Origin of the sequence: Mycobacterium zoologicum (assembly GCF_020181635.2) — a bacterium.
Lineage (GTDB): Bacteria > Actinomycetota > Actinomycetes > Mycobacteriales > Mycobacteriaceae > Mycobacterium > Mycobacterium zoologicum.
Genome location: NZ_JAYJJS010000032.1, coordinates 1 through 53,999, shown reverse-complemented (window position 1 = coordinate 53,999; position 53,999 = coordinate 1). Strand labels below are relative to the sequence as shown.

54 protein-coding genes are annotated in these 53,999 nt (G+C 64.4%); 32 read left to right on the top strand and 22 right to left on the bottom strand.

The genetic code is table 11. The features are described 5' to 3' along the window. Positions 1–41: 41 nt before the first annotated feature. Positions 42–626, top strand: a complete 585-nt coding sequence (locus tag K6T84_RS20435) for a CAP domain-containing protein (RefSeq protein ID WP_329786815.1) — start codon at positions 42–44, stop codon at positions 624–626. A 337-nt stretch (positions 627–963) separates the two neighbouring features. Here K6T84_RS20435 and K6T84_RS20430 read toward each other — a convergent pair whose 3' ends face one another. Next, positions 964–2,205 (bottom strand): amidohydrolase family protein, encoded by a 1,242-nt coding sequence (locus tag K6T84_RS20430; protein ID WP_408066154.1) that lies wholly within the window; start codon positions 2,203–2,205, stop codon positions 964–966. Positions 2,206–2,348: 143 nt separating this feature from the next. Between K6T84_RS20430 and K6T84_RS20425 the strand changes: the two genes are divergently transcribed. Further along, a complete protein-coding gene (locus K6T84_RS20425) occupies positions 2,349–2,960 on the top strand; it encodes a TetR/AcrR family transcriptional regulator (protein ID WP_329786806.1) in 612 nt (203 codons plus the stop codon). Here the strand turns inward: K6T84_RS20425 and K6T84_RS20420 are convergent. Further along, positions 2,957–3,391, bottom strand: a complete 435-nt coding sequence (locus K6T84_RS20420; RefSeq protein ID WP_329786805.1) for a Zn-ribbon domain-containing OB-fold protein — start codon at positions 3,389–3,391, stop codon at positions 2,957–2,959. The genes K6T84_RS20425 and K6T84_RS20420 overlap by 4 nt on opposite strands. A gap of 1 nt (position 3,392) precedes the next feature. Continuing rightward, positions 3,393–4,583 (bottom strand): thiolase family protein, encoded by a 1,191-nt coding sequence (locus K6T84_RS20415; protein WP_329786804.1) that lies wholly within the window; start codon positions 4,581–4,583, stop codon positions 3,393–3,395. A gap of 111 nt (positions 4,584–4,694) precedes the next feature. On the opposite strand from K6T84_RS20415, the gene K6T84_RS20410 reads away from it, so the two are divergent. From K6T84_RS20410 to K6T84_RS20400, 3 genes are all read left to right on the top strand, one after another. Further along, positions 4,695–5,153 carry a MaoC family dehydratase gene (locus K6T84_RS20410; RefSeq protein WP_329786803.1) on the top strand — a complete coding sequence of 153 codons (459 nt, stop codon included), beginning with the start codon at positions 4,695–4,697 and terminating at the stop codon, positions 5,151–5,153. 149 nt (positions 5,154–5,302) lie between these two features. Further along, positions 5,303–6,496 carry a thiolase family protein gene (locus K6T84_RS20405; RefSeq protein ID WP_329786802.1) on the top strand — a complete coding sequence of 398 codons (1,194 nt, stop codon included), beginning with the start codon at positions 5,303–5,305 and terminating at the stop codon, positions 6,494–6,496. 319 nt (positions 6,497–6,815) lie between these two features. Next, the gene (locus tag K6T84_RS20400; RefSeq protein WP_329786813.1) at positions 6,816–7,112 is read left to right on the top strand and encodes a DUF732 domain-containing protein; all 297 of its coding nucleotides are present in this window, start codon (positions 6,816–6,818) and stop codon (positions 7,110–7,112) included. A 68-nt stretch (positions 7,113–7,180) separates the two neighbouring features. On the opposite strand, the gene K6T84_RS20395 is transcribed toward K6T84_RS20400, so the two are convergent. Together K6T84_RS20395 and K6T84_RS20390 are read right to left on the bottom strand one after the other, a co-directional pair. After that, on the bottom strand, positions 7,181–7,483 hold the full coding sequence (locus K6T84_RS20395) for a hypothetical protein (protein WP_329786801.1): 303 nt from the start codon (positions 7,481–7,483) through the stop codon (positions 7,181–7,183). 32 nt (positions 7,484–7,515) lie between these two features. Further along, positions 7,516–9,012, bottom strand: coding sequence for a class I adenylate-forming enzyme family protein (locus K6T84_RS20390; RefSeq protein WP_329786800.1), 1,497 nt, complete (start codon positions 9,010–9,012; stop codon positions 7,516–7,518). 170 nt (positions 9,013–9,182) lie between these two features. Here K6T84_RS20390 and K6T84_RS20385 point away from each other — a divergent pair, with 170 nt between their 5' ends. The 11 genes from K6T84_RS20385 (at position 9,183) to K6T84_RS20335 (ending at position 19,928) form a co-directional block, all read left to right on the top strand. Then, positions 9,183–10,337 carry a thiolase family protein gene (locus K6T84_RS20385; protein WP_329786799.1) on the top strand — a complete coding sequence of 385 codons (1,155 nt, stop codon included), beginning with the start codon at positions 9,183–9,185 and terminating at the stop codon, positions 10,335–10,337. Between the two features lie 20 nt (positions 10,338–10,357). Beyond that, positions 10,358–11,587 (top strand): cytochrome P450, encoded by a 1,230-nt coding sequence (locus tag K6T84_RS20380; protein WP_329786798.1) that lies wholly within the window; start codon positions 10,358–10,360, stop codon positions 11,585–11,587. Positions 11,588–11,714: 127 nt separating this feature from the next. Continuing rightward, positions 11,715–13,205 (top strand): class I adenylate-forming enzyme family protein, encoded by a 1,491-nt coding sequence (locus tag K6T84_RS20375; protein ID WP_329786797.1) that lies wholly within the window; start codon positions 11,715–11,717, stop codon positions 13,203–13,205. Then, complete coding sequence (locus K6T84_RS20370; RefSeq protein ID WP_329786796.1) at positions 13,202–14,341, top strand: acyl-CoA dehydrogenase family protein; 1,140 nt, start codon at positions 13,202–13,204, stop codon at positions 14,339–14,341. The genes K6T84_RS20375 and K6T84_RS20370 overlap by 4 nt, the downstream gene beginning before the upstream one ends. 120 nt (positions 14,342–14,461) lie before the next feature. Further along, a complete protein-coding gene (locus tag K6T84_RS20365) occupies positions 14,462–15,613 on the top strand; it encodes an amidohydrolase family protein (protein ID WP_329786795.1) in 1,152 nt (383 codons plus the stop codon). A 17-nt stretch (positions 15,614–15,630) separates the two neighbouring features. Beyond that, the gene (locus K6T84_RS20360) at positions 15,631–15,858 is read left to right on the top strand and encodes a hypothetical protein (RefSeq protein WP_329786794.1); all 228 of its coding nucleotides are present in this window, start codon (positions 15,631–15,633) and stop codon (positions 15,856–15,858) included. Between the two features lie 30 nt (positions 15,859–15,888). After that, positions 15,889–17,028: an acyl-CoA dehydrogenase family protein gene (locus K6T84_RS20355; RefSeq protein ID WP_408066153.1), complete on the top strand. Its 1,140-nt coding sequence runs from the start codon at positions 15,889–15,891 to the stop codon at positions 17,026–17,028. Between the two features lie 26 nt (positions 17,029–17,054). Then, the gene (locus tag K6T84_RS20350) at positions 17,055–18,182 is read left to right on the top strand and encodes an acetyl-CoA hydrolase/transferase C-terminal domain-containing protein (protein ID WP_329786811.1); all 1,128 of its coding nucleotides are present in this window, start codon (positions 17,055–17,057) and stop codon (positions 18,180–18,182) included. 9 nt (positions 18,183–18,191) lie between these two features. Continuing rightward, the gene (locus K6T84_RS20345) at positions 18,192–19,097 is read left to right on the top strand and encodes an SDR family NAD(P)-dependent oxidoreductase (protein ID WP_329786793.1); all 906 of its coding nucleotides are present in this window, start codon (positions 18,192–18,194) and stop codon (positions 19,095–19,097) included. Between the two features lie 28 nt (positions 19,098–19,125). Then, positions 19,126–19,434, top strand: a complete 309-nt coding sequence (locus tag K6T84_RS20340) for an enoyl-CoA hydratase/isomerase family protein (RefSeq protein ID WP_329786792.1) — start codon at positions 19,126–19,128, stop codon at positions 19,432–19,434. After that, positions 19,431–19,928 carry an enoyl-CoA hydratase-related protein gene (locus K6T84_RS20335; protein ID WP_329786791.1) on the top strand — a complete coding sequence of 166 codons (498 nt, stop codon included), beginning with the start codon at positions 19,431–19,433 and terminating at the stop codon, positions 19,926–19,928. The genes K6T84_RS20340 and K6T84_RS20335 overlap by 4 nt, the downstream gene beginning before the upstream one ends. A gap of 5 nt (positions 19,929–19,933) precedes the next feature. Here the strand turns inward: K6T84_RS20335 and K6T84_RS20330 are convergent, their stop codons facing one another. The 4 genes from K6T84_RS20330 to K6T84_RS20315 all read right to left on the bottom strand — a co-directional run bounded on the left by K6T84_RS20330 (position 19,934) and on the right by K6T84_RS20315 (position 24,320). After that, positions 19,934–20,557, bottom strand: a complete 624-nt coding sequence (locus tag K6T84_RS20330; RefSeq protein ID WP_329786790.1) for a cysteine hydrolase family protein — start codon at positions 20,555–20,557, stop codon at positions 19,934–19,936. Between the two features lie 99 nt (positions 20,558–20,656). Next, on the bottom strand, positions 20,657–21,610 hold the full coding sequence (locus tag K6T84_RS20325; RefSeq protein ID WP_329786789.1) for a VOC family protein: 954 nt from the start codon (positions 21,608–21,610) through the stop codon (positions 20,657–20,659). Then, complete coding sequence (locus K6T84_RS20320; RefSeq protein WP_329786788.1) at positions 21,610–22,821, bottom strand: CaiB/BaiF CoA transferase family protein; 1,212 nt, start codon at positions 22,819–22,821, stop codon at positions 21,610–21,612. Before K6T84_RS20320 ends, K6T84_RS20325 begins: the two co-directional genes overlap by 1 nt. Before the next feature lie 8 nt (positions 22,822–22,829). Continuing rightward, positions 22,830–24,320, bottom strand: a complete 1,491-nt coding sequence (locus K6T84_RS20315) for an aldehyde dehydrogenase family protein (protein ID WP_329786787.1) — start codon at positions 24,318–24,320, stop codon at positions 22,830–22,832. A gap of 114 nt (positions 24,321–24,434) precedes the next feature. On the opposite strand from K6T84_RS20315, the gene K6T84_RS20310 reads away from it, so the two are divergent. The 6 genes from K6T84_RS20310 to K6T84_RS20285 all read left to right on the top strand — a co-directional run bounded on the left by K6T84_RS20310 (position 24,435) and on the right by K6T84_RS20285 (position 30,300). Further along, the gene (locus K6T84_RS20310; RefSeq protein ID WP_329786786.1) at positions 24,435–25,640 is read left to right on the top strand and encodes an acyl-CoA dehydrogenase family protein; all 1,206 of its coding nucleotides are present in this window, start codon (positions 24,435–24,437) and stop codon (positions 25,638–25,640) included. A gap of 17 nt (positions 25,641–25,657) precedes the next feature. After that, entirely contained in the window at positions 25,658–26,620 is a 963-nt protein-coding gene (locus tag K6T84_RS20305) for an acyl-CoA dehydrogenase family protein (RefSeq protein WP_329786810.1), read from the top strand. Positions 26,621–26,633: 13 nt separating this feature from the next. After that, positions 26,634–27,776 carry an acyl-CoA dehydrogenase family protein gene (locus tag K6T84_RS20300; protein ID WP_329786785.1) on the top strand — a complete coding sequence of 381 codons (1,143 nt, stop codon included), beginning with the start codon at positions 26,634–26,636 and terminating at the stop codon, positions 27,774–27,776. A gap of 108 nt (positions 27,777–27,884) precedes the next feature. Continuing rightward, a complete protein-coding gene (locus K6T84_RS20295) occupies positions 27,885–28,625 on the top strand; it encodes a FadR/GntR family transcriptional regulator (RefSeq protein WP_329786784.1) in 741 nt (246 codons plus the stop codon). Next, on the top strand, positions 28,622–29,452 hold the full coding sequence (locus K6T84_RS20290; RefSeq protein WP_329786783.1) for a PaaI family thioesterase: 831 nt from the start codon (positions 28,622–28,624) through the stop codon (positions 29,450–29,452). Before K6T84_RS20295 ends, K6T84_RS20290 begins: the two co-directional genes overlap by 4 nt. Before the next feature lie 14 nt (positions 29,453–29,466). Further along, positions 29,467–30,300 carry a thioesterase family protein gene (locus K6T84_RS20285; protein WP_329786782.1) on the top strand — a complete coding sequence of 278 codons (834 nt, stop codon included), beginning with the start codon at positions 29,467–29,469 and terminating at the stop codon, positions 30,298–30,300. Between the two features lie 26 nt (positions 30,301–30,326). Here K6T84_RS20285 and K6T84_RS20280 read toward each other — a convergent pair whose 3' ends face one another. Genes K6T84_RS20280 through K6T84_RS20270 form a run of 3 tightly spaced genes read right to left on the bottom strand, consistent with a single transcriptional unit; the run spans position 30,327 to position 33,524 of the window. Then, positions 30,327–31,136, bottom strand: coding sequence for an enoyl-CoA hydratase/isomerase family protein (locus tag K6T84_RS20280; RefSeq protein ID WP_329786781.1), 810 nt, complete (start codon positions 31,134–31,136; stop codon positions 30,327–30,329). A gap of 10 nt (positions 31,137–31,146) precedes the next feature. After that, positions 31,147–32,307 (bottom strand): thiolase C-terminal domain-containing protein, encoded by a 1,161-nt coding sequence (locus tag K6T84_RS20275; RefSeq protein ID WP_329786780.1) that lies wholly within the window; start codon positions 32,305–32,307, stop codon positions 31,147–31,149. After that, the gene (locus K6T84_RS20270) at positions 32,304–33,524 is read right to left on the bottom strand and encodes a Zn-ribbon domain-containing OB-fold protein (protein ID WP_329786779.1); all 1,221 of its coding nucleotides are present in this window, start codon (positions 33,522–33,524) and stop codon (positions 32,304–32,306) included. The genes K6T84_RS20275 and K6T84_RS20270 overlap by 4 nt, the downstream gene beginning before the upstream one ends. A 117-nt stretch (positions 33,525–33,641) precedes the next feature. On the opposite strand from K6T84_RS20270, the gene K6T84_RS20265 reads away from it, so the two are divergent. Genes K6T84_RS20265 through K6T84_RS20250 form a run of 4 tightly spaced genes read left to right on the top strand, consistent with a single transcriptional unit; the run spans position 33,642 to position 37,550 of the window. Beyond that, entirely contained in the window at positions 33,642–34,499 is an 858-nt protein-coding gene (locus tag K6T84_RS20265) for an SDR family oxidoreductase (protein ID WP_329786778.1), read from the top strand. 13 nt (positions 34,500–34,512) lie between these two features. Then, the gene (locus tag K6T84_RS20260; protein ID WP_329786777.1) at positions 34,513–35,661 is read left to right on the top strand and encodes an acyl-CoA dehydrogenase family protein; all 1,149 of its coding nucleotides are present in this window, start codon (positions 34,513–34,515) and stop codon (positions 35,659–35,661) included. After that, a complete protein-coding gene (locus K6T84_RS20255; RefSeq protein WP_329786776.1) occupies positions 35,658–36,740 on the top strand; it encodes an acyl-CoA dehydrogenase family protein in 1,083 nt (360 codons plus the stop codon). Before K6T84_RS20260 ends, K6T84_RS20255 begins: the two co-directional genes overlap by 4 nt. A gap of 30 nt (positions 36,741–36,770) precedes the next feature. Beyond that, entirely contained in the window at positions 36,771–37,550 is a 780-nt protein-coding gene (locus tag K6T84_RS20250) for an SDR family oxidoreductase (protein ID WP_329786775.1), read from the top strand. A 51-nt stretch (positions 37,551–37,601) separates the two neighbouring features. Here K6T84_RS20250 and K6T84_RS20245 read toward each other — a convergent pair whose 3' ends face one another. Continuing rightward, a complete protein-coding gene (locus tag K6T84_RS20245; RefSeq protein ID WP_329786774.1) occupies positions 37,602–38,429 on the bottom strand; it encodes an enoyl-CoA hydratase/isomerase family protein in 828 nt (275 codons plus the stop codon). Positions 38,430–38,611: 182 nt separating this feature from the next. Between K6T84_RS20245 and K6T84_RS20240 the strand changes: the two genes are divergently transcribed. Continuing rightward, positions 38,612–39,439 (top strand): mycofactocin-coupled SDR family oxidoreductase, encoded by an 828-nt coding sequence (locus K6T84_RS20240; RefSeq protein ID WP_329786773.1) that lies wholly within the window; start codon positions 38,612–38,614, stop codon positions 39,437–39,439. A gap of 15 nt (positions 39,440–39,454) precedes the next feature. After that, positions 39,455–40,252 (top strand): SDR family oxidoreductase, encoded by a 798-nt coding sequence (locus tag K6T84_RS20235; RefSeq protein ID WP_329786772.1) that lies wholly within the window; start codon positions 39,455–39,457, stop codon positions 40,250–40,252. 21 nt (positions 40,253–40,273) lie between these two features. Here the strand turns inward: K6T84_RS20235 and K6T84_RS20230 are convergent, their stop codons facing one another. Further along, entirely contained in the window at positions 40,274–40,858 is a 585-nt protein-coding gene (locus K6T84_RS20230; protein WP_408066152.1) for a TetR/AcrR family transcriptional regulator, read from the bottom strand. A gap of 88 nt (positions 40,859–40,946) precedes the next feature. Here K6T84_RS20230 and K6T84_RS20225 point away from each other — a divergent pair, with 88 nt between their 5' ends. The 4 genes from K6T84_RS20225 (at position 40,947) to K6T84_RS20210 (ending at position 44,705) form a co-directional block, all read left to right on the top strand. Beyond that, positions 40,947–42,086 carry an acyl-CoA dehydrogenase family protein gene (locus K6T84_RS20225; protein ID WP_329786771.1) on the top strand — a complete coding sequence of 380 codons (1,140 nt, stop codon included), beginning with the start codon at positions 40,947–40,949 and terminating at the stop codon, positions 42,084–42,086. A gap of 48 nt (positions 42,087–42,134) precedes the next feature. Beyond that, on the top strand, positions 42,135–43,130 hold the full coding sequence (locus K6T84_RS20220) for an NAD(P)H-dependent flavin oxidoreductase (protein ID WP_329786770.1): 996 nt from the start codon (positions 42,135–42,137) through the stop codon (positions 43,128–43,130). 364 nt (positions 43,131–43,494) lie between these two features. Further along, complete coding sequence (locus K6T84_RS20215; protein WP_329786769.1) at positions 43,495–44,130, top strand: cysteine hydrolase family protein; 636 nt, start codon at positions 43,495–43,497, stop codon at positions 44,128–44,130. A 50-nt stretch (positions 44,131–44,180) separates the two neighbouring features. Next, entirely contained in the window at positions 44,181–44,705 is a 525-nt protein-coding gene (locus K6T84_RS20210; protein ID WP_329786768.1) for a lipoprotein LpqH, read from the top strand. Positions 44,706–44,792: 87 nt separating this feature from the next. Here the strand turns inward: K6T84_RS20210 and K6T84_RS20205 are convergent, their stop codons facing one another. From K6T84_RS20205 to K6T84_RS20170, 8 genes are read right to left on the bottom strand one after another with little or no spacing between them, the layout of a single operon-like run. After that, positions 44,793–45,386, bottom strand: a complete 594-nt coding sequence (locus K6T84_RS20205; RefSeq protein WP_329786767.1) for an Rv1363c family protein — start codon at positions 45,384–45,386, stop codon at positions 44,793–44,795. Then, positions 45,383–46,096, bottom strand: coding sequence for an Rv1363c family protein (locus K6T84_RS20200; RefSeq protein WP_329786766.1), 714 nt, complete (start codon positions 46,094–46,096; stop codon positions 45,383–45,385). Before K6T84_RS20200 ends, K6T84_RS20205 begins: the two co-directional genes overlap by 4 nt. Then, positions 46,060–47,529 carry an MCE family protein gene (locus tag K6T84_RS20195; protein ID WP_329786765.1) on the bottom strand — a complete coding sequence of 490 codons (1,470 nt, stop codon included), beginning with the start codon at positions 47,527–47,529 and terminating at the stop codon, positions 46,060–46,062. The genes K6T84_RS20200 and K6T84_RS20195 overlap by 37 nt, the downstream gene beginning before the upstream one ends. Positions 47,530–47,533: 4 nt before the next feature. Continuing rightward, entirely contained in the window at positions 47,534–48,694 is a 1,161-nt protein-coding gene (locus K6T84_RS20190; protein WP_408066151.1) for a virulence factor Mce family protein, read from the bottom strand. Then, positions 48,691–50,007: an MCE family protein gene (locus K6T84_RS20185; protein ID WP_329786764.1), complete on the bottom strand. Its 1,317-nt coding sequence runs from the start codon at positions 50,005–50,007 to the stop codon at positions 48,691–48,693. The genes K6T84_RS20190 and K6T84_RS20185 overlap by 4 nt, the downstream gene beginning before the upstream one ends. Continuing rightward, entirely contained in the window at positions 50,004–51,332 is a 1,329-nt protein-coding gene (locus tag K6T84_RS20180) for an MCE family protein (protein ID WP_329786763.1), read from the bottom strand. Before K6T84_RS20180 ends, K6T84_RS20185 begins: the two co-directional genes overlap by 4 nt. Continuing rightward, a complete protein-coding gene (locus K6T84_RS20175) occupies positions 51,329–52,357 on the bottom strand; it encodes an MCE family protein (RefSeq protein ID WP_329786762.1) in 1,029 nt (342 codons plus the stop codon). Before K6T84_RS20175 ends, K6T84_RS20180 begins: the two co-directional genes overlap by 4 nt. Positions 52,358–52,394: 37 nt before the next feature. Then, positions 52,395–53,855 (bottom strand): MCE family protein, encoded by a 1,461-nt coding sequence (locus tag K6T84_RS20170; protein ID WP_329786807.1) that lies wholly within the window; start codon positions 53,853–53,855, stop codon positions 52,395–52,397. Positions 53,856–53,999: the final 144 nt, after the last annotated feature.

Here is a 53,999-nt window from a genome sequence, read left to right as displayed (position 1 = left end):
GCCCACTTTCATGCCGCCCCACCGAGGGTCATCCACAGGTTCTGATCATTGCTCGACTCAACGAGAGCGTCGTCGCCAACGTGTACACGATGCAGCATCACGCCGGCTGCACCAACGACGTCACGATCAACCCGCAGCTACAACTCGCCGCACAGCGGCACACCCTCGATGTTTTGAACAATCGCAACCTCGACGGGGACATCGGTTCAGACGGGTCCACCCCCCAGGACCGCGCGAACGCGGCCGGCTACCAGGGGCAGGCGGCCGAAACAGTGGCGATCAATCAGTCCATCGCAATCAGTGGCAACGACCTGCTCAACCGCTGGTACTACGACCCCGCCTATAACGCCATAATGTCCAACTGCGCCAATAGCCAAATGGGTGTGTGGTCAGAGAACAGTCCAGACCGCACTGTCGTGGTGGCCGTCTACGGACAACCCCAACAACCAACTGGCACCAGCCCAAGTGCGGACGGAACGTCGCCGCCCGCCGCCCAAAAGCAGCGGAATATTCCGCTCGATCCCGCCCCTGACTATGACATGAGCGACGAGGTTGAGTTTGGTGTCAACTGGTGGGCCTGGATCCTGCGGGGTGTCTACCCGCCGCCCGCCTATCCGCCGCGATAGCTAAGCAAGCCTGGCTCTTTCACGTCGTTCGAGGTGTGCGGGCGCCGTTGCTGACACACGCGCACTGCCAGGGGCGCCATGATCGATCGGCATGGGGCCGCAACCCGTTCGATAGAACCATGCCGAGCCGGGACGATGACAGCATCACCGCGCACACTAACCGCCGACGGTGATGGGAGGCTCACCAACAGGGCCGACATGCGTCTGCACGCTGGTGATGCCGACGTCCACCCTTTCACGTGGGCGTCCGTCGGCATCACCAGCGACGGTCAATCACCTCTGTGGTCGCCATCCGAAGATACGGCCACCAAGCGAATGCGCCGGTCCCTCCGGCGGGTCAGGCGTTTGCCAGCTCCGGCGGTTTGACGGCGTCGGGGTCAGGATTGGCGATTGGCAGGCCCATGAAGCGCCGCGCGTTGTCACCCATGAAGTCGTAGGTACGCCGAACGTCCATGCCCTCGGCGTACTTCCAATATCCCTTCGGCTCTGCCAGGCCCTCGGGGTGCGGCCAATCGGAACCGAACAACACCTTGTCCCACCCAACGGTCTCGACGACATCGGCGACCGAGCCCTCCCAGAACGGACTGACCCAAATGTTGCGGCGGAACACGTCATGCGGCTGTTCAGGGAAGTTCTGTGGCATCTTGCTGTAGGTCAACGCCAGATCATCGAAGAGCGGTTTGATCCACGAACTGCCGTTCTCCACGCTGGCGATACGCAGCTTCGGGAACCGGCTGAGCGTGCCGTGGCAGATCAGACTGGTCAGCATGTCGGCAATCTCGCGGTGGCCCAGCGCAGTCCACTTGAACGCTGACATCTCGAATGCATTGCTGGTATCCGCCGGCTCCCACTTCTCTATGTATTCCTGCAGTGGTGGCTGGCTCGCGTGCAGGACGATGGGTAGACCGGCGTCCTCGACATCGTGCCAGAACGGATCGAATTCGGGCAGCGCCGGCGAACGCCAGCCTTTGTAGCCGTAGACCGGGGCTGGCTTGATCAGGGCGACCTTGGCGCCGTTGTCCAAGATGTACTCCAGCTCTCGACGTGCCTCGTCGACGAGCCCCAGGGTGAGCACCGGCGTCGAGTAGATCCGGTTGGCGTGGCTGTAGCCCCAGTGCTCGAGCATCCACTGATTGAGCGCGTGAATGATCGCCGCGGTCAGCTCGGGATCCTCAGCGGCGGAATGCTCGACCAGATTGGCCAGCGTCGGGTAATTCAAGCACGCGTCGACGCCCTGGCGGTCGAGCTCGGCGATCCGGTCTTCGGGATTGCGCGACGCAGCGGGCGCATCGATGCCCCGCCCGGACATTTCCCGCATCGTCAGGCCCTCAGGGTTCTGGCCGGAGTAGAACTTCTCGTGCGCGCCTGGGGCGGCAACCCGTTCGAACGTCGGGTTCGGCATGTAATCGGTGATCCTGTTCAGGATCGCGATCCGCGTGTGCCTGCCCATCTGGACGAACTGCACTTTCGACTTGTAGCGGTCGGGGAGGTGTCGGGTCAGCGCATCGGGATTCTCATACATGTGCTGGTCGGCATCGAAGATCGGTGCATCAGTGAACTGGCTGGCGGACTGCATCATCGGCTTCTCCCTTACTTCAACGTGGGTTGACTAGAGCTTCGCCCAACTTGACGATTGTGTCAAGTCGCGGCTCTGAAATACGTTACCAATAGCCTTGAAGTGCTTGGATTGAACTTGACCATACCGTCATATACATTCGTCACATGACGGTTACCACCCGCGTTCCCGCAGAATCGCAGCCGGACGTCAGCCGTGGCGAGCGGACTCGGTCGGCGATCCTGGACGCCAGCCGCCGACTGTTCCTGGAACGCGGCTACTCCGGCACCCCGATCAACGCGATCACCGAGGAGTGCGGCATTTCGCGGGCCGGCTTTTACACCTACTTCAAGGACAAGCGGGAGATCTTCAACGTCCTCGGTAACACGGCGTATCAAGAAGTCCTCGCGGTCATCGCCGAGTGGGCCGATGCCGAGGAACCCTTCGGGCCAGCGGAGATTCAGTCTTGGGTCGGTCACTACTTCGACTACATGGATCACCACGGCGCGTTCGTGCTGGCCTCGGCGCACTCCGCCCCCGACGACGACGCATTCCACAACTCCCGTAATCGCATGGTGACCAGAGCCTCGTGGAAGTTGGGACAGGCCATCGCCGGCGATGGTCTGCACTCGCCGGATGTCATCGGTGTCGCGGCGATGGGCTTGTTGGACCGAGCATGGCACACGGTTCACCGACAGACCGTCGCTGTCGAACGCGACGAGATGATCTCGGTGGTCACCGAAATGATCGCCCCGATGGCGGCCCGTTCCGGAGCCTAGCCCGCCCCGGCTGGCCGGAACGCGAAGGTCAGCAACGATTCGCCGTCGGCGGTCTGAAGCGTCGTGGTGGTCGATATCAACGGCTGCCCGATGTGCAGGTCGGCCGGGTCCACATCCACGATCAGCGTCTCCACCAGCACGCCCTCGGCCAACTCGACGAAACCCACCACATACGGTTGGAACACCCCGGGCGACCGATCGCCCTTGTACGGCAGCGGCGGGGCGAACTCCTGCGTGGTGTAGGTGTAAAGCGTTCCCTCGGTGGACAACTCGATGGGCTCGATGTCCGCTTGGATATCTGGCGCACCATCGAAAAGCTCGGGCCGCTCTGCCGGGAACTTCACCACGCCAGTCGCACGTCGGCGGGAGCCGAACAGCACTGCACGGTCGCCGTCGACCCGGAACAACCCCTCTGTGATCAATGCGCTCATCTCAAACCACCTCGATAACCATCGCAGCGCCCATGCCACCGCCGGCGCACATGGACAGGACGCCAATACCGCCGCCGCGGCGCCGCAGTTCGTAGATGGCCGACGTCACCATGCGCGCGCCGGTGGCGGCAATCGGATGGCCGAGACTGATTCCCGACCCGTAGACGTTGACAATCTCCTCGTCGAGGCCGAGTTCGGCCGCGCAGGCGACCGCCTGGGCGGCGAACGCCTCGTTGATCTCGAACAGCGCCACATCCTCGAGTTTGCGCCCGGCCAACTCTAGCGCCTTCGGAATTGCCGAAATAGGTCCACTACCCGTGCGATTCGGCGGAACACCGACCGAACTCCAGGACAGCACATGCGCCAATACGTCGCTGCGGCTATCCGGTCTCGCCAGTGCCACCACCGCGGCGGCATCGTTGATGCCCGAGGAGTTGCCGGCCGTCACGGTGAACCCGTCGATTTCGGGGTGCAAGACCCTCAGTGCGGCGAGCGTGTCCGCGGTGGTGTCGCGGCGCGGATGCTCGTCCTGGGTGAACGTCTTGAAGCTGCCGTCGGGCTGGGGCACCTCGATCGGCACGATCTCGTCAACGAAGGATCCGGCGTCGATCGCTTTTACCGCGCGCTGGTGGCTGCGTAACGCCCATTCGTCCTGCGCCTGACGCGAGATGCCGTACTGAACGGCACAGTTGTGGGCCACCGTGATCGACATGTCCAGTGCGGGAGCGTCGTCGGTGGGCGGATGCGAGAACGGGTACCACGGATCCTGGTAGTCCTCCGGCGCCTTACCGCTGGTGAACGGTTTGCGTTTACGCAGCAGTGGTGCGGTCGAGCAGGATTCCATGCCACCGGCCAAGACCGCTCGGCTCATGCCCGCCGCGATCTGTCCGGCGCCGACGGCGATCGCCGAGAGACTGGAGGCGCACTGTCGGTTGACCGCCATGCCCGGGATTTCAACAAGGCCCAGATCCACCGCGATGTAACGAGCGCTGTCACCACCGCCCTGCATGCTCTCGGCCAGGATGAAGTCGTCGAACTCGGCGGGATCGAGCCCGGACCGAGCAACGGTCCCGGCCACCGTCGGTTTGGCCAAGTCGATGGCCGGCATGTTGGCCAGGGTGCCTCTACGTGCGGTGCCGATCGCGGTGCGGGCGGCGCCTACGATCGCTGCACGGGACGTGGTTGCAGCCATGTGTCTCCCAAGGTCGTCGGTCAGGCCACCGGGCGGGGGCCCGGCGAGTGCGATCAGTCTATACCGTTAAATAGATAGCGGTATCACTGCATAGGAATTTTAGGAGCGGCCATGAGAGTGATCGGATCCGTTGACGAGGCGGTCCAGGCGATCGGAGCAGAACTCGGCGTTACAAACTGGCTGGAAGTGGACCAGAAACGCATCGACGCATTCGCCGACGTCACGGAGGACCACCAGTGGATCCACGTCGACACCGATCGCGCCAAGGCCGAAAGTCCTTATGGTGCAACGATTGCGCACGGTTTCCTCACCTTGTCGCTGATACCGGGCGTCAGCAAGCAGAACTACCGCGTCGAGAACGCCAAGATGGGCATCAACTACGGCCTGAACAAGGTGCGATTTCTGGCGCCCGTCACCGCGGGTAGCCGGGTCCGGGTGCGTTCCGCACTGATCGATGCCGTGAAGGTCGACGACAGCATCGTCAACTTGACCGTGCGACACACCGTCGAGATCGATGGGTCCGACAAGCCGGCCGCGGTGGCCGACCTGATCGCGCGTTTCGTGTTCTGATTGACCTAACCTCCCAGAATCCGTTAAATGTTTTCAGGAATACCGCGCCCGGCGCTAGACTCCGGTCGCGATCAGCTTGAGTTTGCAACCCGGTCGGAAGGTTCGATGATTCTCAACATGCCAGCCGCTGTGTCACCGGCGGCAATGTGATGACGGGTGGTCCGTTCGGCGGGAAGGCGGTCCTGACTGGCGCCGGTAAATCGCAGGTCGGTCGTCGGCTCGGCCGAACCGGCCTGGAGCTGACGCTGGAAGCGGTGCTGCGCGCCATCACCGATGCGGGCTTGACCGTCGACGACATCGACGGCATCGCCAGCTACCCCGGGCCCGGTGTACCCGACCCAGGCTTTTCAGGGGCGACCATCACCGAGGTCCGCAACGCGCTGGGTATGCGCTGTCGCTGGTACGTCTCGGCGATGGAGACGGCAGGACAGATCGGCCCGGCGATCGAGGCGTGCATGGCTGTCACGCTCGGGTTGGCGAACCACGTCGTGGTCTACCGGTCGGTCTGGGAGTCCACCGCCGCGGAGCAGGCCGGCGGTGGGCGGGCGTCGGTGCTGTTCACCGGCGGCAACTTGCCTCCCCATCTGGAGTGGGTTGCGCCATTCGGTGCGCTCTCGGCGGCGAACTGGTTGGCCATGCCGGCCCAGCGCTACATGCACGATTTCGGGTTCACGCGCGAGCAGCTCGGCTACATCGCCATCAACGCGCGCCGCAACGCTGGGCTCAATCCCGACGCGATCTACCGCGAGCCCATGACGATGGATGACTACCTGAACGCCCGGATGATCTCCGAGCCACTGTGCCTGTACGACTGTGACGTCCCGTGTGATGGCGCGACCGCGGTCATTGTGTCACGGCGCGACGCCGCGAAGGGCCTACCTCGCCACCCGCTGACCGTGGAATCGGTGGGGCCCGGAATGTTTGAACGCGCCACCTGGGATCAGCGGTCGGATGTCACAACGATGGCCGCTCATGATTCCGCCGCGACGCTGTGGGAGAACACCGCGCTGACGCCGGCCGACGTCGACATGGCTCAGCTCTACGACGGCTTCAGCTTCCTGACGGTGATGTGGCTGGAGGCCATGGGGTTTTGTGAGCACGGCAAGGCGGGGCACTTCATCGACGGTGGTGAACGCATCGCACTCGACGGTTCACTGCCGCTCAACACCAGCGGCGGGCAGCTGTCGGGCGGTCGATTGCACGGCATGGGGTTCCTTCACGAAGCGTGCGTGCAGTTGTGGGGTGAGGGCGGTGACCGGCAGGCGCCGAAGACGCCCGAGGTAGTGGCGGTCGGCGTCGGCGGTGGACCGGTGGCCGGATCGATGTTGCTCAGTAGTCGGTAATACCGGCTCGGACGTTGGGCAGTGTCATCACCGACAGCGCCCTGCGGTATCCGAATGGTGACCACATAGGTGCCACTCGTCGTGGCGAGAACGTGTGCTCGCCGGGGGTCGACGACGCGGTCAGTCGGTTGGCCGGAGTGGTCCTACGCTTTGATCAGCCCGCCAGGCAAGAAGTGGGGTCAGACGGTGTGTTCGGGCTGCCGTCACCGGACAAGGCTATCCACAATCAGATAAATGAATTACTCTTTTACCTGTTATGAAGCAATTGAAGCGGCTCACTGTCCTGGCCCTGGGGGCCCCCCTTACCCTCAGCACGGTCATGGTCGCCGTACCGACGGCGTCGGCAGACGAGATCGGGTATCTGGTCAATGTGAATGTCCGGCCGGGCTACAACTTCGCCAATGCCGACCAAGCGCTCGCCTACGGCCGTGGTATCTGTGACAAGATCGCCAGCGGCGAGAGATACGCCCAGTTGGCGGGGGACGTCAAAGCAGACTTCAGCACGTCTGACGAATTCCAGGCGTCGTATCTCATCGGTCAGTCCGCAGAGGAACTGTGCCCAGAGCTCATCTGGCAGCTACGCAATTCGGCCGCCGGGTACCGCCCACCCGCGTAGCCGCGCCGTACGTCAGCCGGACAGTCGCGATGTCGTCGGCCCAGCACGGTCCCGCGCCGCCGCCGAGCTCAGTCGCTCGCAGGCAGCGGCTTAGCCTCCTTGAGCGCCAGTGCGGTCGTCCCGACACTGAGCGTTCCGCTACCAGCCTTGGTGACCAACACCTCGGCACCGGTCGTGTCGACATAACGCTTGCCCATCGCGTTGCCGTCGGAGAACGCTGGGTCTGGCGCTGCGTCCGCCGGCCGATCAGAGCCCACCGGCACCATCGACCGGCCGCCGCAGCGGAGATCGCCGAGGCTGTCGGCGGCCTTGACGACGATGACCTGGGTATCACACACCTGGCTCTGCAAGCGGGTGCCGCTCTTGACCACGTTTTCTCCTTGTTTTCTCGAAACTACCGTTACTACTCGGCGGCGACGAACTTGAGGTCCTCGACAAGCTCGCGGCGCAATACCTTCCCCGTGGGAGTACAGGGCAGCTGATCCCGAAACACAATCCGGTCCGGAGTTCGCGATCCGCGCAGCGTTCTGCGCGCGAACTCCCGCAACTCGCCCGGCCGGGGGCTGCGCCCGTACTCGGGCACCACCACCGCGACAATGATCTGGCCCCATTCGGGATCGTCGAGGCCCACGACCGCAACGTCGTGGATATCGGGATGCTCGATCAGCACGTCCTCAACTTCAGACGGGGCAATGTTTTCACCGCCACGGATAATCGTGTCGTCGGATCGCCCCCCAATGAATAGGTAGCCGGCGTCATCGCACATCGCGACGTCTCTGGTTGGGAACCAGCCCTGTGCATCCAGCACCGAACCGATCTCGGCATACTTGCCCGAGACTTGCGGGCCCCGCACGAACAGTTCGCCGGTCTCGCCTGCCCCCAGCACCGTTCCGTTCTCAGCGCGGATCTGCACCTCGACGCCGGGCACCGGACGTCCGACCGAGCCCAGCCGCCGCGCGACCATGTCATCGCGCGCGCCATGAGCCGCCCGGTGATCCTCCGGAGTAAGCACCGCGATGGTCGAGCTGGTCTCGGTCAACCCATAGGCGTTGACGAACCCGACACCCGGAAGCAGATCCATCGCCTTGCGCACTAGCGGTAATCCCACCTTCGAACCGCCGTACGCGAGATTGCGCAGCGTCGGCAACTCGGTCGGCTCGCTTTCCAACACCGCGACGATCCGGTCCAGCATCGTCGGCACCACCGTTGCGGTCGTCACTCGCTCACGGCCGACCAGGTGCACCCACTCCTGCGCGTCGAATCTACGGAGATACACGACCTTTCGACCGGCATAGACATTCGACAGCGCGGCGCCCACCCCGGCGATGTGGTAGGGCGGAACGCACACCAACGCTGCATCATCAGCGGCAGCGGAGCCGAAATCCACCGTACCCGTCACGTAGCTGGTGAGGTTGTTATGCGACAGCTCAACGGCTTTGGGGCGTGACGTCGTACCTGAGGTGAACAACACGATCGCCACGTCGTCGGGATCGGCGAACTCCGATACAGGGTCGGTCGTGCGCGCGGCGGCGACGAACTCGTCGGAGGTCATCACCGGCCTGCCCGCATTCGAGACAACGTCCAGGTACTCACTGTCGGCCACGATCAGCGGGTCGGGCAGCCGGTCAATCAGCTGGCGCAGCCCGCTCTCACTCAATCGGTAGTTCAGAGGCGTTAAGGCCCTACCGGCCCGGGCCGACGCGAAGATCAACAGCGGCAGAAGCACGCCGCCCGCGCCGACGTAAACCACATGCCGTGCCCCCGACGCCGCGATCACCCCCGCTCCCCCATCGGCCAGTTCGCTGAGTTCGGCGGTCGTGAACCGGACTCCGTGGTCTACCACGGCCTCGCGATCCGGGTCACCCGAAACCGCCATTTCCAACAACAACGAAATACTCAACGCTTCAGCCCTCACTCGCAACGCCCGCAGTCGCCCAGCTCGAGGCGATGCGGCGATTCTAAACCCTTGCACCTAATCCGATATATAGTTATAGACTTAACGATACCGAAGTCAAAGTGCCGGCGCGGCCAGCAGGCTCATGACCTGCCTGGACGCCCGAAAGGAGCCCCATGAGCAGCAAGCCCGACATCGCGATCATTGGCGTCGGACTCCACCCCTTCGGCCGCTACGAGGGCAGATCGGCATTGGACATGGGCGCGGTGGCGATCAACAGAGCACTGCGGGATGCCGGTGTGAACTGGGCCGATGTGGGCAGTCTGTACGCCGGCAGCCTGGAGGTGTCCAACCCGGAGGCCGTCACAGGCTTGGTCGGCATGACAGGAGTGCCGGCACGCGCCACGCTGAGTGGCTGCGCCACCGGCAACTCGCTGCTGACCCTCGCCGCCCGCGATGTGCAGCTCGGTGAGGCAGACATCGCCGTCGGCGTCGGGCTGGACAAGCATCCACGCGGCGCGTTCGGTGCCGACCCGTCGGTTTCCGGACTGCCACAGTGGTACGGCGATCAGGGCATGTTCCTGACCACGCACTACTTCGGCACCAAGATCATGCGTTACATGCACGACCACGGTGTCACCGAACAGGCGCTGGCCCGCGTCGCCGCGAAGAACTTTTCCAACGGCGCCCTGGCCCCACACGCCTGGCGCCGCAAACCGATGAGTGCCGAAGCGATCCTCGACTCGCCGGTTGTGAACGCCCCACTGCGCCAATACATGTACTGCAACCCCAACGAGGGTGCCGCCGCCGTGGTGGTGTGCCGCGCCGAGGTGGCCAAGCAGTACACCGACACACCGATCTATCTACGCTCCACTGCGCTGCGCAGCCGCCGGGACGGCGCCTACGAGCTGTTACGAACATCGATCGAGCTGCCGTTAGCGTCCGGGACCACAGCGGAGGCCGCCAAGGCCGCCTACGAGCAGGCCGGCGTGGGACCCGAGGACATCGACATCGCCCAGCTTCAGGACACCGACTCAGGATCGGAGATCATCCACATGGCCGAGACCGGGTTGTGCAAAGACGGTGAACAGGAGGCACTACTCGCCGACGGCGCCACCGAAATCGGCGGTCGCTTACCGATCAACACCGACGGCGGCCTGTTGGCCAACGGTGAACCGGTCGGCGCATCGGGCCTGCGGCAAGTTTACGAATTGGTACACCAGTTACGCGGCACCGCCGGTGACAGGCAGGTACCCAACAATCCGCGCGTGGCGCTGGCCCAGCTCTACGGGGCGCCGGGAACCGCAGCAGTCGCAATCCTGAGCAGGTAGACCAACGCAAGGAGCAGTCGATGACCGACACCCGGAGCGAACCGCGGCCGCGCGCCGAGGTGGACCTTGACCATCATTCAGCCGAATTCCGCCAGGATCCGCACGGGGCATTTCGTCGGATGCGGGAATCGGGTTGTCCGGTGGCGCACTCGTCGCACCACGACGGCTTTTGGGCGTTGACGGACTACGCTTCGGTCTTCGAGGCAGCCCGTGACGACGCCCTGTTCAACTCGTATCCGTCGGTGGGAGTGCCAGCCAGCGAGTTGCCGTTGCCGATCCTTCCGATCGAATCTGACCCCCCGGAGACCCAGGAGTTGCGCGAGGCAACGTTGCGGAGGTTCTCCCCCGGGGCTGCGGAACGGTTCCGGGCCGCCGCCGTAGAGATGGCCACCGAGGCGATCGATGCCTTCATCGAACGCGGCCAGTGCGATGTGGTCGGCGAGCTGACCACACCGCTGCCGGCGCGCCTGATCCTGCGGTTGCTGGAGTTCGACGAATCCCGGGCCATGGAGTGGGTGCACTGGGTGCACAGCACCGTGCACGATCGCGCCCATGACCCGGAGAAAGCCAATGTGGCCGGGATGGAGATGTTCGGCGAGATCGTCAAGCACATGGAACAGCGGCGCGCCGAAGGCCTGCGCGACGAGCTGTTCAGCGACATCCTGCGCGGCACCCTCAACGGCGAACCGCTCGATGACGGCCAGATCACCATGTACACCGTCCTGATGATGCTCGGCGCCATGGACACCACCAGCGGGTTCACCGGCAATGTGCTGTTGCGCCTTTGCCGCGACACCGAACTGCGCCAACAATTCATCGCCGACCCGAGCCTGATCAAAAAGGGCACCGACGAGCTGCTTCGGCTCTACACGCCCACGCTCGGACTGGCCCGCACCGTCTCCCGCGACGCCGAGTTCCACGGCCAGCCGCTGCGCGAGGGGGATCGGGCGATCCTGATGTGGGCAGCCGCCAACCGCGACCCGGCCATGTTCGAAGACCCCGACACGCTGGACCTGTCGCGCGCTAACGCCAAAAAACACATGGCATTCGGAATTGGCATGCACCGCTGCCTGGGCTCGCACTACGCCAAGATGATGTTCGAAGTACTGATCAGTCAGGTCCTGCAACGGCTGCCCGACTTCGAACTCGCCGGCGAACCAACCTTCTTCGAGGACGCCGGCGAGGTCTACGCGGTGCGCGAACTACCCATCAAATTCACCCCCGGCACCCGTATCGGCAACGCGGAGTAGTGGTCGCGCCCCCGACCACCGGCGTGTTCACTGCAGCCCGCCGCAGCGCGGGCCGCAGCGGCTGGAGTTTCATCGCCCAAATTGGTTAAATAGTTATAGCTATTGTAAAAAGTGAGGAGGCACAGCGGTGACGGCTGGGACCATCGCCGGGCTGCTTGACACGTCAGCCTCAGCACGACCGGGCCGGCCGCTGTTGCACGACACCGCCGGCAACACACTCACCATCGCCGACGTTGCCGTCCTGACCTCCGCCGCTACCGGTTGGCTGTGGGAGGCCGGGATCCGCCGCGGAATGACGGTAGCCTGGCAGCTCCCGTCGAATATAGCTGCGGGACTGGTGATGTTGGCGCTGGCTCGCAGCGACGTCACCCAGGCGCCAATACTGCACCTGTACCGCGAACGCGAGGTGGCCGCGGCCTGCGATGTTGCGGGGGCCGACGTCGTCGTGGTCGACGAGTCGACGGCCGCTAACGCACCGGCCGGGGCTCGGGTCGTCGCTTTACCGGCCGACCTTGTCGATCGGCTGCGGGCGTTGCCGGGGAGGCCGCATCCGGAGCTCGCCGGTCAGCGTTCGGCCCAGGATTCCCGATGGGTGTACTTCACGTCCGGCACCACCGGGCAGCCTAAGGGGGTGCGGCACTCGGATGCCACACTGTTGGCTGCGGCTCGCGGATTCGCCGCGCATCTGGGCCTCGGCGACCACCCCGGCGAGGTCGGAACCGTGGTCTTTCCGATCGCACATATCGGCGGGATGGTCTACCTCGCTGCCGCCCTGCTGGCTGACATGCCATTGGTGATGATCCCCAAGGTCGCCGAGGACCTTCCCGAGCTGCTCGCCAGGCACCACGTCACCGTTACCGGGGCGAGCACCGCCTTTTATCAGATGCTGCTGTCGGCGCAGCTGGCCTCAGGCAGCGCTGAACCCCTGGTTCCATCGCTGCGAATGCTGATTGGTGGCGGCGCGAGTTGTCCGCCTGAACTGCACAAACGAGTGCGAGACTGCATGGGAATCCCGATCGTGCATGCATACGGCATGACTGAGGCGGCGATGGTGTGCGTCAGCAAAAGCTCCGACACCGAAGAACAGCAAAGCTGCAGCTCCGGCCCGCCGATTGCCGGCGCGGCCGTCCGAATCAGTCCAACCGATGAGATTGAGGTGCGGGGGGCCAATCTAGCCCCAGGCTATGTTGACACCCAGCAATGGGCCGACACCACGACGTCGGATGGCTGGTTTCGGACCGGCGATCAAGGCTACCTGCGGCCCGATGGTCGGATCGTGGTCACCGGCCGCACGAAGGAACTGATCATCCGCAAAGGCGAGAACATTGCGCCCGACGAAATCGAGAACGAGCTGCTGGCGCACCCGCTGGTCGACGAAGTCGCGGTGTTGGGTCAACCCGACGAGCTGCGCGGCGAATTGGTGTGCGCGGTGGTCCGGCGTTCCCGCCGTCACCGCGACGTCACCCTGGGCGAGCTGTGCGCCTTCCTCGACGCACGCGGACTGATGAAGCAGAAGTGGCCTGAGCGTTTGGTCATCATCGATGAGTTCCCCCTAACGGGACTGGGCAAGGTGGCGAAGTCAGAACTCGCCCAACACATTGCAGGAGGAAACCGATGACGGGGTTATCCGCCGATGAGCGTCAGGAGCTAGCGCAGTCGGTGCGCGCCGCCTGCGATCGTTTCGTTCCGGAGGAGCAGGTTCGCGCCGTGGCCTATTGCGACCAGCGCGGCGGCGTGGATGTCGGCCTGTGGAAGGTGCTGTGCAGTCAGGTCGGGGTCGCAGCGATCGCCTTGCCCGAGAGGCTCGGCGGCGCCAGCTATGGCGCCCCCGCACTGGGCGTGGTTGCCCACCAACTCGGCCGCGCGCTGGCACCGGTTCCGTTCGTCGCCTCCACGGTGCTCGCGACAGGTCTGCTGCTCGGCGTCCGCGAGGGGGATCCCGACACGGAGAAGTGCCTGTCCGGTCTACTTGACGGCCAACGAACCGCAGCAGCCGCGATTACCGACGACGGTGGACTGTGGCATCACGGTGCGGTGACACTGGCCGCGAGCCGCCGCGGCGCTGGTTGGAGCATCAACGGCGCGGTCCGCCATGTTCTCAATGGCACGGCTGCCGACGATGTGGTTGTCGTTGCCATGGCCGACAACGAGCCCGCGCTATTCCTGGTGGACCCGACGGCCGAGGGCATCACCATCGAAGCGGAGCGGGTGCTCGACGGCACCCGTCCGATGGCCACCATCACCTTCTCCGAGGCTTCGGCGACGCGGCTGACCGTCGAGGGCCCCGTCGGGGACCTGATCGAACGCAATGTCACTCTGACGTTGGCGGTTTTGGCCGCCGAGCAGGTCGGCGCGTGCGAACGAGTGCTGGAGATCGCCACCGATTATGCGCGCACCCGTGAACAGTTCGGCCGCCCGATCGGCACCTTCCAGGCCATCAAGCACAAGTGCGCCGACATGTTGGTCGACCTTGAGTGGGCACGTTCGGCGGCGCAGGCAGCCCTGCAGGCGGTCAGTGGTGAGGCGGGGGAAACGGCCAGCGAGGCGGGGTGGCGCGCCAGCATGGCCAAGGCGGTCTGCTCCGAGGCCCTACGCAATGCCGCGCACGCCAACATCCAGATCCGCGGCGGCATCGGCTTCACCTGGGAGGACTCCGCTCATCTCTACCTGCGCCGCGCCCGCACCGACGAGGTGCTGTTCGGCACGCCCGGACAGCACTGGGACCGGCTCGCGGCGGTAGCCGCGCCGCTCTGAGCCGCTGCCGGCCATCGTCCGCTTGCCCGACGCCCGACCAGATGATTAGTATCACAGGTAAATAACTAAATGTTTTACGTTTTCTTTCGCAGAATTCCGATACCACACGAGGAGGCACTCGTGCCGCTGCAGCCCTGGATGGAATTGATTTCCGTCGACGATCACCTCATCGAGCATGCCAACGTGTGGCGCGACCGACTGCCTCAGCGGTATCTGGAGGCCGGACCCAAGATCATCGAATGGGAACGTCCCGACACCGGCCAAATGTGCCAGGTCTGGGAATACGAGGGACGCATCTACCCCTACATCGGACTGAATGCCGTCGCCGGTAAGAAGCCCGAGGAGTACGGCATCGAGCCGGTGCGCTACGACGACATGATTCCCGGCTGCTATGACCCCAAGGCCCGAGTGGCCGACATGGATATCGACGGCGTGCAGGCCATGACCTGCTTCCCGTCGTTCCCGCGGTTCGCCGGTGCGGTGTTCGCCGAGGGCGAGGACAAGGAACTGGCCAAGTTGTGTTCGGCGGCATGGAACGATTTCCACCTCGACGAGTGGGCGGCCACCGCACCCGACCGGTTCATTCCCGTCGCCATGCTGCCGTTCTGGGACGTCGAGACCAGCGTCAAGGAGATTCACCGGGTCGCCGCCAAGGGCGCAAAGTGTGTGACCTTCCCTGACCTGCCCGACCGGCTGGGACTGCCGTCGGTGCACTCCGATCACTGGGATCCGGTGCTCTCGGCGATGGAGGAGACCGACATGGTGCTGGCTCAGCACTTCGGGTCCGGCGGCTTCCCGCCGCCGATCGCTCCCGATGCACCGTTTGCGGTGTTCATCACGCTGATGGGGACGATGTCGATGACGTCGATGACGGACTGGCTGTTCTCCAACACCCTGTATCGCCACCCGAGACTCAAGATCGGCCTGTCCGAGGGCGGAATCGGATGGATCCCCTACATCCTGGAGCGCTGCGACAGCGTATGGCGCAAACACCGATTCTACAACAACATCAACCAGGACCACCCGCCGAGCTACCTTTTCAAGAAGCACATTCACGGCTGCTTCATCGAGGACGACTTCGGCGTGGAGGTGCGGCACACGATCGGCGTCGACAAGATCACCTGGGAATGCGACTACCCGCATTCGGACTCGTTCTGGCCGCAGAGCCGCGAGCGAGCCGCTCAAGCACTCCAGGATGTGCCCGACGACGAAGTGCACAAGATTGTCGAACTCAACGCCCGCGAGTTCTACAACTTCCCGCGGGCGGCGTGACCGCCGGGGAGGACGAGGTGGACCACGTTGAGCAGCTCCCGGTCTCCGACTGGGCAGATCAGGATTTGCTGACCAAAGACGAGGCAAGGCAACGACTCGCCGTCGAAATCGGTCGGTGCAAAGCTCAGCTGGACGATCTCAAGACCGCCAACGCCGACGACTCCGAGATCTCACTTCTGGCGCGCCGCCTCGGCGCGATGGAAGCGGTCCAGGGGGAATACGACGGCTACCTCGACGGGAAGTAATTTCGGCCTGTCTTCGACAACCAAGGAGTGATGATGTCGGTTCAGACCGAGGACATCAACGCACTACGCGCCCAGATTCGCGCCTTTCTGGAAACCGCACCCAAACCCGCCGGACTGCGTAACTACGGCCCCACGCCGACCGCGGACGACGTAGGTCCCGGGCAGCAATGGCATCGCTACCTCGCCGACCACAGCTACACCTGCCTGCACTGGCCACGCGAGTTCGGTGGCCCCGATGCCACGGTGGCGTTCCAAGCCGTCTTCGCTGAAGAATGTGCGCGCGCCGGCGTGCCCCGTCAATTGAATATCACTGGCGCGGATCTGGTCGGCCCGGTTCTGATCAAATTCGGTACCGATAAGCAGAAGGCCCGATTTCTTGAGCCGATCCGGGTTGGCGACAATCTCTGGTGCCAGCTGTTCTCCGAACCCGGTGCGGGATCCGACCTCGCTGCAGTCCGCACTCGTGCCGAGCGCACCGCGAACGGCTGGCGCATCGACGGACAGAAGGTGTGGAGTTCTGCCGCGGCGTCGGCTGACTACGGTCTGCTGTTGGCACGTACCGGGCCGGACAAGCACCGCGGGCTGTCGATGTTCGTCGTCCCGATGGACACGGCCGGCGTCACGGTGCGCCCACTGGTTCAAATGGACGGCGAAAGCAAGTTCAACGAGGTGTTCTTCGACGGCGCCGAACTTCCCGACGACGCGCTGATCGGCGACGTCGGGCAGGGCTGGACAATTGCGCTGGTCACTCTCGGTCGCGAGCGGCTCACGCTTGGTTCCCAGGCGGTCTCGATGTTCCGGCTGCACGAACGGATGATCGCAGCGGCACGCGATCACAACCTGTTGGATCCGGTGCTGGCCCGATCCATGACCAAGCTCTGGGCCCGGATGTGGCTGTTGCGGTTCACCTGGCAACGTGCCATCGACTCCGGTGACCTCACGTCACCGGAGTTCTCGGTCCTCAAACTGATGACGTCGGAGACCGACCGCGACCTCGGAGACCTGGCCACCGAGGTGCTCGGGACCGACGCCTGCGCCGACCCCGCCGACAACGAACTGGTGCACCACATGCTGGTCGGCCGGGCGCAGACCATTTTGGGCGGCACCAGCGAGATTCAGCGCAACATCCTTGGCGAGCGAGTGCTGGGCCTCCCCAAAGAACCACGGTGAAGCTGGACGACGTCCTGCGCCCCGGAATGACGGTGGCGCTCGGTGACGGTGTGGGCGCGGTGCGCTGTCTGGATGACGGGACGTCGGTTGCCGCGGCGCTGAGTGCGCTCGCGCGCCGTGTCGGCTCGCTGCGGCTGGTGCTGGGCTGGCTGCCGGCGCCGTTGGACGGCCTGGATCCCGACGCCTTCACCGAAGTCGTCGCGTTGATGCCGGGGTGGGGTGTTCGCGCGGTACTGCAGAGCCCCTCGGCCCGGTACCTGCCGACCAGCCTGGCCGGCATAGCCGCATCGCTGACCGGGACACTTCGCCCGGACGTTCTGATCACCAAACTCGTTGAGCGAGAAGGGCTGCTGCAGTTCGGCACCGAGGTATCGTGGCAACGCCAGCTCGTCGAGGCCGGTGTGCCGGTGTTGGGGATTGTCGACACGACTGCCCCCGCCGCGAGCGCCGAGGCGCCCCTGGACCCGTCAAGGGTACGAGTGATTGCGCGCAGCGTTGACGGACCGGTCCGGGTGCCGGGCAAGGAGCCCCACGATATTCACAACGCACTGGCCGATGCGGTCTTGCGGTTCGTCCCTGAGGGCGCGCGGCTGCAGTACGGCCCCGGCCAGCTGGGCACCGCCTTGTTGCGCCGCGCACAGATGCCGCTGCGGATCGACACCGGACTGCTGACCGATGCAGTCGTCGACCTCGACAACCGGGGCCTGCTCGTCGGCATGCCGTCCGCGACCTACCTGCTCGGCAGCGAGGTGCTCTACGAGTGGGCCGATGGCCGGCCGATCCTGCGCGGTATCGACCACAGCCATGACACGACCCGGTTATCGCGCGGTGCGCCGTTCGTCGCAGTCAACACCGCTCTCGAGATCGACCCGGTCGGCCAGGTCAATGTCGAGGGGATCGGCCAAAAAGTGGTCGGCGGTATCGGCGGGCACCCCGATTACTGTGCGGCCGCGCGGATGAGCTGCGGCGGGCTATCCATCATCGCGGTCCCCACGACGGTCAACGGACGCTCACCGCTGGTCACGCAGTTGAGCCGTCCCGCTTCTACGCCTGCGCACGACATCGACCTGATCGTCACCGAATCCGGCTATGCCGATCTGCGCGGCGCCGACTGGTCACAACGGCGCAAGCTCATCACCGAACTCTTCGACTGAAGGAGAACCATGACCGAACTCGACGGCCGCGTCGTCCTCGTTACCGGAGGGGGTCGCGGCATCGGTCGCTCACACTGCCTGCAGCTGGCCGCTCAGGGAGCCGCTGTCGTCGTGAACGACCCGGGTGTCGGCCGGGACGGCACCGGCGGCGCCGATGGTCCGGCCGCGGAGGTGGTGAGCGAGATCGAGCGGGCCGGCGGCCGGGCCGTTGCTCACACCGGCTCGGTGGCATCCTGGGATGACGTCGCCGACATGGTGCAGACCGCTGTGACCACATTCGGCACGCTCACCGGTGTGGTCAACAACGCCGGTATCGTCCGCGACGCGATGATCACCAGTGCGACAGAAGCCGATTGGGATGCGGTGATCGCCGTGCACCTGAAGGGTACGTTCGCCGTCACCAAGCACGCCTGCGACTACTGGCGCGCCCAGGCCAAGGCCGGCAGCCCGATCGACGGGCACATCGTCAACACGGTGTCCGGTGCCGGACTGTGGGGCAACATCGGCCAAAGCGCCTACGGCGCCGCCAAGGCCGCCATCGCAAACCTGACCATCGTCACGGCCTTGGAGATGCGGCGCTACGGAGTTGCGGCGAACGCGATCTCGCCGCTGGCAGTGACTCGGATCAGCGAGGATTTCTTCGCCGGCGCCGCAGCCGACGACCCCGCGCTCGATCCGGGACGCAGTTCGGCGGTGGTCGCCTGGCTGCAATCACCCGAGTCGTCGTGGCTGACCGGGCAGATCCTGCGTATCAACGGCCACCGACTCAGCCGGATCACCGGCTTCAGCGAATCCGCGGAACGCTACCACGCCAAAGACGGTGTCAGCCTGCAATTCTCCGAGATCGGGCAGGCGGTCAGCTGGCTATGGGGAACGCTCCCGCGTGGCCTGGCTGGCCCGCTGCCTACGAGCTAGGGACTTGATGAGAAGCACAGATCTAGGCGTGGTCCGTTACGAGCACGAGGCACCGATCGCCCGAATCGTGCTCAACAACCTGGAGCAGGCGAACGCACAATCCAGCGCAATGGTGCAGCAGGTCGACGAATGCCTCGACCGCACTCGGTACGACTACGACATCAAGGTGGTCATTCTCAAGGCCAAGGGCAAGGGGTTCTGCGCCGGTCATGTCATGAAGCCCGGCGCGTATCAGGAGTTCGACGAGGCGGTCGAGCGCGGGGGAAGAACTGGCAGGGCAGCAGAAAGCTGTTCGTGGATCCCACCTTGCGGCTGTAGGAGTTTCCGAAACCGATGATCGCGCAGGTCCACGGATACGCGCTCGGCGGCGGGACGTACTGGGCGCTGTTACCCGATATGACGATCTGCGCCGACGATGCGTATTTCCAGATGCCCCTGGTCCAGGCGCTTGGCTTTCCCGGTGGGGAGACGATGATCGAGCCCTGGGTGTTGATGAACTACAAACGCGCCGCCGAGTACCTGTATACGGCGCAGACGCTGAACGCATCCGATGCTCTGGCGATGTGCCTTGTCAACAGGGTCGTGCCGCGCGCGAACCTCGACGACGAGGTCGAGCGCACCGCAGCACAGATCGCCCGCGCACCGCTATCCACGCTGCAGGCCACCAAGTCACTGCTGCTGCGGGCGTGGGAGGGCATGGGGATGCGTCAGCACATCACGCAGGCCGCCGACCTCATGGCCGTACTCGAAGACATGCGCGACGCGCGGGACCACCGCGTGGCTCTCCTCGGCGGCGGGCGTCTCCCACGCGACGCTATTTCCGATTCCTGACGCGACTAACTTTTCCAGGCCGCCAGAATCTCGTCGACCGTGACCACCGAACCGAGCAGCGAGAAGGCGTAGCTCAACATGTCTTCCTGGAAGGACTTGGGGAACCCGGCCGCCGCATCACGCGCAATCACGATCCGGTAGCCGATATTCACGGCCTCGATCGCCATGCCGATAATCGCCTCATTCAGCGAGATCCCGCCAATGATCAACGTGCGAATTCCGAGACTGCGCAGGATCGGGTCCAGTTCGGTCCCGTTGAACGCGGACATGCCGTGAATGCGGGCCGCGATGATGTCTTCTTCGCGCACATCGAGTTCTGGCAGCACGGCTGCCTGCTCGGAGCCGACGAGAAGGTAGTCCGGGTCCTTGAGCATCGCGGCCATGAGCGGCGTGTTGATGATGATGCCGGCCCGGTCCTTACGGAACTGGAGCGTTGCATGCACCACACGCGCCTTGTTGGTCCGGGTCCCGTCGATCAGCCTGCGCAACCCGTCGATAACCCCGCGTTCGCGCACCTCCGTTGCCTGCGGCCGCATGATGGGCGCGGCGAGGTCACCGATGATGCCGCGCTGCATTTCCGACACGACAACGGCGGTGTGCGCCGGGTCGATGAGTTCGGCAAGTTTCATGTACGCACTCCTCCTGCGCGTCGATCTGTCCCAGACCGCGCATCCAGTCGATCCCTGTGGTGAGCCCGTCGCGCAGCCTCGTCGTTTCGAGGTCCCGGCTCAACCTCGCTTGCCGAAATGCTCCAGTGGGCGTTCGACGAACTCGAAAACTACGCCGTCCGGTGAGCGCAGAAATACGATGAAAAGACCCTCGATCTTGGTCCCCGGCAACGGGCACCACACCGGCTCTCCTTGCGGCTCAATGAAACCCGGTAGCTCAGACAACGCCTTCTCAACGTTCTCGACACGCAGAGCACAGCGGTAGAGACCCTGGCGATTGCCGCCCCACGGCACCGGCTCGCGACCCGCGCCAGGGTGCGCAACCACCGTCAGGCCGAATTGATTCCCGTCCTCGGGCAGCACGTAGCGAGCCACCAGGCAGTCCAATGCCTCAGCGGATCCGTCGGGTGCCAGTTGCGCACCGGTCACCAGAACCCGTGTAGGCGGCTCGACTTCCACAAAGCCGATGGCCGTCAGGAATTCTCCGGTGGCTACCGCATCGATTGCCGCGATCCTGATGCCTGAGAACAGGGCTCCCTTTGACGCGCCGGAATCGGCAAGAGCCTGGGTCAGTTCCACCACCGCACCATCGGGGTCCAGCATGAGCACCGACTCGGTGCCGCTGATCAGGCCGGCCACCGGATCACCGACGACGATCCCGGCATCGCGCAGCGAACCCGCCATGCCCTCCAGATCGTCCACGACGAACAGCGTCGAGCGAATTCCCGGGCGAACGGGATCGGTGCTCGGATCGCGTTTCAGCGCCGGCGTGTGGTACTCGATGGCCTCCAGCGCGCAGCCGGAGCGACCACCCCTAGCATCATAGAGAAACGATGTGGCACAGTATGTTTGGCCGTCGAGACCGAGGATGGTGCCATCCGTGGCGACGTCGGGGTCAGTTCGCATCCGCGCCGACAACCCCAGGTGCCCGGAATAGACGCGCTCGGTGGCGTCCAGGGATCCGCAGTTGAGGTTGACGTGGAGAAAGCGCCGCGCGAGATCCTCGGAGACCACTACAGAACAACCGACTTGATCTTGAAGTCGATGATCTCGTCTTCGTTGAAACCCAATTCAGCCAGCAGCGCGTCGGTGTGTTCGCCGTGCCCGGGCGCGCACACCAGCTCCAGCGGAGTCTCGTCGAACTGCACCGGGCTCGCCGCGAGCGCGAACTCGTTATTGCTCGCGTCGGTGGTGCGGGGCAGGTAGCCGTTGACGATCGCCTGCGGGTCGCTGTGTACCTCGTGCGCGGTGCGCATGATGTCCCACACCCCATCGAACCCCTCAAACGCTTTCTCCCAGTGCGCCAGGTCTTGCGAGCCGAAAGTCTTGCGCAGCTCGGCGATGCACTCCTTGCGGTTCTGGAAGCGCGTCGCGGCATCGTTGTACCGCGGGTCGTCGACGAGATCGGTTCGCCCGAGCCGGGTGCAGAAATCCGACCAGAACCGGTCAGCCTGCAACAACACGAACGCGATGAAGCGATCATCGCGGGTCTTGTAGATGCTGGCCGCCGGATTGGGCATGTCATCGAGTTGGAACTTCGGGATGTCCCGGCCGGTGACGCCGGCGCCGACGATGTCGGGCCCGAGCTGCCAGATCGCCGCATTGAGCAGTGACACGTCGACAACCGACGGCTCGCCGGTGCGCTCACGTTTGAGCAGTGCGCCCGCAATGCCCGCCGCGAGGGCCAGTCCGCCGTAGGAGTCGCCGAACGCAGGCCGCTGAATGGGCGGGTAGGAGCCATCCCCGGCGCCGTAGGCATCTCCGATCCCGCCCCGAGCCCAGTAGGCGGCCAGATCGAACCCCCCTTGTGACGCGAGGTCGCCCTTCGTGCCGTAACCGTGACCGCGAGCGTAGATGATCTTCGGGTTCCGGGCCCGTACCTGTTCGAGGTCGACACCCATCCGCTGCCGCGAGTCCGGCAGCAGGTTGGTGACGAACACGTCGGCGGTTTCGATCAACTTCATCAGCAACTCCAACCCCTCAGCGCTGGAGGTGTCGAGACCGATGCTGCGCTTACCGCGGTTCGGCTGTTCGATGAAGTGGTTCACTCCCCCCGCGCCGGTGACGATGCCCGAACTGATCAGGCCACGTTGCGGATCCCCGGTCTCGGGATGTTCGATCTTGATGACGTCGGCGCCCCAGTCCGCCAGCACCGCACCTGCCGCCGGGACGAATGTCCATGCGGCCAGTTCAACAACACGGATCCCGCTAAGAATGTCGCTCATGTGTTCCTTCAGTCGGAGTAACCGATGGTTTTGGTCTCGGTGTAGGTTTCGAAGCCCTCGAGACCGTTCTGCCGGCCGACGCCGGACATCTTGTAGCCGCCGAACGGGGAGTCGGCTCCGTAGTACATGCCGCTGTTGATCATCACCGAGCCGGTGCGAAGCCGTCTTGCCACCGCCATCGCCCGATCATTGGACCCATGCACGGCCCCGGCCAGGCCGTAGCTGCTGGCATTGGCCAGCTCGACAGCCTCGTCGTCGCCGTCGTACGGGGTGATCGTGATGACCGGGCCGAAGATCTCCTCCCGGAAGATCCGCATCTCCGGCGTGACGTCGGCGAACACGGTCGGCGCGACGAAGTAGCCCCGGTCGAGTCCGGCCGGTGCGGCGCCCCCGACGGTGAGCCGCGCACCTTCCCGCTTGCCGATCTCGATGTACTCCATCACCCGACCACGTTGTTTTGCCGAGACCAGTGGCCCGCAGAAGTTCGTCGGATCGGCCGGATCGCCGCAACCGATGGCGCCAAAGGTGGCGGTGGCGACCTCGACGGCCTGCTCGTAGTGCGAACGTGGCACCAGCACGCGGGTGGCGAGCGCGCAGCCTTGGCCGGAGTGGATCAGCGCACCCATGCACCCGGGCAGCGCGACCGACATATCGGCATCGTCAAGCACGATGTAGGCCGACTTGCCACCGAGTTCGAGCAAGGTCCGTTTCATGGCTTTGGCTGACCGCTCCCGGATCAGCTCGCCAACGGTGGTCGAACCGGTGAAGGAAACCATGTCGATCCGCGCGTCGTCGAGCAGCCGGCTCGATACCTCCAAGTCCGTGGTCGGCACGATATTGACCACACCGGCAGGAATCTCGGTCTGCTCGGCGATCAGGCGGCCCCACCGCAGCGCGCTCCACGGCGTCTCCATCGCGGGCTTGAGGACGACGGTGTTCCCGGTGGCCAGGATCTGTGCCAGCTTGTTGCTGATGATCTCGAACGGAAAATTCCAGGGCGTGATCGCCGCGACCACTCCGACCGGCTCCTTGACCACGACACGGTTGTAAGGAGTGCCCAGCTTGGCGTCCTGGGGCAGCGGCCGTTCCCACCCGAACTCGGAGATGAACTCGGCCGGCCAGCGGATGGCGTCAGCGGCCGGCCAGTCGAGTTGGGCGATGTAGGTCGACGACAGCGGTGCACCGACCTCGGCGACCAGTTCGGCGCGGAAGCTCTCCTTCTCTTTCTGCACCGCCTCATGCAGCTGCAGCAGGCAACGCTGGCGGAATTCCCGGTTGGTCGCCCAGTCGGTGGTGTCGAAGGTCCGCCGGGAGGCGGCGATCGCTCTCTCCATATCTTCACCGCTGGCATCGGTGGCCACGCCCAGGACCTCTTCGGTCGCCGGGTTGATGTTGTCGACGGTGGCGCCCGATGTGGATTCGCGCAGCTCGCCGTCGATGTAGAGCCGAGACTCCGGGTTGAACTGGACGCTTGGCGCGACGACCGGAGCAGCGGTCATTTGGTACTCCTTCTCGCAGAAGTGTCGACGTGCGCTATCGTACCCCTTATAGATAACTGTTTAGCTGATTCGGCCCAAAGGGGTCTCATCTCCGAAACGATGAAAGGGGTACAGATGTCCGCCCCAGTCGATGCCACCGTCCACGGTGGCCGTCAACACGACTATGTGTCGCAGGTCGCTCTCTATCGCCATGACCTGCGACGTTATCTCCGCGATCTGGACTGGGCCGATGAATGGCGAACCGCGGCCTTCAGCACGGCCGAGGATGGCCTGGCCCACGATGCCCGGGTGCTGGCGCGCCTGTACGCGGACGGTTGGAACCGCTACGGCTGGCCAGAGACCGCGGGCGGTCTGGGCGGCGACGAGATTCACCGTGCCGTCTATTACGAAGAGCTGGGCTACGCCATGCTGCCGGTACCGGCCCAGCACTGGACCCTGGAGACACTTGGCCCCGCGCTGCTGAAGTTCGCGCCGGACCTTGCGGCCGAGTACCTGACCGGCTACCTGAGCGGCGCCGAATGGTGGGGCCAAAGCTTCTCGGAGCCGGAGGCGGGCAGCGACCTTGCAACGCTGCGCACCCGCGCCGTCGACGACGGCGCTGGTGGTTTCGTCGTCAACGGCCAGAAGATTTGGACCAGCCAGGGCCCCACCGCAACCCGGCTGCTGGTGCTGGTGCGCACCGGGACGCCAGAGGCCCGGCATCGGGGGCTGACGATGATGATGGTCGACGCCGACGCACCTGGTGTCAGCATTCGCCCGATTGCTCTGGCCAGCGGTCGGCGCGAGCTCGCCGAAGTGTTTTTCGACAACGTCCAGGTTCCGCGGGAGCGGGTGGTGGGCGACGTTGGCGGCGGCTGGGGCGTCGCGATGCACCTGATGCAGTTCGAGCGCGGCATGTACGGCTACGCGGTGCTGACCAAGGTGCTCACCGAGCTGGGCCGGTTGCGCGAAGACATGGTGACCCGCGGTGCCTCAGCGGCGCAACGCGAACGGTTCGCGCGCGTCTACATCGACGTGGTGTCGGCTCAGGCGCGCACCGCAACGACTGTCCGCAGACTTGCCAGAGGCGAGTCCGTCGGCGCGGACAGCAGCATTGACAAGCTGCTGTTTGGCCGCGCTGAAAAGGAGGTCAATGACCTGATCCTCGACGTACGACGCGGCCAGATGATCGCCGGGCAAGCCAGTGCAGACCTGGACACGAGGCGGGCGGAATGGTGGTACTCACGCGCGGCCACCATCATGGGCGGCACGGCCGAGGTTCAGCGCGGCATTATTGCCGACCACCTGCTGGGTCTACCGAAGGAGAGGCGAGGTCAGTGACTGACGAATCGTGGCCGATGGTCGAAGAAGCCGTGTTCCGGCTATTCGACGAACTCGCCGCCAAGGATGCGGGCGAACACGTAGCGGTCGGACCGCGACTGGCCGAACTCGGCTGGTCAGACATCGAGGCCGAATATCCGATCGAGGCCTGCCAGCTGCTCTTCCGCGCCCAGGGAAGGTCGTTGGCGCACACCGACTGCCTGGACCGGGTGATGGTGGCAGAACTGGCGACGCTGCTCGACGAGCCGGTCGACGGCATTGTGCTGCCAGACCTCGTCGCGGGCTATACGCCCGGCTCCGACAGCGACCGAGTGGCCGGCATCGTATTAGGTCCGCTCGACGGCCGCCTAGTCGTCCCGGTTTCCGGTGCGATGGGAGCAGTGTCCATCGGCGTCATCGAGGCCGACCGGCTGACCGGGCAACGACTGGATACCTTCGACCCGTCGGCGTACTGGACTCAGGTGAGTGGGCCGCTGGACGTCGCACTGGTCGACGCTTCCACCGAATGGAATCGTGCGATCGCCGCTGCGCACCGAGCACTGGCGACCGAGCTGGTGGCGCTGGCCGATCAGGCCCTTCGGATCGCGGTCGATCATGTGAAGGTCCGCGTCCAGTTCGGTGCCCCGATCGGTTCCTTCCAATCGCCGCGACATGCGCTGGCCGATGCGTCGGCCGTCCTGGAGGGAGCGCGGGCACTACTCGGCGAATCGTGGCGCTACGGCGGCAGACTGTCGGCGCAGACCGCCAAGGCGGCGGCCGGTCGGGCGCACCGCGCGGTTGCCGATGCGGCACTGCAGGTGAGCGGGGCGATCGGCCTGACCGCCGAGCACGAACTACACCGATATGTCACCCGGGGATTTCAGGTCGACTCGCTGTGTGGGTCCTACCTTCAGTTAGAAGCGCTATTGGGTGAGCGGTTGTTCGACATCTACGCTCCCGGCCGCCCGTTACCCGCAATCGTCACCCGGGCCGAAGACTAACTAGGGAAAGAATATGCGCCGCAATATTTTCGACGAGGTTCATGACGACTTCCGCGCTACCGCGCGCGCGTTCTTCGAACGCGAATGCGCCCCGAACACCGAAAAGTGGGAGCGCGACGGCAAAGTCAGCCGGGAGGCGTGGCTGGCAGCGGGCGAACACGGACTGATCGGCTGGGCACTGCCCGAGCGTTACGGCGGGTTAGGCGTCACCGATTTCCGGTTTAACCAGATCGTGTCCGAGGAGATGTTCGGTACCGGTTCGGTCGGGATCGGTCTGGGCGTCCAGAACGACATCCTGGTGCCTTATCTCAACGACCTGACCACCGAGGAACAAAAGGAGCGCTGGCTACCGAAATTCATCACCGGCGAGTACATCGGATCGATCGCGATGTCCGAGCCGGCCGCGGGCTCGGATCTGGCGGGGATCAAGACCACCGCGCGCGACGACGGCGACGCGTGGATCGTCAATGGCCAGAAAACATTCATCAGCAATGGCCTGTTATCCAAACTGGTGCTCACCGCCGTCAAGACCGACCCGTCGGCTCGACACAAGGGCGTCAGCCTGCTGATGATCGAGGACGGCATGGAGGGTTTCACCCGTGGCCGCAAGCTGGACAAGATCGGGCAGTATTCCGCCGACACCGCGGAGCTGTTCTTCGACAACGTGCGGGTGCCCAAGGCGAACCTCGTCGGAGAGCTCAACCGCGGCTTCTATCACCTGGTGTCGCATCTGCCCAGCGAGCGGGTGGGCATCGCGTGCTATGCGCTACCGGCCGCGCGACGCGCCCTGGAGCTGACCAAGGTCTACGCGCTGGAGCGGACAGCCTTTGGACAACCGATCGGCAAGTTCCAGGTGAACCGGCATTTCCTGGCCGAGATGCAGACCAAGCTCGATGCGGCCCAGACCTACCTGGACCAGTGCATCCTGGCGCTCAACGACGGTGAGCTCTCCGACCAGGATGCCGCCGGACTCAAATGGTGGACCTCCGAAGTCCAGTGGGAGATCATGGACCGCTGCCTACAGATCTACGGCGGCTACGGCTACATCAACGAATACGAGGTGGCCCGGCTGTGGCGGGATTCTCGGGTGCAGCGCCTGTACGGCGGGACCACCGAGATCATGAAGGATCTGATGGGCCGGTCGATGGGGTATTAGGCATGACCTTGCTCACTCGTCGGCCGGAGGTTCCCGACTGGCCGCAGAAATTCAGCTAACCTCCCAAATAGTTAGCTGATTGAAGGTATCTACCGGTGGAGGTCGATTATGGAGGTCACCAGTCTTCGGGAACCGAAGATGGCTGATCGGGTGGCCACGGTGCTGCGCCGGATGTTCATTCGCGGTGAGATCCCCGAAGGTACGATGTTGCCGCCGGAATCAGAGCTCATGGAACAGTTCGGCGTATCCCGGCCGACTCTGCGCGAAGCGTTCCGAGTATTGGAATCGGAGTCGCTGATCGAAGTGCAGCGCGGCGTACGCGGCGGTGCCCGGGTGACGCGACCGCGACGCGAGACCCTCGCCCGCTATGCCGGCCTGATCCTCGAGTACGAGGGCGTGACGGTGAAGGACGTTTACGATGCCCGCGTCAATTTGGAAACGCCGATGGTCGTGCAGATCGCGAAGGATCGCAATCCGGCCGTGATCGCCGAACTCGAGGAGATCGTCGAACGCGAGGCGCAGCTGAAGCCGGGTAGCGAGGCCGTCGACCAGTTGACCGACTTCCACGCGGCCATCGCACGTCTGTCGGGCGGCAAGACCCTGCAGATCGTCAGCGACATGCTGCATCACATCATCGAGAAGGCGAACCGCTCACTGCAGCCGACCAAGGGAACACGCGCCGAGCAGGCAGTCCGCCGCTCGGCAAAGACCCACCGGATGATCTTGGATTTGATCAAGGCTGGTGACAGCGAGAAGGCCGGCGAGCTGTGGCGCAAGCATCTGCAGAAAGCGGAGGAATTCGTGCTGACCGGGTCCGAATTGTCAACGGTCGTCGATCTTCTCGAATGACCGGTACAGACGAACGAGTGGCCCGGCAGGACACCGAGACGCCCGACACGATCCAAGCCCGGTTCGGGATTGAGTTTCTCGACGAGAATCCAGCCGATGCGATAGCGGTGATGTCCATGCCGATGTCGGGGCTGCGCAATCCTTTCACCGACGCACCCAGCATCGGCCCACTGGCGATTCTGGTCGACGCCGCAGGCGGCATGGTCAATCACTATCGCCGCCGCCCTGATCAGTGGACCGTGTCGAGCGAGCTGTCGGTCGAACTGAGCGTCGACGGTTTCGGCGATCACGACGCCTCGGTGGTGGCCAGCGCGCGGCCACTGGGTCCGGTCGGTGCGACCTCGCTGTCAATCTGCACCCTGACCTGCGGTGAGATACTTCTCGGCGGTGCAACGGTACGGTCCTTCTTCATTCCCACGGGCGACCTCATCGGCGATCGGCCGCCGGACTCACTGGTGCGGACGGCACAGACGAGCCTTTCGGATCTGATGGCGATCCGGCCCCGTTCGCTCGATGACAGCCTCCGGGTGTTGGAGCAACATCCTGATCCCAACCTCTACAACGATATCGGCATCATGCACGGCGGCGTGGCGGCGGCCGGCTTGGAGTTAGCCGCTTCGGCGGCGATCAATCAGCAACCCGCCGACGGGTTGCTCCGGACGGCGTCGCTGCGGGTGAACTTCCTACGCCCTTTCATCGCCGGCGAAAACTCCCGCTACATCGGCACGCCGATGCGGATGGGCCAACGGACCGCGGTTGGCGACGCGCAGGCGGTCGGCGACGACGGCAAGGTGGCAATCACGGCACGGGTCACCGCCTACCGCTGAATCGAAATTCTTCAGTGAAACCCTCCGCAGAAACGCCGGCGTGTTTTTTCGTCGCTGACGGCGAGGTCTATCACCCCACGCGGCTGGCGCGGGGGCCCTGGGGCCCGCAGCTGAGCGGTAACTACGTCGGCGGATTGCTCGGCCGCGCCGTCGAACAGCAGGTCAGCGATCCCGATCTGCAGCCTGCCCGGCTGACTGTGGACCTGCTCCGCCCGGTGGCACCCCAGCCTCTGCAGGTCGACGCCCACGTAGTCCGTCGGGGACGCCGCCTGCAGCTCGTCGACGCGGTGATGATCCAGGAGGGCACCATGGTGGCGCGCGCCAGCGCACTGTTTCTCCCTCGCAGCGAGCACACCACGGCTACTGTGTGGACTTCGCCGATCGTCATGCCCGACATGCCGAAAGAGCCCGAAGTGCTGCCTGACGACCTCCCGATGCTCCTTCACTCCTACGGCCGCGATCCCGTCAACGGCAGTCCGGGCGTGGGAGTCGACCAATGGCGGCACAACGGTCAAAAGTTCGCGTGGGTGCGGGAAACCAAGCTTCTCGTCGATGACGAGGAGCTCACCCCGTTCACGCGCGCTGCTATGGCGGCCGACGTAACCAGTTCGCTGACCAACTGGAGCACGGCCGGGCTGCAATTCGTCAACGCCGACTACACGCTGACCCTCAGCCGCCTGCCGAAGGGCGTCCACATCGGGTTGGCAGCGGTCACGCATTACAGCCAGTCGGGGGTCGCCACCGGCGTCGCAACGATTTTCGACCGTGAGGGTCCCATCGGCAGTGGGATGGCGACCGCACTGGCCAACCCCGGATTCGCACCGCCCCCATCGATGCTGCCCGGATGAAGCGGAGCGTTTCGGCGTTGGATCCGCTATTTTTTCGCGCGTGCCCGGAACGCGGCGACCCGCTCCTTGAACTCAGGCGTGGAGAACGAGGTGTACTCCTCGGCCAGAGCGTACTCAAGCACGCCCAGCGCTGCGCGGGACAGATGCATGTTGAGCGCGACCTTGGAGGACCGCACAGCCTGTGCCGGTAGACCGGCCAACCGCTCACCCAGGGCCAGCGCCTCGTCGAGGACCGTGTCATCGCTGACGACTTTCGTTACCAGGTTCAGCTTTTCGGCGATCGGCGCGGTGATCTTGTCACCCAACAGCACGTATTCCTTGGCCTTCATCATGCCGATCAGCAGCGGCAGCATCGCCGCTCCCCCGTCGCCGGCGGTCAATCCGACCGCGACGTGCGGATCGGCCAGGTAGCTGTTCTCGCCCATGACCAGCAGGTCGGACAGCAGGGCGATCGAGCAGCCGAGCCCGACCGCTGGACCGTTGACCGCCGAGACCAGCGGCTTGGGAAAGTTGATCACCTCGAGGAAGACCGTTCGGGCCTCGGCGATCTGTGACTGCCGAGCCCCCGCATCCTCGATCAGGCGTCCGAACATGACCATGTCGCCGCCGGCCGAAAAAGCCTTCCCGACACCGGTCGTCACCACCGCCCGGACATCCTCATCGGCGGCGAGAACCCGCCAGATGCTGGCGAATGCGTGGTGCACCTCTTCGTTGACGGCATTGAACGCCTCAGGTCGGTTGATGCTGACCACGTGGACGTCGCCGGCCTTTTCGACCAACAGCCAGGGGGCGAACTGCTCGTAACCGGCAAGCGTGGCGATTTCGGAGGTGGTCATGGAACTCCCGTCAATTCTTGTCGTTGGAGAGGATGGTGACGGCTGAGACCGCGGTCGGTCCGCCGATGTTGTGTGCCAGCGCAACTCGTGCCCCGTCAACCTGGTTTTCGGCGTCACCGCGAAGTTGGTTGAACAGTTCGTAGCACTGCGCCACTCCGGTCGCGCCCGGCGGGTGGCCCTTGGCCTTGAGACCACCACTGGGATTGATCGGGATCGAACCGCCGACGTAGTTCTCCCGGCCTTCGACCAGCTTGTACGCTTCGAATCGATTGGCGAAGCCGAGGTCTTCGTAACTGATCAACTCCACACCTGTGAAACAGTCGTGCACTTCGGCGACATCGACGTCACGGGGCGTCAGACCGGCCATCTTCATAGCCGCTTTCGCTGCCCGAACCGTGGGAGGGAACGTCGTCATGTCCGCCTTGTGCTGGTGCATCACCCGGTCCATGCCGATCCCGACGCCACGCACCCACACCGGCCGATTGGTGTATTGGTCCACGACATCCTCGGCGGCCAAAATAACCGCGGCCGCCCCGTCACTCTGCGGAGTGCAGTCGTAGAGCCCGAAAGGCTCCACGACGATCGGCGCGGCCAGTGCCTGCTCGACAGTGATCTCGTAGCGCAGCTGGGCCTTCGGGTTCTTGAGCGCGTGGAAGTGGTTCTTCACCGCCACCATCGCCATATGTTCCTTGGTCGCCGGCGACTCATGCAGATAGCGGTTGACATGTAACGCGAAGTTTGCCGGCGCGACCAGGCCCAGCGGGTAATCCCAAGCGTTGTCCCGCGTCATGGCGGCCCATTCCCAGAACGTCGTGTTCGACGCCGTCTCGCGCACCTTGTCGGCACCGACCACGAGCACCACGTCATACAGCCCGGATGCGATCGCCAGCGCACCGTTGCGAATGGCATCGTTCCCCGTGGCACAGGCGTTTTCGACACGAGTGACGGGGATGTCGGTGAGGTCGAGAGTGTCCGCGAGGATTCCCGACGGAAATCCGTCGGTGGTGGACAGTTCGCCGAACCAGGCCGCTTCGATCTCGGACTTGCTGATGCCCTTGTCGACGTGCGCGACCGCTTCGGAGTAGGCCATCGGCACCAGGTCCTTGATACCGAGGTCGAAGTGTTCAGCGAACGGCGTCATCCCGGCACCGACGATCGCAACATTCCTCATGCGTGGGCTCCTTCCGTGCGCCCCGGCCAAAAGGCGTACCCATAGTCGGGTATACCCGTACGAGTCGCGATCTTGCGCAACACCACCGAACCGGTCTGCCCGATGGTTGTCTCACCGGCTGGTACACCGGTGACCTTGAGCAGCACCCGAACGGGGCTGCCGTCGAGTTGGACGACGGCTAGCGAGTACGGACTGGGCAGATCAGGAACCGGGATCCGGATGGTCGTGTGCGTGTAGACGGTGCCGGTGCGGGGCAGCGGTACAAGCCGGTAATCATCGGCCAGTCCACCGATGTCGTCGACGCGGAGCCGCGGCGGGAACTGCGGGGCTGCGTCGATTCCGGGACGTTCATCGAAAACTGCTGCCTCCCAACGCAATTTGGGATCGAATGCGCGCGAGTACGCGGACAGGGAGATCGGGATGCCGACGCCGGCGGCGACGCGTGTCTTGGGCAGGTCGCGTACCGCCGCCTCGTCGCGGGCGATCCAGAGCCCGCCGCCTGGAGGCGTCAGCTCGGCCACGCTCACCGTGGACTGTTCGATCGCAACCAACAAGCCGGATGCGCGCTTGTCGATCGCGTCGGCCAGCAACCGGATCACCGCGGCGGCGGACACGCTGGGATCGCCGGCGGCGGCCGACGTGTCAAAGGCCCGGCCAAGCTGCGCGGCCGGCGCCCCGGCCACCGCAGCCACGGTCGGCGTCCCGGTCAGGCCCAGCCGCGCGAGTGTGGCGCGCACCCCGATCTCACGCTGCAGCCTGGGGTCACCGTAAGCGTGCCGGGTGCCGTCGGCGCCGCGCGCCAACAACGGCAGGCTGCGCGTTTGCCGGGCTACCGGCGTCACCTCCGCGCCCGCCGTGCCCGCCCCGATCAACACCGCCGCGGCGCCGACGGCGTCCGCGTCGTCGGCGGCGACCACCAGGGTTCCCGGGGTAGCACCGCCGATCTGGTCCAGTACCGCGGGCGCTCCACCCAGCACCTCGGTCACCGGGATGTCGGCCGACAGCGACAGCCCGGCCAGCAACACCGCGCCGTTCCCACCTTCAAGCAGCGGAAAGTCTCGCGACACCATGACGACGCATTGCGCTGTTCCGTCGGGGTCAGCGGCCCGGCCGGCCGCCACGGCCATGGTCACCGCATCCTCGTCCGGGCCTTTGACCCGGCCACTACCGTTGGTCCACGGCGGCAGATAGGTGCCGACCGAGATGACGCGACTCATACCGACCTCGATTCTGCGCCCGACGGCCGCTCGGCGGGATGGGACTTATCGAATATCATTATATAGTTATATCATTCTGAGCATGACAGGTCAGCGGCAAGAGGAGGGCACGCAGCCGTGAGCAATTCGCGCACCTTGAAAGGCCGCGTCGTTGTGGTCACCGGCTCCAGCCGGGGCATCGGCCGCGAGATCGCGATTCGCGCCGCAGCCGACGGGGCCAACGTAGCGCTGCTGGCCAGGACGGACGTACCGAACCCCAAGATCTCGGGCACGCTGAGCGAGACTGCCGATGCGGTGCAGGAGGCCGGCGGGCGGGCGTTGCCGCTGGTGTGCGACGTCCGCGACGAGGACAGCGTCAACCGGGCCATCGCCGCGGTTGACGAGGCGTTCGGCGCGATCGACGTCGTGGTCAACAACGCCGGCGCGCTGGACCTGCGCCCCACCGGCAAGCTGCCGCTGAAGAACTTCGGCCGACTCCTGGCGGTGAATGTCGAAGGCCCGTTTGCAGTGACGCAGGCCGCTCTTGCGTTGCTGCGCCAGTCCGACAACGCCCACATCGTCAACGTGTCACCGCCGCTGAACCTTCAGCCGGAGTGGGTCGGCGCGCACGTCGGGCACACCGTGGGCAAGTACGCCGAGAGTCTGCTGACGCTGGGGTGGTCCGCGGAATTTGCCTCGATACCCATTGCGGTGAACTCCCTGTGGCCCGCCACGACCGTCGCGAGTACCGGAATGATGGTGGCGATGGGCGAAGACGCGGTACAGGCGCAGGCGCGCAGTCCGCGCATCATGGCCGATGCTCTGCACGCGCTGGTCACCCGCTCTGCCGGTGAGTGCAGCGGGTGCTTCTACACCGACGAAGAGGTGCTGCGCGAGGAAGGGATCGATGATCTGTCCGAATATCGCCTGGCCGCTCGCGACGAGGACCTGACACCCAACTTCTACCTGTCGTCGAGTCCACTACCGAAGGTGTAGGAGCCAGGACTCCATGACTTCCTTTGACGTGTTGTGTGCAAACGAGCCCGAGCTCGCCACGTTGCGGGACTCGGTTCGAGATTTTCTTCGCGCCGACCGCGACGAGTTCGGCTGGGAACCCGGGGTGGACTCGTGGCTTGCCGGCTGGGATGAGGGCTTCAGCGCCCGGTTGGGTGCAGCCGGGTTCGTCGGGCTGACCATCCCGGAGAGCTACGGCGGCCACGGGCGCGGGCATCTGCATCGCTACGTCGTCGCCGAGGAGTTGCTGGCCGCGGGTGCACCGGTCGCGGCGCATTGGACCGCCGACCGCCAGGTCGCACCGGGATTACTCGCCTACGGCACCGCGGAACAACGGAGCCGGCTGCTACCCCGCATCGCCGCAGGACAGTTCTACTCGTCGATCGGGATGAGCGAACACGGCGCCGGCTCCGACCTGGCCGCCGTGCAGACCAAAGCGGTCCGGGCGGATGGTGGTTGGCTACTCAGCGGCACGAAGGTGTGGACCAGCGGCGCGCACAAGGCACACCAGGTCGTGGTGTTGGCGCGCACCAGCGCTCCCGACCCGCAGCACCGCCACGCCGGGTTCAGCCAGTTCCTGGTGCCGTGCCAGGCCGACGGTGTACGTGTCGAACCGATACTGCTGATGTCCGGGGCGCATCACTTCAACGAGGTCAGCTTCGACCAGGTGTTCGTGCCAGACGCCGACGTGCTCGGCGAGATCGGCAACGGATGGCATCAAGTCACCTCGGAGCTGTCGTTCGAGCGCAGCGGCCCGGATCGGATGCTGTCCACCGCACCGCTCCTCTTCGCTGCCATCCGCACACTCAGTTCGGACAGATCCACCGACGACGGCACAGCCGCAGCGGTCGGCGATCTCCTGGCGCGGATGATTTCACTGCGCCAGCTCTCGGTGTCCGTGGCCCGCACCTTGGCCGACGGTGGCGACCCCGCCAACCAGGCTGCACTCGTCAAGGACCTCGGCACCCGCTTCGAGCAGGAGTCGGTGGAGGCGGCCGCGGATCTACTCGAGCGGACGCAACAAGATCAGGCACTGAAGCGCATGCTGGCCACCGCCCGTTTGCACAAGCCGATGTTCACGCTGCGCGGTGGCACCAACGAGGTACTGCGCGGCGTGGTGGCTCGCGGAATGGGGTTGCGATGAATGCACTGTGGGGCGGTGTGCTCGACACGGATGATTCTCGCGACGATGACACCGCGGAGTTGCGTCAGCTCGTCGACACTCTCGGACGGCGTTCATTCGATTCCCGGCTAGGTCGACGAGCGGTGCCGGAGGAATTCGACGCACCCCTCTGGCGCGACCTCGAAGACACCGGCCTGACCCGGCTGACCAGCACGGCCGATCTCGGCGCCGGGCCGGTCGAGTCCGCGGTTCTGCTCTACGGTCTGGCTCGTCACGCCGCGGCAATCCCTATCGCCGAGACCGACATCTTGGCCGCCTGGCTGGGATCACAAGCCGGCATCGAACTTCCCGACGGGCCGCTGACCGTCGCGATCGGGCAAGCCGATACCGCCACCGGCCGGGTCAGCGGCACCGCGCCGGACGTGCCCTGGACAAGCACGTGCGCAACGGTGCTGGTCGCGGCGAACGGCAGGGATGGGCTGCACGTCGGCATCCTCGACATCGAGAGCGCCACCATCCATGAAGGACACAACCTGGCCGGCGAACCGCGTGACACCATCACGTTCGATGTGCCCGCCGACGACCTGCGCGTCCTCGACCCGACGCTCACAACCGAACTGCAACGCCGCGGCGCATGGGCCCGCTGTGTGCAGATCATCGGTGCGCTCGACGCCGCCGCAGCGCTAACGGTGAACCACACCCGCAATCGCGTGCAGTTCGGCCGCTCACTCAGTGCATTCCAGTCGGTGCAGCACTCACTGGCCGTAATGGCTGGCGATATCGAACGCGCCCGTGCCGCAACCACCCTGGCCATCAGCGCAGCTGCCGATCACGGGTTCGCCTCGCCGCAAACCGATTACGCCGTCACCGTAGCCAAGATTGTCACGGGCCAGGTGGTCGACACGGCCACCACCATCGCTCACCAACTGCACGGCGCGATCGGTGTCACCGCCGAGCATCCGCTCTGGCTCGCCACCCTGCGCGCCCAAAGCTGGGTCCACGACTACGGCAGCACAGCCCTCCACGCGCGCCGCCTCGGCCGACTGGTCTTGGCCTCAGGAGATCCGTGGGGCTTGCTGGTCGGCGAAATGACATCCTAAGAAGAAACCGGTTGAGATGAAGGAGGATTCATGACAGTAACGCAATTTGAGGGCGCGTCGGCAATCATCAGCGGCGGGGCGGGTGGCTTGGGTGAAGCGGCGGTGCGCCGCCTGCACGCCGACGGTCTCGGCGTGGTGATCGCCGACTTGGCTGACGAGAAAGGTAAGGCGCTGGCCGACGAGCTGGGCGACCGGGCCCGCTTCGTCAGCACCGACGTCACGAGCGAGGACAGCATCCGCGGCGCGATCGAGCAGGCCAACCAGCTTGGTCAGCTGCGTTACGCGGTGGTTGCCCACGGCGGCTTCGGCGTCGCGCAACGCATCGTCGGGCGGGACGGCAGCCCGGCGGACCTCGGCGGCTTCACCAAGACGATCGATCTCTACCTCACCGGCACATACAATTTGGCGCGGTTGGTGGCCGCCGCTGTCGCGACGGCAGAACCGCGAGACGACGGAGAGCGCGGCGCGTTGGTGCTCACAGCGTCGATCGCCGGCTACGAAGGACAAATCGGACAGACCGCCTACGCGGCGGCTAAAGCGGGCGTCATCGGGCTCACCATCGCGGCCGCCCGGGATCTGAGTTCGACCGGCATCCGAGTCAACACGATCGCGCCCGGAACGATGAAGACCCCGATCATGGAGTCGGTCGGTGAAGAGGCAATCGCGAAGTTCGCCGCAAATGTCCCCTTCCCGAAGCGACTCGGCACTCCAGGCGAGTTCGCCGACGCCGCAGCGTTTCTCCTCACCAATGGTTACGTCAATGGAGAGGTGCTGCGCCTCGACGGCGCACAGCGTTTCACACCGAAGTAGGCCCCCGAATGGGGTGCTGAAGCGCGACGCGCTTCGGCACCCCCGGGGACTTCAGAGGCGGCCGTCGACCTGCAGGTCCGGGTGCACCCAGGCGGGCGATCGCTTCTCTTTGAAAGCAACGAAACCTTCGCGTGCCTCGGGCCCCTCCAGACTGGATTGCATGCCGATACGGTCGAACAGCCCCAGGTAATTGTCCAAGCTTGCCTTGATCAGACCTCGAGCTCCTGGCGCCGTCCGACAACACTGCGCCAGGAGTTCCCGCGCTGCGTCGAGCAACCCCTCATGGGGAACCACCCGAGAAACCATGCCCCAATCGAGCGCCTCCGCAGCGGACAACGTACGACCGGTGAGCATCAGATCTCGGGTACGGACCGGCCCGACGAGGCGTGCCAGTATCTGGCTGTAATACGTATCGGCGATCCCCCGGTAAAGCTCGGGCACCCGAAACGTTGCGCGATCACTGACGACGGCAAGGTCGCTGCACAGGGCGATCTGCAGGCCACCGCCCTGACATAGGCCGTTCACCGCTGCCACCACAGGTTTTGCCGACTTGCGCAGGACGTCGAAGGGCGTCACATCCATTCCCAGGGTCGAAGCGAAATCCATCCAGTTGTCCTCGCCCCCCTGACCGAGATCGCCCCCCGGGGCGAATACGTCACCGGTTCCCGTGATCAGCAGTCCGGCCAGGTCGGGATCGGCGTTGACCCGGCTGACCGCATACCGGATACCGAAGTACATCGCCGGCGTCATCGCGTTGCGGGCCTGGGGGCGGTCCAGTGTGCAGATCGCGAATGGGCCTTCCCGTTCGAACCGCAGGTACGGCGTGCCCAGCCAGTCGCCGTCGGGTGGGCGTGGACCGTCATTGAGTGTCTCGGGCATCTGGAGCTCTCTTTCGGATCGCTGCGATTTCGGTCACAACCAAATTATCGAACTAGTTGTATGATTCAAAACCATCGGCGTAACATCCAGCGGGAAAGTCCGAGTCGGCTGACGGCAACCGGTCAGCTGTATACGCGTGAACGCGTGCTCCGGTCAGCAAAAGTCGACGAGAGGAAGAAATAATGGGCTCACTCGACGGCCGGGTCGTCTTCATCACCGGAGCCGCGCGCGGCCAGGGCCGGTCGCACGCGGTCATGTGCGCCGAGCAAGGCGCGAATATCGTCGGCATCGACATCTGCGAAGACCTCGACGTGGTGACCTACAAACTGGGGACCCTCGACGACCTTCAGGAGACGGCGCGCCTCGTCGAAAAGACCGGCCAGGAAATGCTTTTCCGCGCCGCAGACGTCCGTGACAAGTCCGCCCTGCAGGCAGCGTTCGACGCCGGTGTTCAGCAGTTCGGCCACATCGACACCGTGATCGCCAACGCTGGTGTCGTGCTTACCAATGCCGACGAGCGCGACGCCTCTGAAGCGCTGCGACTCGGCCTCGACATCATGTTGGTCGGCGTGTGGAATGCCTTCCAGATCGCGATCCCCCACCTCAAGGAACGCGGCGAAGGCGGGAATCTGATCGCGACCAGTTCCATGATCGCGTTACTGGACCTCACCGACGGACGCGGCGGCTCGGACGCGTACTTGATGTCGAAGGTCGCCATCGTCGGCCTGGTTCGCGCCTACGCGGCGATGCTCGCACCCGATCGTATCCGTGTCAACGCGGTAGCACCCACCAACTGTGCGACGCCGATGATCACCGAGAACCCAGCGCTTTTCAAGGTGATCGAGGAGAACCCCCGCATGGTCAACGCCGTGCAGACCGCGCTGCCGGACTTGCCGTTGATCGAGCCACGCGACGTCTCGAACGCGATCTTGTTCCTTATCAGCGATGCGGGCCGGTCGTTCACCGGCAGCCTACTCAAGGTCGACGCCGGCATGGACGTCCACCGGTAGCGCCCGGGATTCCCGATGGATTACGGAATAGCCGGTAAATCGGCGCTGATCGTCGGCGGCAGCAAGGGCATCGGCTTCGAGGTCGCCAAGATGCTTGCGGCCGAGGGCTGCCAGGTAGCGGTGCTGGCACGAACCAAGACCGACGTCGACGCTGCGGTGGATAGGATTCGCGCCGCAGGCGGAACCGCGATCGGCGTCTGCGCTGACGTCAGCCGCCAGCAGGAGGTGGACGACGCCGTGCGCCAAATCACCACCGAGTCGGGTCCGCCCCTGGTGGTGGTGGGTCAGGCCAAATACCAACGGCCCGGCGACTTCGACGACATCACCGACGTCACCGTGTATCGCGAGTCGTTCGAGTTGCACACGATGAGCCAGATCTTTCTGTTACAGGCTGTGCTGCCGGGCATGCGGGAAGCCGGCTGGGGACGGTTCGTCCACATCGGCTCGGCAACTGCGAAAGAACCGGCCGGCAATATTCACCACGCGGTCGCGAACACCAGTCGACCGTCGACGATCGGCCTACTCAAGACGGTGTCCGACGAATACGCCCGCTACGGCGTGACGATCAATACCGTTGCGCCGGGCTGGATCGAAACCGACAATGCGACGGCATACCTCGACAAGATCCTCGGAGCCAGCACCGAGGAACAGCGACGCGAGTTCATGCTGACTCAGGCCCGCGTCCCCGCCGCGCGGATGGGTGCGGCGCACGAAATTGCTTCACTGATCACGTATCTGTGTTCCGAGCCGGCCGGTTACATCACCGGAAGCTGGATCGAGGTTGACGGCGGGTTGCACCGATCCGCATTTTAGCCGGCCGTGTGACGCACGTATTCACGCACTGATGCCCGCAGTGAGAATCGCCGCCAATTCCCGATACGCACGCGCATCATCGAGGCCGGTGTTGGCCCGCACTGCCCCCTGCTGAATCCTGGCCATCATCGTGGCCGCCAAGTCGGCGGCGAAGGCAGCGTGGACCTTGCGAAATTCGCCCGAGCGAACCCCGTCACGGATCAACTGCTGAACCCGGTCGGCCGCGATCCGGGTGTTCTTCTCGTAGACCGCACGAGTCGGCGGAAACGCTTCGAGGTCTGCCATGAACCGCTCCGACGCGGCCGCAAGAGCCGTCTCGACCGCAGCGAGATAGGCACCGATCCGTTGGCGAGCCCCGACGACGCCTGCGACGCTCTTCTCGACGTCGTCGGTGGCACGACGGAAGAAGTGCACGGTAACCGCGGTAACGAGTTGTTCCTTACTCCCTGCGAGCGCATAGAGCGTGGACTTCGAGCACCTGAGCCGCGAAACCAGATCGTCGAGCGTCAAATTCGCGAAGCCCTCGATGAGAACCAGATCAAGCAGCTGATCGAACAACTGACTACGCCGCGCGGTGGTGAACTCCGGCCCCCTCGACAGTCCCACCCGGCCATAGTACTGCTAGCCATCTCCTAGTACTGGTATGATACTGCAGACAGTAATAGAGTACTGATTTCAGTTTCAAAGGGGCGTCGTGACCGTCAACCGTTTGCTCCCATCGGACGAGGCGCATGACCTGATACAGCTCGCGCGCGATCTCGGCGACAAACTCCTGGTCCCACTGGTCGACTTACACGAGAAGGCTGAGACCTACCCGGAACACGTCTTCGCTGCGCTCGGCGAAGCCGGGATCCTCAGCCTGCCTTTCCCACAGCAATGGGGCGGCGGTGACCAACCGTACGAGGTCTATCTTCAGGTCCTCGAGGAGATCGCAGCGCGCTGGGCTGCTGTGGCCGTGGCCGTCAGCGTCCATGTCCTCTCCTGCCACCCCCTCGTCGCGTTCGGCATCGACCAGCAGCAGAGCGAGTGGCTTCCGGCCATGCTCGGAGGACAAACCATCGGCGCATATAGCCTGTCCGAGCCTCATGCCGGCTCGGACGCCGCGGCGCTCAACTGCAAAGCCGCCCCCGTCGACGGGGGCTATCGAGTCAACGGGACGAAATCGTGGATCACGCACGGCGGAATCGCGGATTTCTACACATTGTTTGCCCGGACCGGCACCGGGTCCCAAGGGGTTTCGTGTTTTCTGGTCCCCAAAGAAACGCCCGGGCTCACCTTCGGCAAGCCCGAAGAAAAAATGGGACTGCACGCTGTGCCTACCACCTCAGCGCACTACGACGATGCCTTCATTCCCTCGGAGCGACGTATCGGCGCTGACGGTCAAGGCCTCCAGATCGCCTTCAGCGCGCTGGACTCGGGCCGACTCGGAATCGCGGCGGTTGCAGTCGGATTGGCCCAGGCCGCGCTCGATGAGGCCACGGCCTACGCCCAGCAGCGCACAACCTTCGGTCGCAAGATCATCGACCATCAAGGATTGGCGTTCCTGCTCGCCGATATGGCAGCAGCGGTGGATTCAGCCCGCGCCACCTACGTGGACGCCGCACGGCGGCGTGATGCCGGTTTGCCGTATTCGCGCAACGCCTCAGTGGCCAAGTTGGTTGCCACCGACGCCGCGATGAAGGTGACCACCGACGCCGTCCAGGTGTTCGGCGGCTACGGCTATACGCGCGATTACCGTGTCGAGCGGTTCATGCGAGAGGCGAAGATCATGCAGATCTTTGAAGGAACCAACCAGATTCAGCGGCTCGTCATCAGTCGCTCTCTTCGCGATTGACCCCAGACCGCACCTGAACCGAACCACACACAGAGGAGCCGGAATACCATGCTGACAACGAAGTTCACCGAGGTTTTCGGGGTGCAGCACCCCATCGCCCAGGGTGGTATGCAGTGGGTCGGCCGCGCCGAACTGGTTGCCGCGGTGGCCAATGCGGGCGGGCTCGGTTTCATCACCGCGCTGACCCAGCCCACCCCGGGGGATCTGGCCAACGAGATCGCCCGCACCCGGGATCTGACCGACAAGCCGTTCGGGGTGAACCTGACCATCCTGCCGGCGATCAACCCGCCGCCCTATGACGAGTACCGGCAGGTGATCGTCGACGCCGGCATCAAGATCGTGGAGACCGCCGGGTCCAACCCGGCCCCGCACCTGCCAATGTTTCATGACAACGGAATCAAGGTGCTGCACAAATGCACCTCGGTTCGGCACGCGGTCAAGGCGCAGAGCCTGGGCGTGGACGGCATCAGCATCGACGGCTTCGAGTGCGCCGGTCACCCGGGTGAGGATGACATCCCGGGTCTGGTGCTGATCCCCGCCGCGGCTGCCCAGATCGAGATCCCGATGATCGCCTCGGGTGGTTTCGCCGACGCGCGTGGCCTGGTCGCGGCACTGGCGCTCGGTGCCGACGGCATCAACATGGGGACGCGGTTCATGTGCACCGTCGAATCCTGCATCCACCAGAACGTGAAGGAAACCATCGTCGCCGGTGACGAGCGCGGCACCGAGCTGATCTTCCGGCCGCTGCGCAACACCTCCCGGGTGGCCTCCAACGTCGTCTCACGGGAGGTCGTCGAGATCCTCAAGGGCGGCGGGCAGTTCGAGGACGTCAAGGATCTGGTGGCCGGGGTGCGGGGCCGGCGGGTCTTCGACGACGGTGACGTCGACGCCGGCATCTGGACCGTCGGCACCGCGATGGGCCTGATCAACGACATCCCCACCGTCGGGGAACTCGTCTCGCGGATCGTGGCCGAGGCCGAGGAGATCATCACCGGCCGCCTGGGTGACATGGTCGACGACGAAGACCAGGAGAACGTCGCATAAGCCTCGATCCGCCGATGACAGACTGCCGCGCGGCGCCTCCCACCTCACCGCGTGGACGTGCTTCTTGTTCTCCAGGATGACGGCTACCGTTGCGCCGGCCTCTTTCCGCGTGTCTCATCTCGGCGAACCCGATCACCGTCTCCGATGGCTGAAGAAATGAGCGCGGCCTGACCGGAATTGAGGCGATTGCGGATCTACCTCGTCCCATGACACGGGTCAGCGAGTCATATTCGGGCCGAATCATCCTTTCCCCTAAGCGATTTATCTGACGAGATCTGATCTCGCCATCCTCGCTGCCAGGCCAATCCGAAGAGACCAAATATTTTTTGGCATTTGTGTCAAAATTGTTCTAAACTGGATGTCGATGCCAACATCATCAGAAACTCCCGATAACTCCACTGTGGCGGTCGTCTGTGTGGAATGCCAAAACGGTGTCCTAGGCCCGGATTCGGTCTTGCCCGCCCTCGCCGTCGACAGTGGCGATCTCATCACGAATCTTCGCCGATTGCTCGACACCGCCCGCCGTTCCGGTATCCGCGTCGTGCACGCCACTTACGAAGGCAGCTTGGGCGCCAATCACGTTGGTACAGCGCGGCTCTGGCGGTCATTGGGGCCCGCAACCGCCGACTGGGCGCCCGACACCACCGCCACCCAGGTCATTCCCGAACTACTGGCACCCGGCGACCTGGTCCTACCACGCCACCACGGCCTGTTCCCCACCCAGGATTCCGAATTATTGGCCGTGCTCAAGGGGCTCGGCGTACGCACCGTTGTCCTGACTGGGGTATCGCTGAATTTGGCGTTACCCCACACCGCCGGACACCTCACCCAGTCCGGGTTCGACCTGATTGTGCCCCGCGATGCCGTCGGCGGCACTCCCGCCAGCTACGCCGCAGAGGTACTGAACAACACCATCGCGGTGCTCGGCCGGATCGTCACTGTCGACAAGCTCATCGGTGAGTGGGGCGGCGAACCTCAGAAGAGCTCAACTCCCAAGTGAGCCCGCACTATTCACCGGAACAGGCCAAGTCCCGGTGCCGGGGAAGATGGGTGTCGGCGATCAGCAACCAGGCCGGGCCTGAACACGGTACATTTCTCGATATGAGGAATATCCCGGGCCCCCAGTCGAACTCGGGACGATTTTTCGTCGCCTGGTTGTCGGTCGGATTGGCGAGTGTGAGCATCGGCGCCTGTTCATCGGCACCGCCGGCCGTGTCACGACAGCCCGGGCTCTTGTCTTCCGGAACGGCGCAAGTCACGATCGGCGACGAGGACATTCCCGAGACCCACACGGCGACTTGTACATCGATCGGATCTTCAACGACGATCGCGACCGGTACCCGGGCCGAAGGTCTGGACGCACTTGTGTCCAACCAAGACGCGCTCACCGTTCGGTCAATCAACATCCATGGCTTAGGGGGCTTCACGGGTAGCTACGTGGAAGGCCTCCAAGGGCAGGCGCAGGTAACCATGGGCGGTCAGACCTATACGATCCGCGGTACTGCCTACGGCTTCGAAGCAGATAACCCCAGCGCCAGGACTACGAGCACATTTGCGATCAAGGTCGCCTGCTAGTCCCTTGCTCGGGGTGACGGGAAGGCCGGCATTATCGACTGGGCCGGCGCGCCATGTGTGATGTTCGACCGCCACCCCGTTCGCAATCTAAATGGGGTCGAACGCGGAGATCAGCCAGCGGTTGTCCACCTTGTCCAGAGTCACCCGGACTGTGGAAGCGGTATCGGTGGGCGGATCGTTGCCGACGAGCACGGTCTGGTTGACGAATAGGAGCGCCACCGCGTGGCGTGGAGTCGCCGATACCGAGGCGGCAGCGGGAACCGTGGCAGCCGCCGAGATGTGATGTTTCTTTGCGCCGGGAATTACTACATCGTGGACCAGCTGGGTGTAGGAATCCTTGAAGTTTCCGGTCAATCGATCGCGGGCGGCCTCTAGATCCTTCTCCGCGGTATCCGGCTGGTAGGACAGCAGCGCCACGGTGGATTCTTTCGCAACCTCCACCGACTCGACGCCTGCAAGTGCGGACCCCCGGGTCCACGAATCCTGCCACTTCAGATAACCCGCGCCCGCCGCAACCGACACCGCCAACGCGGGCAATATCACGAGCGCCAGCAATCGCGACCACTGGAATCGGTGCTTCGATGCCGGCGACTGGGCATCATCGGATGACATGTTCTCTGATTCCAGCAGGTCGGCGGCGTCGCCCGCATCCCCAGTCTCGCCGGACAGCGGCGGCGTCACGGTACGAACGCCACGTTGGAGATCTTCGGTTCGGCACCGACTTTCTGCACCGAGATTCGCATCCGCCAATGCCGCGGCTCCTGTTCGATCGCACCGAGATTCGACGTTTTCACAGACACCGCAACCAGAACCTGAGCCTCGTCGCTCGACTGTGACTCCAAGCCCGCCTCGGTGATTGTCCCTACCGACTTCGCTTGCGTCTTCTCGATTACCTGGACGAAAGGATCCGATCGCTGGGAGAAGTCGTCGTAGAAGGTTCCGGTTGCAGAATCCAGGATGCGCTGCACGTCGGCGTCTACGTGCTCCCAGTCGATCGTCGTCAGGTTAAGCGCACCTTGCCGAGCAACCTGAACCAAGAACTCACGCTGCTGCTGGGCCTGACGAGCCTGATACCCCCGAAACCCCAGCCAGCCGGCGAGCGCGGTCAGCGCGACGACCATGATCAATCCGAGCACCATTGCCAGCCGCACAGGCGACACCGGCTTCTTCGCAGTGACGTTTCCGTCGGCGTCGTCATCAACGGCAGCAACGTCATCGACGCATTCATCCGAAATCTCCAGCGGCTCCGGTTCCGGTGCGCCCGTCGCCTCGGATGTCTCATCGATGGATTCCGATGAACCCTCCTCGACGCAACCGGCCGATGTCGGCGACGTCTCCGGCGCGGCTGATTCGCTCACCTCTGAGTCGGGGGGATCAGCATGCTCTGCCATGTTTGCTCCTTAGTAGGCCCGCGACCCAAGTCGGATTGGCTGTACATGCGCCCGTCCGGTCCGACGTACATGCCGGTAGGCGGGTCGTATTCCAGGGCCGCCATCGGGGGCGGTTGTGGACCCGGTGGCGAGGGCGGTGCGGCCTGCCCGGCAGGCTCCTCCCCCGGCCTGAACTGCGGGATGCCCTGACCCGTATACGTTGCGTTCGGATCACCCTTCCAGTTGAAGCCATCGTTCAGCGGGACGTATGTCTCGTCGCTTTCACACATCTTCACCGTCGGGGCACGCTTACCAGGGCGGGTCTCACACGGCAGATTGCGGGCTCCGCGCACGTTGAACACCGAGTCTTGCGGTATCCGACAGTATATGTCGCCCGCAGGCGGCGCCGGGTAATCCTCGTGGCTGGCGGCCCGCTGCTGTTGAACCGGCAGGAAACCCGTGGTGCATGGCGGCGGCAAGTTCAGATTCAAGTTGAAGCTGAGGAAGCTACCTACGTAATCCTGCTTGGTATGCCTGTTGGCGACCGTGGTCCCTTGGATATTCGCCGCCCCCTGCGGGAGTTCCACCAGAAGAGCTTCCAGGTTGTCGCGGTAGGTGACCCCCACCTCGCCGACATTGACCAGGTTGGCCGCCACAATCTGCAACGTGGGGTTCAGCCGGTCGAGTAGCTGGCGGACCTCGTCGGCCATTGGTCCGCCCGTCTGTAGCAGTCCCGCGACCGCCGGGTCGTTGTCGCGCAGTTGCGACGTGATGGTCGCCAGGCGGGCGGCCCATGCCTGCACCGCATCCGATGACTGGGTTTGGCTGTCCAAGACGGGCTTTGACTCGTCGATCAAGGTAACGAGCGCGTCGAGGTTCTTGCGGGCATCGCTCGATAGCTTGGCTGTGCCGCTCACCAGCCGGGAGAGTTCCGGGCCGAGTCCCGCCACGGCGATATTTCCCTGATCGACGACGGTCGCCAGGTTCTCCCGTGGGATTGCGGTCAAGCCGCGGTTAGTCGCGCGCAACAGTGCGTTGAGATTCGGCGGAACATAAGTGCGGTCCTCGGGGATCACGTCGCCGTCTTTCAACGACGGTCCGTCCCCGGTGTTCGGCAGCAACTCGACATATTGCTCGCCGACCGCGGACACGCTGTGCACCTCGGCGCTGAGATCGGCCGGGATACGAACGTCCGAATCCAGCTGAAGTACCGCCTCGGCAGCACTATCGGAGAGCCGAACAGCGTGCACCCGGCCAACCTCGACGCCGCGGTAGGTTACATTCCCGCCCGGGTAGAGACCCCCGGCTTGGGGCAGTCGCACCGTAACCGTGTAGCGGTTGAGGCCTAAGAATGCAGTCGGGACCTGCATGTAGTTGAAGAACATGATGGTTCCCGCGATCAGGCTGACAACCGCGAAGACCAGTAGCTGGATTCTGATTCGTCTGGTGAGCACGGCGTCAGGGCCCCTGGTCTAATTGGTAGGGCGCAACCAGCGGGTTGCCGGGGTTGTACTGACTGCCGGCCATGCACGGGCTGGGCATCTGCCCGATGGTCCGGCCCCACTGCAGCTCTAGTTCGGTCAGATTGCATTCGAACCGGGTACCGGTGAGAAATGCCGAGTCGAGCCGGCTCAGCGTCAGGTCGATGATGGCTGTCAGGTTCGCATAGTCGCCGCGCAACCATTTGGTGACTGTGCTTGTGGGGAACGGGAAGGTTCCGTATAAATCCAGCGCTTGGGTCAGCGCCGGCCCGGCATCGGCCAGTGACTGCAGCACCGGGCCGAGGTCCTTCAGCTCCTTGACCAGGTTTTCCTTGGTCTTGTTGACCGAGTCAGCGGCAAGTGCGCCGAATCTGCCTAGTTCAGCGAATGTGTCGGCGAGGGCGTCCCGCTCGTCTTTCAGCACGGTCAACGTGTCCGGGATGGTCTTCAACGCCTTGTCGATCACCGGCCTCTGGTCGGCGAACTGCCCAACCAGGTTGTTGAGACTATCCGTTGCGGCGATGATGTCGTCTTTTTGGTTGTTGAGCTGACCAACGAACTTATCGAGCTGTCCGAGCAGGCTTCTCAGGTCTTCCTCACGGCCAATGAATGCGGTGCTCAAGGTCTCGGTGATGTCCTGGATCTGGCCCAGTCCGCCGCCGTTGAGTAGCAACGAAACCGCGGCCAACGTGCGCTCGGTTGACGGATAGGCGCCGGCTGACGACAGCGGGATCAGCGACCCGGTTTTGAGCTTGCCCTCGGACGCCGAACTGGTGGGGGGCGCGAGTTCGACATGCACCGAACCCAGCAGGCTGGTCTGCCCGATCGTGGCGGTCGCGTTCGTCGGCAGATCGACGTCGCCGTCGATCGTCATGGTGACCAGCGCATGCCAGCCGCGAAGCTCGATGTTGGTCACCTTGCCGACGGTGACGTCGTTGACCCGAACCCGAGAATTTCGCTCTAGATTTTGCACATCGGGCATCTCGGCTTGGACGGTGTACGAACCCGGGCCGCCTCCCTTGGTTCCCGGCAGCGGAAACGAGTTCACACCTCGAAAACCGCAGCCGGACAACCCTACGACGGTGAGCATCGCCAGTAGCACCGCCGCTGTGCGCCACCAGTACCGTGACCTGTTCATGGTGTACCTCCCGGTGGCGACATCATTCCGGGCAAGCCCTCGTCTGGATCGATCGGCACCCGTTGGGTGTCCGGAGGCGCCGAGGCCTCTGCCGACATCGGTGAAGTCGCGGCTGCCTGCGGGGGTGCTGGCGGTGACGGGGGAATGTAGTCCGGCCGCAGCCAGTCCTGGCTATAGGTGATTTCATTCGGCCGCGCCGCAGCGCCGACGAAAAGGTTCTCTGCCAGCGGCGGGAAGTTGAATTGTCGGTTCTTCATGATCGGCGCCATATATTGCACGCACAGTTTCGCCGACTCTTCGGCGCCGCGGCGCGAGGCCGCCTGCACCGCACTGCACAGGAACTGAACCGGGTTGGCGAACTGGTTTACCGCCAACGTGCCGGTCATCGCGCCCTGCGCGGGCTGGTAGATGTTGAGGAAGTTCTGGAAGGCGGTCGGGCCGACATGCAGAATCTGTTTGACGTTATCGAGGCTTTCGTTGACCGCGTTTGACACCGAGGCCAGCTTGTCGGAGGTGGTTCCCAGCGCCTCGCGGTTATCGGCCACGAAGCTGGTGACGTCGGCGACCACGTCGTTGAGGTTTCGTAGGGCTCTTCCGACCTCGTTGGGATCGTTGGTCAACACAGTCGTCACCGCGGCCAGATTCTCGTTCAGCTGTCGCAGCACGTCGCTGCTGCCGCGCAGCGCCGAGACCAGGACGGACAAGTTCTTGACGGTGCTGAACACGTCGTCGCTGTGGTCGCCGATCGCAGACATGGCCTGAGACATCTTGATAATGGTGTCGCGGATGTCAGGGCCCTGGCCGCGCAGGTTGTCCGCGGCCGTGTTGATGAATGCCCCCAGCGTGCTGGTGCCACCGGGTTCGGTGGGCTGCAGTGTCTGCGTCAGTTTCTCGAGTTGCTGGCGCAAATCGTCGTATTCCACCGGAACCGCAGTACGTTCCTGCGGTATCAGTGCGCCGGCCGACAACACTGCTCCGCCCGTATAAGCGGGGGTCAACTGGATGGATCGCGGCGTCACGAGGGACGGCGACAGGATGACGGCCTTGGCGTCGGCAGGCACCTTGTATTTGTTGCGGTACCAGAAGGTGATCTTGACCTGGGTCGGTTCCGGTTCGATCTTCTCGATTTTGCCGACGCGCACGCCCAAAATGACGACGTCGTCCCCGTTGTACAGCCCGGTGCTGTCTGCGAAATAGGCGGCGACAGTGGTACGTCCGATGCCGCCGTCAGTCCGCGCCGCCGCGAGCAGGCCGCCGATCAGCAGCAGCACGAGCGTCAACGCCAGGCCGGTCTTGGCCTTACGTGAATTCATCGTCCACCACCTTCACCCGGCGACGCCGAGCCTGCGGACGCCGCCGGTGCGGCTTGCCCGGAGCCCGCAGGTGCCAGAGCGGGCGGCCCTGGCGGCGGCCCGCCGGGGGCCGGTGCGGGTCCCGGGTCTCGATAGGGGTAGCAGCCGGGGCCGGGCAACGGCACACCGGGCCAACCACACGGTTGATCGCTCGGGTTGCCGGTAATGGCGTCCGGGATCGTCCGGCGTGGTTCCCCGCCCTGGCCGGTCCGCGGGTAGGGGACCGGAAGCGGCGGTGTTCCCGGCTGGCCAGCCTCCGGGTCGGAGCGTTCCGAAGGCAGCACCACATTCGGATCGAGACCCAGGTCGGAGAAAGCCGCGTCGATGAACGGCTGCACGTACTGGCCGGGCGCCAGGTTGACGACATAGGCCTTGTAGAACGGCCCGGACGACACCGCTTCACCAAGTCGTAAGGAGTAGTGGTCCAGCCCTACGATCGCTTGCTGCACGCGTTCTTTGCGATTGTCGACAATGGCTAAGACCTCGTTGAGCTTGTCCAGCGTCGGCTTGAGCGTGCTGCGGTTCTCGGCGATGAAGCCCTTCACCTGCTGGGCCGCCGCAGAGAGATTGTTGGAAATCTGATCCAGTGCCTGGCGCTGGCTTTGCAGTTGCACTAACAGCGCGTTGGTGTTGGCGACCAGGTTGACGACTTTCTCGCTGCGTTCGGCGAGCACCGTCGTCGCCTTATTGGCGTTACTCAACAGGTTCCGCAGCTCGGTGTCGCGTTCGTCCAGGGTCTGCGAGAACCGCGCCAGCCCCCCCAGCGCAGCCTTGAGATCGGGTGGGGTGTTGGAGAACGTGTCGGCCAGCACAGCGAGCGATTCGGACAAACGATCGGTATTCAACCCGCTGATGGTTGTCGTGAGATCACCCAGTGCGTCGGGCAATTGATAGGCAGACTTGGTCCGCTCGAGCGGTATCGCCCCGGCCAGCTGGCCGTCTCCACGCGGTGTGACCTCGAGGACCTTGGTCCCGAGCAGGGTCTTCAACTTGATTGCTGCCTCGGTGCGGTCACCCATGCGCACGTTGCTCGCGACATGGAACTTGACCAACACCCGCGGTCCGTCCAGATCGACGCTCGAGACCTGACCGACTTTCAAACCCGACACCTGAACGGTGTTGCCAGACACCAGGCCACCCGCCTCGGCAAAGTACGCGGAGTAGGTCTTGCCCCTGTTGACAGGCAGCAGCTTGTCATAGTTGATGGACAGCACCATCAAGGTCACCGTGATGCCGATCCCGATGGCCCCGACGAGGAACGGGTTGCGTTCGGAGAAGGGTTTCATTGCGGCGTGCACCTTCCGGTTTGCTGGCCGGCGACCTTGACATAAACCGGTTGTCCGCCTTTCCCGTTGAGCTTCAGCACGAGGTCGCACAGATAGAAGCTGAACCAGTCGCCGGTCTGGCCCTGTCTGTTGATGACATCCGTTGCGTCAGGCCATTTCTCGAGGTAGTTGTCGAAGAATTCACGATCATTGAGCACCGTTCCGGCAGTCCGGTCCGTCTCGGCGACAACCTTCTGCAGTGGCGGTCGGGCTTGTGCCAACAGGTCGGCGATCGACGCTGCAGCGGCGTTCGCGTAGACAACCCCGTTGCTGACGTCTTGCTTGCGGGCTTCTAGGCCGGCAACAAGTTCGGAGAGTGAGTCGACTCCCTTGGCGAACTGCTTGCTCTCGCCGCTGATCGAACCCAGCACGGTGTTGATGTTGGTGATGACTTGGCCGATCAATTGATCCCGATCGGCCAGCGTGTTAGTCAGCGTCGCGGCTTGGGCGAGAAAAGAACCGATCGTGCCGCCCTGTCCCTGGAAGGCCGCGATCAGTTGGCCGGTCAATTTGTTCACCTGGTCGGGGTCCAACGCACGAAACAGCGGCCGGAAGCCTCCGATCAGAGCGTCGAGGTCCAGTGCGGGCTCGGTGCGACTCAGTGGGATGGTTGCGCCCGGTTGAAGTCTCTTTACTTCCCCGGCGCCTTCCTCGAGTGCCATATATCTGCCCGCGACGAGGTCAGCAAAGCGCACGGCCGCCCTGGTGCCCTCAGTGAGTACCACGGTGTCGGCTGCGGAGAACTCCACGACCACAGTTGAGTCCGGCTGGATGGTGATGTTTTTCACCTTGCCGACCTCGACACCTGCGACGCGGACGAAGTTTCCACTCTCCAGCCCGGACACGTTGGTGAACTGGGCCCGGTAGGTCTTCTCCGATTGGAAACGCAACTGGGCGAAGACGGCAAACAGCCCGAACGCGCCGAGCATGCATACGACTGCGTAGATCGTCAGGCGCCACGCGACGCCTAGCAAGTTCTCGTGCATCTCTAGGTTCCTCTACGGCTTTTACGGTCCACGGCCATCAGGGCGCTGGGGGAGGCGGCGGCGCGCACGGTTCGTTCAAGATTCCGCACGTTGCCTGCACTCCGGACGGCGATGTCGGCACGAACGGTTCGGACCCAGCCGGCGGGGGGCCGGGGTCTCGGGGCCGGCCCGGCGGGGGTGCCGGCGGCAGGCCGGGATAAAGCGGCGTCCCGTCCGGGGCGTAGAGCTGCCCGCCGTAGGGTGGTGCGCCCGGGTAGGGGATTGGGCCCGGCGCCTGGCCGTACGGGTGACGGACACTGGGCGGCTGGGGCATTCCCCTGGTAGCGGGGAACCAGTCGGCGTAGCCCGGGAAGCCGATACCGGGATTGGGTCGCATATCCACTCCGCGACCCCACCCGGAATCGGTGACCAGGTAGCGCTGCGGCCAGTTCAGGGCAACGTCAGGAAGCGATCCACATCCCGGCTGGCCGCCGGGGCCGCCCTTGATATCGTTGATCGGCAGGTGGTCCGGGTACCGGTACGGGTCGTCGCCCAGCAGCAGCGAGACGTCCAAGATCTCCGAATATCCGTTGGCGCCGCCCGAGGCGTCTCGAATGCCGCTGTCTAGCGCGACTTTCGCGCCTACCAGGGTGCAGGTCAGCTGCGGGTTGTACTTCATCAGCAGACGCGTCGTGGATTCCAGCAAGTTGATGCCGTGCTCCAGGTTGTCCTTGGCAGGGCCGATCAGGTTGACGCCGCTACGAGCAAGGCCGCTGACGGCGAGCAGCAATGAGTCGAGCTGCTTGGCGTTATCGGTGATAGTGGTGCTCGTCGTGCTGACGGTATCCAGCACCGTCAAGATGTTGCCGGCAGCCGCGCTGTAGGTGTCGCTGACCTCCTTGAGAGCGCGGAAGTCGGCACGGACGGTCTCGCTGCGCGGGTTGGTCGCCAACAGAACCTGGTTGAAGTCGCTGGTGGCCTCGCCCAGGGCTTTGCCTTTGCCTCGAAAGCCGTCGGCCAGCGCGGTGAGTATGCCGTTCAGTTTGGGTACGTCGATCTGGTCCAGCACTCCAACGAGGTTCTGGAACACCGTGTTGATTTCCGTGCTCACGTTGCGTGATTGCACCACCGCACCGGCTGCCAGCCGTTTCGGGCTGGGAGCGGTTGGCGGGAGCAGATCAACGTACTTGGCACCGAACGCTGTGGTGGCGGTGATCTCTGCCGCAACGTTGGCGGGTATGTGTTTGAGCTGTTCCGGGTAGAGTTCCAGCTGAAGTTTCACCGGGTCACCCGACTGGAGCGATGCAACGCGACCGACCTGGACGCCGCGGTACTTCACCTTCGCACCGGGTTCCATGACCAGCCCCGACCTGTCCGACGTCAGGGTCACCCGGGCATAAGGTCTGAAGTCTCTGTTGAACGCTCCCAGCGTCAGCACAAGTGCGCCGATGATGAGGGCGAAAAGCACTACCGTCCACAAACCCGGGTGCAGTCCGGCTTCGCGCTGTTTCCTTTTCATCGTCACTAACCCGACAAGTTGAAGTTGCCGGAGACCCCGTAGGCGGCCATCGCCACCGCCAACGTCACTGCCACGGCCAAGACCAGTGAGGGAGGAATTGTCAATACCTGTGGATCGGGGTGTTTCAGGCGACCTCCGTTTCGG

Bases quoted from the DNA above. Each gene is read 5' to 3' on its own strand.
- K6T84_RS20430 (WP_408066154.1), bottom strand. From the start codon at position 2,205: ATGATGCAGTCCGCCAGCCAGTTCACTGATGCACCGATCTTCGATGCC.
- K6T84_RS20425 (WP_329786806.1), top strand. From the start codon at position 2,349: ATGACGGTTACCACCCGCGTTCCCGCAGAATCGCAGCCGGACGTCAGC.
- K6T84_RS20420 (WP_329786805.1), bottom strand. From the start codon at position 3,391: ATGAGCGCATTGATCACAGAGGGGTTGTTCCGGGTCGACGGCGACCGT.
- K6T84_RS20415 (WP_329786804.1), bottom strand. From the start codon at position 4,583: ATGGCTGCAACCACGTCCCGTGCAGCGATCGTAGGCGCCGCCCGCACC.
- K6T84_RS20410 (WP_329786803.1), top strand. From the start codon at position 4,695: ATGAGAGTGATCGGATCCGTTGACGAGGCGGTCCAGGCGATCGGAGCA.
- K6T84_RS20405 (WP_329786802.1), top strand. From the start codon at position 5,303: ATGACGGGTGGTCCGTTCGGCGGGAAGGCGGTCCTGACTGGCGCCGGT.
- K6T84_RS20400 (WP_329786813.1), top strand. From the start codon at position 6,816: ATGGTCGCCGTACCGACGGCGTCGGCAGACGAGATCGGGTATCTGGTC.
- K6T84_RS20385 (WP_329786799.1), top strand. From the start codon at position 9,183: ATGAGCAGCAAGCCCGACATCGCGATCATTGGCGTCGGACTCCACCCC.
- K6T84_RS20380 (WP_329786798.1), top strand. From the start codon at position 10,358: ATGACCGACACCCGGAGCGAACCGCGGCCGCGCGCCGAGGTGGACCTT.
- K6T84_RS20370 (WP_329786796.1), top strand. From the start codon at position 13,202: ATGACGGGGTTATCCGCCGATGAGCGTCAGGAGCTAGCGCAGTCGGTG.
- K6T84_RS20355 (WP_408066153.1), top strand. From the start codon at position 15,889: ATGATGTCGGTTCAGACCGAGGACATCAACGCACTACGCGCCCAGATT.
- K6T84_RS20350 (WP_329786811.1), top strand. From the start codon at position 17,055: ATGACGGTGGCGCTCGGTGACGGTGTGGGCGCGGTGCGCTGTCTGGAT.
- K6T84_RS20345 (WP_329786793.1), top strand. From the start codon at position 18,192: ATGACCGAACTCGACGGCCGCGTCGTCCTCGTTACCGGAGGGGGTCGC.
- K6T84_RS20335 (WP_329786791.1), top strand. From the start codon at position 19,431: ATGATCGCGCAGGTCCACGGATACGCGCTCGGCGGCGGGACGTACTGG.
- K6T84_RS20330 (WP_329786790.1), bottom strand. From the start codon at position 20,557: ATGAAACTTGCCGAACTCATCGACCCGGCGCACACCGCCGTTGTCGTG.
- K6T84_RS20320 (WP_329786788.1), bottom strand. From the start codon at position 22,821: ATGAGCGACATTCTTAGCGGGATCCGTGTTGTTGAACTGGCCGCATGG.
- K6T84_RS20315 (WP_329786787.1), bottom strand. From the start codon at position 24,320: ATGACCGCTGCTCCGGTCGTCGCGCCAAGCGTCCAGTTCAACCCGGAG.
- K6T84_RS20310 (WP_329786786.1), top strand. From the start codon at position 24,435: ATGTCCGCCCCAGTCGATGCCACCGTCCACGGTGGCCGTCAACACGAC.
- K6T84_RS20305 (WP_329786810.1), top strand. From the start codon at position 25,658: ATGGTCGAAGAAGCCGTGTTCCGGCTATTCGACGAACTCGCCGCCAAG.
- K6T84_RS20300 (WP_329786785.1), top strand. From the start codon at position 26,634: ATGCGCCGCAATATTTTCGACGAGGTTCATGACGACTTCCGCGCTACC.
- K6T84_RS20295 (WP_329786784.1), top strand. From the start codon at position 27,885: ATGGAGGTCACCAGTCTTCGGGAACCGAAGATGGCTGATCGGGTGGCC.
- K6T84_RS20290 (WP_329786783.1), top strand. From the start codon at position 28,622: ATGACCGGTACAGACGAACGAGTGGCCCGGCAGGACACCGAGACGCCC.
- K6T84_RS20280 (WP_329786781.1), bottom strand. From the start codon at position 31,136: ATGACCACCTCCGAAATCGCCACGCTTGCCGGTTACGAGCAGTTCGCC.
- K6T84_RS20275 (WP_329786780.1), bottom strand. From the start codon at position 32,307: ATGAGGAATGTTGCGATCGTCGGTGCCGGGATGACGCCGTTCGCTGAA.
- K6T84_RS20270 (WP_329786779.1), bottom strand. From the start codon at position 33,524: ATGAGTCGCGTCATCTCGGTCGGCACCTATCTGCCGCCGTGGACCAAC.
- K6T84_RS20260 (WP_329786777.1), top strand. From the start codon at position 34,513: ATGACTTCCTTTGACGTGTTGTGTGCAAACGAGCCCGAGCTCGCCACG.
- K6T84_RS20255 (WP_329786776.1), top strand. From the start codon at position 35,658: ATGAATGCACTGTGGGGCGGTGTGCTCGACACGGATGATTCTCGCGAC.
- K6T84_RS20250 (WP_329786775.1), top strand. From the start codon at position 36,771: ATGACAGTAACGCAATTTGAGGGCGCGTCGGCAATCATCAGCGGCGGG.
- K6T84_RS20245 (WP_329786774.1), bottom strand. From the start codon at position 38,429: ATGCCCGAGACACTCAATGACGGTCCACGCCCACCCGACGGCGACTGG.
- K6T84_RS20240 (WP_329786773.1), top strand. From the start codon at position 38,612: ATGGGCTCACTCGACGGCCGGGTCGTCTTCATCACCGGAGCCGCGCGC.
- K6T84_RS20235 (WP_329786772.1), top strand. From the start codon at position 39,455: ATGGATTACGGAATAGCCGGTAAATCGGCGCTGATCGTCGGCGGCAGC.
- K6T84_RS20220 (WP_329786770.1), top strand. From the start codon at position 42,135: ATGCTGACAACGAAGTTCACCGAGGTTTTCGGGGTGCAGCACCCCATC.
- K6T84_RS20215 (WP_329786769.1), top strand. From the start codon at position 43,495: ATGCCAACATCATCAGAAACTCCCGATAACTCCACTGTGGCGGTCGTC.
- K6T84_RS20200 (WP_329786766.1), bottom strand. From the start codon at position 46,096: ATGGCAGAGCATGCTGATCCCCCCGACTCAGAGGTGAGCGAATCAGCC.
- K6T84_RS20190 (WP_408066151.1), bottom strand. From the start codon at position 48,694: ATGAACAGGTCACGGTACTGGTGGCGCACAGCGGCGGTGCTACTGGCG.
- K6T84_RS20185 (WP_329786764.1), bottom strand. From the start codon at position 50,007: ATGAATTCACGTAAGGCCAAGACCGGCCTGGCGTTGACGCTCGTGCTG.
- K6T84_RS20180 (WP_329786763.1), bottom strand. From the start codon at position 51,332: ATGAAACCCTTCTCCGAACGCAACCCGTTCCTCGTCGGGGCCATCGGG.
- K6T84_RS20175 (WP_329786762.1), bottom strand. From the start codon at position 52,357: ATGCACGAGAACTTGCTAGGCGTCGCGTGGCGCCTGACGATCTACGCA.
- K6T84_RS20170 (WP_329786807.1), bottom strand. From the start codon at position 53,855: ATGAAAAGGAAACAGCGCGAAGCCGGACTGCACCCGGGTTTGTGGACG.